At 71.3% G+C, this 57671-nt stretch carries 47 protein-coding genes, 2 tRNA genes and 1 pseudogene (1 of these 50 running past the window's edge); 19 read left to right on the forward strand and 31 right to left on the reverse strand.

Features of this window, described 5'->3' with window-relative positions:
- The 12 genes from HG542_RS25000 to bldG all read right to left on the reverse strand — a co-directional run.
- A partial coding sequence (locus HG542_RS25000) for a DNA-methyltransferase (RefSeq protein WP_171085164.1) occupies positions 1 to 742 on the reverse strand: 742 nt, incomplete at its 3' end.
- A gap of 104 nt (positions 743 to 846) precedes the next feature.
- Entirely contained in the window at positions 847 to 1191 is a 345-nt protein-coding gene (locus tag HG542_RS25005) for a hypothetical protein (RefSeq protein WP_171085166.1), read from the reverse strand.
- Between the two features lie 350 nt (positions 1192 to 1541).
- A tRNA-Thr gene (locus HG542_RS25010) sits at positions 1542 to 1615 on the reverse strand.
- 99 nt (positions 1616 to 1714) lie between these two features.
- Positions 1715 to 3355: an alpha/beta hydrolase gene (locus HG542_RS25015; protein WP_171085168.1), complete on the reverse strand. Its 1641-nt coding sequence runs from the start codon at positions 3353 to 3355 to the stop codon at positions 1715 to 1717.
- A 216-nt stretch (positions 3356 to 3571) separates the two neighbouring features.
- Positions 3572 to 4780: a DNA polymerase III subunit delta' gene (locus HG542_RS25020; RefSeq protein WP_171085261.1), complete on the reverse strand. Its 1209-nt coding sequence runs from the start codon at positions 4778 to 4780 to the stop codon at positions 3572 to 3574.
- Between the two features lie 83 nt (positions 4781 to 4863).
- Positions 4864 to 8307: a dTMP kinase gene (gene tmk, locus HG542_RS25025; RefSeq protein ID WP_171085169.1), complete on the reverse strand. Its 3444-nt coding sequence runs from the start codon at positions 8305 to 8307 to the stop codon at positions 4864 to 4866.
- Between the two features lie 225 nt (positions 8308 to 8532).
- Positions 8533 to 11385 (reverse strand): type I DNA topoisomerase, encoded by a 2853-nt coding sequence (gene topA, locus HG542_RS25030; protein WP_171085171.1) that lies wholly within the window; start codon positions 11383 to 11385, stop codon positions 8533 to 8535.
- 434 nt (positions 11386 to 11819) lie between these two features.
- A complete protein-coding gene (locus tag HG542_RS25035) occupies positions 11820 to 13349 on the reverse strand; it encodes a N5-glutamine methyltransferase family protein (RefSeq protein ID WP_171085172.1) in 1530 nt (509 codons plus the stop codon).
- A gap of 108 nt (positions 13350 to 13457) precedes the next feature.
- Complete coding sequence (locus HG542_RS25040) at positions 13458 to 14033, reverse strand: small secreted protein (protein WP_227723203.1); 576 nt, start codon at positions 14031 to 14033, stop codon at positions 13458 to 13460.
- A gap of 224 nt (positions 14034 to 14257) precedes the next feature.
- A complete protein-coding gene (locus tag HG542_RS25045; RefSeq protein ID WP_171085174.1) occupies positions 14258 to 16663 on the reverse strand; it encodes a sodium-translocating pyrophosphatase in 2406 nt (801 codons plus the stop codon).
- 343 nt (positions 16664 to 17006) lie between these two features.
- Complete coding sequence (locus HG542_RS25050) at positions 17007 to 17477, reverse strand: ATP-binding protein (protein WP_171085176.1); 471 nt, start codon at positions 17475 to 17477, stop codon at positions 17007 to 17009.
- A gap of 177 nt (positions 17478 to 17654) precedes the next feature.
- A complete protein-coding gene (gene bldG / locus HG542_RS25055) occupies positions 17655 to 17996 on the reverse strand; it encodes an anti-sigma factor antagonist BldG (protein ID WP_030367299.1) in 342 nt (113 codons plus the stop codon).
- A gap of 54 nt (positions 17997 to 18050) precedes the next feature.
- On the opposite strand from bldG, the gene HG542_RS25060 reads away from it, so the two are divergent.
- Positions 18051 to 20570, forward strand: coding sequence for a DEAD/DEAH box helicase (locus tag HG542_RS25060; protein ID WP_171085178.1), 2520 nt, complete (start codon positions 18051 to 18053; stop codon positions 20568 to 20570).
- On the opposite strand, the gene HG542_RS25065 is transcribed toward HG542_RS25060, so the two are convergent.
- From HG542_RS25065 to ssd, 7 genes are all read right to left on the reverse strand, one after another.
- Positions 20558 to 20893, reverse strand: a complete 336-nt coding sequence (locus HG542_RS25065; RefSeq protein ID WP_171085180.1) for an Rv3654c family TadE-like protein — start codon at positions 20891 to 20893, stop codon at positions 20558 to 20560. The two genes, HG542_RS25060 and HG542_RS25065, sit on opposite strands and share 13 nt — an antisense overlap.
- 7 nt (positions 20894 to 20900) lie before the next feature.
- Positions 20901 to 21245, reverse strand: coding sequence for a TadE family type IV pilus minor pilin (locus tag HG542_RS25070; RefSeq protein WP_171085182.1), 345 nt, complete (start codon positions 21243 to 21245; stop codon positions 20901 to 20903).
- Positions 21232 to 21429, reverse strand: coding sequence for a DUF4244 domain-containing protein (locus tag HG542_RS25075; RefSeq protein WP_171085184.1), 198 nt, complete (start codon positions 21427 to 21429; stop codon positions 21232 to 21234). The genes HG542_RS25070 and HG542_RS25075 overlap by 14 nt, the downstream gene beginning before the upstream one ends.
- A 143-nt stretch (positions 21430 to 21572) precedes the next feature.
- Positions 21573 to 22313, reverse strand: a complete 741-nt coding sequence (locus HG542_RS25080) for a type II secretion system F family protein (RefSeq protein ID WP_171085265.1) — start codon at positions 22311 to 22313, stop codon at positions 21573 to 21575.
- 143 nt (positions 22314 to 22456) lie between these two features.
- Positions 22457 to 23362, reverse strand: a complete 906-nt coding sequence (locus tag HG542_RS25085) for a type II secretion system F family protein (protein ID WP_229922670.1) — start codon at positions 23360 to 23362, stop codon at positions 22457 to 22459.
- Positions 23359 to 24516 (reverse strand): TadA family conjugal transfer-associated ATPase, encoded by a 1158-nt coding sequence (locus tag HG542_RS25090; protein WP_171085186.1) that lies wholly within the window; start codon positions 24514 to 24516, stop codon positions 23359 to 23361. Before HG542_RS25090 ends, HG542_RS25085 begins: the two co-directional genes overlap by 4 nt.
- Positions 24513 to 25622 (reverse strand): septum site-determining protein Ssd, encoded by a 1110-nt coding sequence (ssd, locus tag HG542_RS25095; protein ID WP_373313149.1) that lies wholly within the window; start codon positions 25620 to 25622, stop codon positions 24513 to 24515. The genes HG542_RS25090 and ssd overlap by 4 nt, the downstream gene beginning before the upstream one ends.
- 450 nt (positions 25623 to 26072) lie before the next feature.
- On the opposite strand from ssd, the gene HG542_RS25100 reads away from it, so the two are divergent.
- Positions 26073 to 26972 (forward strand): HAD family hydrolase, encoded by a 900-nt coding sequence (locus HG542_RS25100; protein ID WP_171085190.1) that lies wholly within the window; start codon positions 26073 to 26075, stop codon positions 26970 to 26972.
- Between the two features lie 279 nt (positions 26973 to 27251).
- Here the strand turns inward: HG542_RS25100 and HG542_RS25105 are convergent, their stop codons facing one another.
- Positions 27252 to 28073, reverse strand: coding sequence for a Fic family protein (locus HG542_RS25105; protein ID WP_171085192.1), 822 nt, complete (start codon positions 28071 to 28073; stop codon positions 27252 to 27254).
- Between the two features lie 101 nt (positions 28074 to 28174).
- Here HG542_RS25105 and HG542_RS25110 point away from each other — a divergent pair, with 101 nt between their 5' ends.
- Positions 28175 to 29164 (forward strand): ATP-binding protein, encoded by a 990-nt coding sequence (locus HG542_RS25110; RefSeq protein ID WP_171085194.1) that lies wholly within the window; start codon positions 28175 to 28177, stop codon positions 29162 to 29164.
- On the opposite strand, the gene HG542_RS25115 is transcribed toward HG542_RS25110, so the two are convergent.
- Entirely contained in the window at positions 29145 to 30467 is a 1323-nt protein-coding gene (locus HG542_RS25115) for a polysaccharide deacetylase family protein (protein WP_171085196.1), read from the reverse strand. The genes HG542_RS25110 and HG542_RS25115 overlap by 20 nt on opposite strands.
- A gap of 307 nt (positions 30468 to 30774) precedes the next feature.
- On the opposite strand from HG542_RS25115, the gene HG542_RS25120 reads away from it, so the two are divergent.
- From HG542_RS25120 to HG542_RS25145, 6 genes are all read left to right on the forward strand, one after another.
- Positions 30775 to 32994: a carbonic anhydrase gene (locus tag HG542_RS25120; protein WP_171085198.1), complete on the forward strand. Its 2220-nt coding sequence runs from the start codon at positions 30775 to 30777 to the stop codon at positions 32992 to 32994.
- 134 nt (positions 32995 to 33128) lie between these two features.
- A complete protein-coding gene (acs, locus tag HG542_RS25125) occupies positions 33129 to 35102 on the forward strand; it encodes an acetate--CoA ligase (RefSeq protein ID WP_171085200.1) in 1974 nt (657 codons plus the stop codon).
- A 224-nt stretch (positions 35103 to 35326) separates the two neighbouring features.
- Positions 35327 to 36724, forward strand: a complete 1398-nt coding sequence (gene nhaA, locus HG542_RS25130; protein WP_171085202.1) for a Na+/H+ antiporter NhaA — start codon at positions 35327 to 35329, stop codon at positions 36722 to 36724.
- A 117-nt stretch (positions 36725 to 36841) separates the two neighbouring features.
- On the forward strand, positions 36842 to 37300 hold the full coding sequence (locus HG542_RS25135; RefSeq protein WP_171085204.1) for a phage holin family protein: 459 nt from the start codon (positions 36842 to 36844) through the stop codon (positions 37298 to 37300).
- Positions 37297 to 38295 carry an alpha/beta fold hydrolase gene (locus HG542_RS25140; protein ID WP_176606956.1) on the forward strand — a complete coding sequence of 333 codons (999 nt, stop codon included), beginning with the start codon at positions 37297 to 37299 and terminating at the stop codon, positions 38293 to 38295. Before HG542_RS25135 ends, HG542_RS25140 begins: the two co-directional genes overlap by 4 nt.
- 106 nt (positions 38296 to 38401) lie before the next feature.
- Complete coding sequence (locus tag HG542_RS25145; RefSeq protein WP_171085206.1) at positions 38402 to 38602, forward strand: hypothetical protein; 201 nt, start codon at positions 38402 to 38404, stop codon at positions 38600 to 38602.
- Between the two features lie 60 nt (positions 38603 to 38662).
- On the opposite strand, the gene HG542_RS25150 is transcribed toward HG542_RS25145, so the two are convergent.
- From HG542_RS25150 to nth, 3 genes are all read right to left on the reverse strand, one after another.
- Positions 38663 to 39862, reverse strand: coding sequence for a MarP family serine protease (locus HG542_RS25150; protein WP_171085208.1), 1200 nt, complete (start codon positions 39860 to 39862; stop codon positions 38663 to 38665).
- An 84-nt stretch (positions 39863 to 39946) separates the two neighbouring features.
- A complete protein-coding gene (locus HG542_RS25155) occupies positions 39947 to 40648 on the reverse strand; it encodes an NUDIX hydrolase (protein WP_373313156.1) in 702 nt (233 codons plus the stop codon).
- Positions 40649 to 40661: 13 nt separating this feature from the next.
- Positions 40662 to 41495, reverse strand: a complete 834-nt coding sequence (gene nth / locus HG542_RS25160; RefSeq protein ID WP_227723217.1) for an endonuclease III — start codon at positions 41493 to 41495, stop codon at positions 40662 to 40664.
- 250 nt (positions 41496 to 41745) lie between these two features.
- Here nth and HG542_RS25165 point away from each other — a divergent pair, with 250 nt between their 5' ends.
- Complete coding sequence (locus HG542_RS25165) at positions 41746 to 42420, forward strand: Crp/Fnr family transcriptional regulator (protein ID WP_004939715.1); 675 nt, start codon at positions 41746 to 41748, stop codon at positions 42418 to 42420.
- A 141-nt stretch (positions 42421 to 42561) separates the two neighbouring features.
- Here the strand turns inward: HG542_RS25165 and HG542_RS25170 are convergent, their stop codons facing one another.
- From HG542_RS25170 to sp36, 4 genes are all read right to left on the reverse strand, one after another.
- Positions 42562 to 43398 (reverse strand): MBL fold metallo-hydrolase, encoded by an 837-nt coding sequence (locus HG542_RS25170; RefSeq protein WP_171085214.1) that lies wholly within the window; start codon positions 43396 to 43398, stop codon positions 42562 to 42564.
- Entirely contained in the window at positions 43395 to 44282 is an 888-nt protein-coding gene (locus HG542_RS25175; RefSeq protein ID WP_171085215.1) for an NUDIX hydrolase, read from the reverse strand. The genes HG542_RS25170 and HG542_RS25175 overlap by 4 nt, the downstream gene beginning before the upstream one ends.
- Positions 44283 to 44385: 103 nt before the next feature.
- Positions 44386 to 44850, reverse strand: coding sequence for a RidA family protein (locus HG542_RS25180; protein ID WP_171085218.1), 465 nt, complete (start codon positions 44848 to 44850; stop codon positions 44386 to 44388).
- Positions 44847 to 45005: a Sp36 family protein gene (gene sp36, locus HG542_RS25185; protein WP_171085219.1), complete on the reverse strand. Its 159-nt coding sequence runs from the start codon at positions 45003 to 45005 to the stop codon at positions 44847 to 44849. The genes HG542_RS25180 and sp36 overlap by 4 nt, the downstream gene beginning before the upstream one ends.
- 72 nt (positions 45006 to 45077) lie before the next feature.
- On the opposite strand from sp36, the gene bagA reads away from it, so the two are divergent.
- The gene (gene bagA, locus HG542_RS25190; RefSeq protein ID WP_171085221.1) at positions 45078 to 46055 is read left to right on the forward strand and encodes an ATPase BagA; all 978 of its coding nucleotides are present in this window, start codon (positions 45078 to 45080) and stop codon (positions 46053 to 46055) included.
- Positions 46052 to 47644, forward strand: a complete 1593-nt coding sequence (gene bagB / locus HG542_RS25195; RefSeq protein ID WP_171085223.1) for an ATPase BagB — start codon at positions 46052 to 46054, stop codon at positions 47642 to 47644. Before bagA ends, bagB begins: the two co-directional genes overlap by 4 nt.
- Before the next feature lie 63 nt (positions 47645 to 47707).
- Here the strand turns inward: bagB and HG542_RS25200 are convergent, their stop codons facing one another.
- Positions 47708 to 48043 (reverse strand): WhiB family transcriptional regulator, encoded by a 336-nt coding sequence (locus HG542_RS25200; protein ID WP_171085225.1) that lies wholly within the window; start codon positions 48041 to 48043, stop codon positions 47708 to 47710.
- A 385-nt stretch (positions 48044 to 48428) separates the two neighbouring features.
- On the opposite strand from HG542_RS25200, the gene HG542_RS25205 reads away from it, so the two are divergent.
- Positions 48429 to 50750 carry a transglycosylase domain-containing protein gene (locus HG542_RS25205; RefSeq protein WP_171085227.1) on the forward strand — a complete coding sequence of 774 codons (2322 nt, stop codon included), beginning with the start codon at positions 48429 to 48431 and terminating at the stop codon, positions 50748 to 50750.
- Between the two features lie 90 nt (positions 50751 to 50840).
- Here HG542_RS25205 and HG542_RS25210 read toward each other — a convergent pair whose 3' ends face one another.
- Positions 50841 to 51305, reverse strand: a complete 465-nt coding sequence (locus tag HG542_RS25210; protein ID WP_171085230.1) for a GatB/YqeY domain-containing protein — start codon at positions 51303 to 51305, stop codon at positions 50841 to 50843.
- A 128-nt stretch (positions 51306 to 51433) separates the two neighbouring features.
- Here HG542_RS25210 and HG542_RS25215 point away from each other — a divergent pair, with 128 nt between their 5' ends.
- From HG542_RS25215 to HG542_RS25225, 3 genes are all read left to right on the forward strand, one after another.
- Complete coding sequence (locus tag HG542_RS25215; protein ID WP_171085232.1) at positions 51434 to 52360, forward strand: metallophosphoesterase; 927 nt, start codon at positions 51434 to 51436, stop codon at positions 52358 to 52360.
- A 118-nt stretch (positions 52361 to 52478) separates the two neighbouring features.
- A tRNA-Pro gene (locus tag HG542_RS25220) sits at positions 52479 to 52552 on the forward strand.
- A 308-nt stretch (positions 52553 to 52860) separates the two neighbouring features.
- Positions 52861 to 54441 carry a restriction endonuclease gene (locus HG542_RS25225; protein ID WP_171085235.1) on the forward strand — a complete coding sequence of 527 codons (1581 nt, stop codon included), beginning with the start codon at positions 52861 to 52863 and terminating at the stop codon, positions 54439 to 54441.
- 110 nt (positions 54442 to 54551) lie between these two features.
- On the opposite strand, the pseudogene HG542_RS25230 reads toward HG542_RS25225, so the two are convergent.
- Positions 54552 to 55109, reverse strand: a pseudogene (locus tag HG542_RS25230) (LacI family transcriptional regulator); the annotation flags it as partial.
- Between HG542_RS25230 and HG542_RS25235 the strand changes: the two are divergent.
- From HG542_RS25235 to HG542_RS25245, 3 genes are all read left to right on the forward strand, one after another.
- Positions 55005 to 55583: a hypothetical protein gene (locus HG542_RS25235; RefSeq protein ID WP_171085162.1), complete on the forward strand. Its 579-nt coding sequence runs from the start codon at positions 55005 to 55007 to the stop codon at positions 55581 to 55583. The pseudogene HG542_RS25230 and the gene HG542_RS25235 sit on opposite strands and share 105 nt — an antisense overlap.
- Before the next feature lie 1275 nt (positions 55584 to 56858).
- Positions 56859 to 57269, forward strand: coding sequence for a hypothetical protein (locus tag HG542_RS25240; protein ID WP_171085237.1), 411 nt, complete (start codon positions 56859 to 56861; stop codon positions 57267 to 57269).
- Positions 57259 to 57671, forward strand: the 5' portion of a protein-coding gene (locus HG542_RS25245) for a hypothetical protein (RefSeq protein WP_171085239.1). It continues 1579 nt past the right edge of the window; the window shows 413 of its 1992 coding nt (coding positions 1–413); the start codon lies at positions 57259 to 57261; its stop codon lies beyond the right edge, outside the window. The genes HG542_RS25240 and HG542_RS25245 overlap by 11 nt, the downstream gene beginning before the upstream one ends.

Raw genomic sequence — 57671 nt, forward strand, 5'->3', positions numbered from 1 at the left:
CCTCCGGCCCGGCGAGGACGAAGTCGTTCTTCGTCAGCTCCGCGCGGAGTCGCTGCTCGGCCACGTCGGCATAGTGCGAGGACAACTCGACGCCCACGAATCGACGTCCCTCGCGGAGGGCCGCGATTCCGGTGGAGCCGCTCCTCGTGAACGGGTCCAGGACGACTCCTCCTTCGGGGCAGATCTGTACGAGCTGCTGCATGATCTCGATCGGCTTCTGTGTGATGTACACCCGGTCCTTGCGCGGCTGGGAGGCGATGAAGTGGCCGGGCAGGTACAGGTCCCGATCCTTGGTCAGGCTGCCCTTGACGCCCCAGATGATGAATTCGGCCGACTGCTTGAACCCGCCCTTGCGAGGCCGGCTGGCGGGCTTGATCCACGGAATCGTGCCGCTCCAGGTCCAGCCCGCCATCTGCAGGGCGTCGGACGTGGTCGGCTCCTGGCGCCAGTCGGAGAAGACGAGGGCGACCGAGTGCTCGATGGAGGCCCGGTACGCCTCGGTGAGCAGGGCGGTCAGCCAGCTCCGGTAGCTGCGCTGGTCGCGGTTTTCGCCGGGGAAGTTCTCCAGGTCGTGGGCACTGTTGCTGGTTACGTACTTCGCTCGCGCGGTGCGACCAGTGCGCTCCGAGCTGGTACGTCCGCCGGAGTTGTACGGCGGGTCGGTGATGACGGCGTTGACGCTCTCGTCCGGGAGGGACTTCAACACGGTGAGGGCGTCGCCTCGGTGCAGCGTGTAGCTCATGTGCGGGGCCTCTTTCAGGGCAAGGCGGAACGGACCGCTCCGGACCAGCAGCGGTCGTTCGAGCGGGGATTGCGCCGGAGGTTAGCCGCGTTTTCCGGCCGCACCTAACGATCCGAGCCGTGCTCCGCGGTCGGGTCCGAGAGCCGTTTGGTGCGGCCGGAATCCCGGTCTGCTGTCTCGCTATGTCGCCGGGGCAGAGCCTCGCTCCACCCCCGCTGACCTGTGCTTATCCGTGTTGTCTCGCCCAAAAGAGCAGCACGGCAGGCCCCTTGGCCGCTCATTCCCCAAGCCGTGAGGAGACCAGGTGGGCGCGCGACCTGATCCAGCACGCCCTGTCGCGTGAGGACGAGCCGCCGCTCGGCCTCCGCCAAAGCGACTTCGGCCTCGGTGAAGTCGCGCACCGACTGCACCACTCCGTCGAGGATCTCCTGGGGAACCTGCTCACTCATGCCTGGAGCCTACGCACCAGGTTTGGAGGAGCACCGTGTCCAACGTCGCGGTACGGCATTGGTCACGTCGACGCGATGCATCCGGTCCAATGCGTTTATGAGAACCCTCCAAGAGCGCTCGCGAACGCGGTGCCACCAGTGACCGCGGGTGCGCCCCGGGCATCAACCTCTAAGCGCCCCACAGTGGCCACCGGCTTGTCCACCGCTCTGCACGCTCGCTGCACGCCTGTCCACCGGTTGTCCACCAGTAGCGATCACGGCGCCTCATAAGGAAATGATGCGCCACCCTGAATCGATCTTGGAAAGCATAAAGGCCCAGGTCAGACGGGGTCTGGCCTGGGCCTTTCATGAGCCGCCTTCGGGATTCGAACCCGAGACCTACGCATTACGAGTGCGTTGCTCTGGCCAACTGAGCTAAGGCGGCGCGCCGTGTCGGCCAGAGGCCGTCATCAGCAACGCGCCCAAGTCTACACAGTCCCGAGGGGTGCTCCGTACACAGTGCCCGGGAGGGCGTTCCGGCCGGTCAGGAGCAGCGGCGGGAGGCGGGGGGCGGGGTGGCGGTGAGGAGGTAGTCGTTCACGGCGGAGTCGATGCACTTGCTGCCGCGGGTGTAGGCGGTGTGGCCGTCGCCGTCGTAGGTCAGCAGGCGGCCCGAGGACAGCTGGGACGCCAGGGAGCGGGCCCAGGGGTACGGGGTGGCCGGGTCGCGGGTGGTGCCGACGACGAGGATGGGGGCGGCGCCGCGGGCTGGGATGCGGTGGGGGGTGCCGGTGGCGTGGACGGGCCAGTACGCGCAGCTCAGGGAGCCCCAGGCGAAGCTCTCGCCGAAGGCGGGAGAGGCCTTCTCGAATTCCGGGAGGGCTCGGCGGACGGCCGAGGGCGCGCGGTAGGCCGGAGGCAGGTCGAGGCAGTTCACGGCCGAGTTCGCCGCCATGAGGTTGGCGTAGTGGCCGTGCTGGTCGCGCTCGTAGTAGATGTCCGAGAGCTTGAGCAGCAGGGTCCCGTCCCCGGTCTGGGCGTCCCGCAGGGCCTTGCGCAGCACCGGCCAGGCGGCCTCGTCGTACATGGCGGCGATCACACCCGTGGTGGCCAGGCTCTCGGTGAGCTGCCGGGGGGTGCCGGTGGCGAGGGGGTGGTGATCGAGGTCACGGAAGAAGCGTTTGAGGGTGTTGCCCGCCTCGGTGGCGTTGTCCGAGCCCAGCGGGCATTCCTCGTGGGCGGAGCAGTCCTTCGCGAAGGAGGCGAAGGCGGTCTGGAAGCCGGTCGTCTGGTCGCGGTTGACCTGCTCGGCGTCGAGGGAGGGGTCGAGCGCGCCGTCGAGCACGAGCCGTCCCACGCGGGACGGGTAGAGCCCGGCATACGTCGCACCGAGGAAGGTGCCGTAGGAGGCGCCGATGTAGTGCACCTTCTCGTCGCCGAGTGCGGCGCGGAAGATGTCCATGTCGCGGGCGGCGTCGACGGTCGAGACGTGCGGGAGGAGCCGGGCCGAGCGGCTCGCGCAGCCGTGGGCGAACTTCTTGTAGGACGCGACCAGTTGGCGGACCTCGGCGTCGTTGTCCGGGGTCTGGTCGACCTGCGCGTAGGTGTCCATCTCCGCATCGGTCAGGCAGGAGATCGCCTCGCTGCCGGCCACGCCGCGCGGGTCCATGGCGACGATGTCGTACCGGGCGCGGACGGCGGCGGGGTAGCCGTTGCCCGCGTACTGCTGGAGGAAGCCGACGGCCGAGCCGCCGGGGCCGCCGGGGTTGACCATCAGCGAGCCGATGCGCTCGCCGGGGCCGGTGGCCCGCTTGCGGGCGACCGCGAGGCGGACGTCACCGCCGGAGCGCGGCCTTCCGTAATCCAGCGGGGCCTTGAGGGTGGCGCACTCGAAGCCCGCGCCCTTGGCGCCGGTGCATGCGTGCCAGGAGGGCTTCTGCTCGTAATAGCGCCGCAGGGCCGCGGGCACCCGGGCCGACAGCGGGGCCAGCAGGGGTGCGGCCGCGGGCACGCCCGAGAGAACGGGGCGCTGCGCACCCGCGGCGGGTTCCGGCGGCAGGCCCGCGGAACGGCCGTCGCCCTCGCCCTGCGGTCTCACCGTCGCCTGGGCCGCGACGCCGGAGATCAGCAGGGCCGCGGTCGCGAGCAGGGTGCCGGAGGTGCGGAGGAGACGGCTGGTGTCCATCGGCTGGTCCCTCTGTGTGGAGACAGGTGGGCATAAGGCATACGTAGGACATGCGGACATGCGTAGGACTACGCGCGCATACGGAGCGTATCCGGACGGATACCGGAGTTGGCCAGCCTTGCAGCTCACTCGGCCTCATACGAGTGAGGAATCACCCAACCTGCGGTGTGCCCAGTCCTCCTCGTACTACTCACCCTCCCCGGCGGGCACCGGAGATCAGCCGGCCCGCAGCGCCACCGTCATCGCCTCGACCGCCAGCAGCGGGGCCACGTTCCGGTCGAGCGCGCGGCGGCAGTCCATGATCGCCTCGATGCGGCGCAGCGTCCGCTCCGGCCCCGAGGCGCGGGCGATCCGCTCCAGGGCGTCGCGCGCCTCGGTGTTGGCGAGCTCCGAGCGCGAACCCAGCTGTATCGCAAGGACGTCGCGGTAGAAGCCGGTCAGGTCGGTGAGGGCGAGGTCCAGGCTGTCGCGCTGGGTGCGCGTCGCGCGGCGCTTCTGACGGTCCTGCAGATCCTTCATCGCTCCCGCGGTGCCGCGCGGGAGACGGCCGCCGGTGCCGGCCGCGGCGCCGAGCGCGGCGCGCAGCTCCTCGGTCTCCTTCGTGTCGACCTCCTCGGCCACCTGCTTGGCGTCCTCGGCCGCCGCGTCGATCAGCTCCTGCGCCGCCTTGAGGCAGCCGCCCATGTCGTCGACGCGGAGCGGCAGCCGGAGCACGGCCTCGCGGCGGGCGCGGGCGCGCTCGTCGGTGGCCAGGCGGCGGGCCCGGCCGATGTGCCCCTGCGTGGCGCGGGCCGCCTGGGCGGCGAGCGCGGGGTCGATGCCGTCGCGGCGTACCAGGAGGTCGGCGACCGCCGCCACGGGCGGCGTGCGCAGCGTGAGGGAACGGCAGCGGGAGCGGATCGTCGGCAGAACGTCCTCCAGGGACGGGGCGCAGAGCAGCCACACCGTCCGCGGCGCGGGCTCCTCCACGGCCTTCAGCAGGACGTTGCCCGCGCCCTCGGTGAGCCGGTCGGCGTCCTCCAGCACGATCACCTGCCAGCGGCCTCCGGCCGGCGACAGCTGGGCGCGGCGCACGAGGTCGCGCGTCTCCTTGACGCCGATGGACAGCTGGTCCGTACGAACGACCTCGACATCGGCGTGCGTCCCCACAAGAGTGGTGTGGCAGCCCTCGCAGAAACCGCAGCCCGGCGCGCCGCCCAGCGCGCGGTCCGGGCTGACGCACTGCAGCGCGGCCGCGAACGCGCGGGCGGCGGTGGCCCGCCCGGAACCGGGCGGGCCCGTGAACAGCCACGCGTGCGTCATCTTCGAGGCGGCCGGTGGGGGCGCCCCCACCTCCGCCGTGACCAGCGCGTCCGCATCGCGCGCAGCAGCGGCGAGCTGCTCCGTCACCCGGTCCTGGCCGACCAGGTCGTCCCACACCGCCATGGCTTCCTCCGCGCTGTCGTCCTGCGGCTTCCCATTGTGGGACACGGCACTGACAACGCGGGGTCGCCGCCCGTCACCCGGCGTCAGCGACGGCCGCGGCGGCGCCCGTCCTCGTCCTTCTCGTCCCGCGGGCCGAGCAGGTCGTCCGCGAGGGAACGGCCGTCCGCCCACTCCGGGCGGCGGCGCGACGGACGGCCGGACTGCTGCCCGTCCGCGTCGACCGGCGGCAGCTCGCGCGTGCGCTCGCTGTCCGGGTCCGCGGCCGGGGCGGCCGGCTCGCGCCGCTCCTCGTCCTCCGGCCGGAACAGCCAGGACGGCACGCGGTCGGCCGGGTCCTCCGGCCGCTCGGGCGCCTTCCGGGGGGCGGGCGCCTCGGCAGGCGCCTGCTGCTGCATGCCCCAGGTGACACGCTGCTGCTGCACCGGCTGGGCGACCACGGGACGCACCGGCGGCAGCACGGCGGTCTCGTCCTCGGCACCCGTACCAGCGGAGAGCGCGGTGTTCGGGTCGTGCTTGTGCACGACGGGCGCCTGTCCGGCCCCGGCCTCGCCCGGCCCGGCCGGGGCGGGCGTCTCGACGGTGGGCGCGTCGCCCGTCGTGGGAAGCACGCGCGTCTCGTCACCCGTCTTGGGGAGCACACGCGTCTCCTCCGCGTCGGGAGCCGCGGCCTGGGTCTCCACGGTGGGCGCGTCGGCGGCACCGCCCGGCGCCGGCGTCTCGACGGTCACCTCGTCCCCGGAGGGCACGCGCAGCTGCCGCGTCGCATCCGCATCGTGGGCGTCGGGCGCGTCATGCACGTCGTGTGCATCGAATGCATCCGATGCATCGCGAGCACCGCGCGCCTCGCGCCCATCACGCGCCCCGTTCACAACCGGCGCCCGCGTCACCACAGTCGGCGCCTCCGGCGCCTCGGGCGCATCGCCCACCGGCACGTCCGCGACGACAGCCGGCCCCGCCTCCGCCGCGAGCCGCGCGCGCTCCGCGCGGAGCAGCGCCTCCTCGGCCCTGCGCTGCTTCTCCAGGCGGCGTTCCTCGGCCTCGGCGCGCAGCCTGGCCTCCTCCGCCGCCTGCTTGCGCAGGCGCTCCTGCTCCGCGGCGTGGGCGCGCTCCTCCGCCTCGCGGCGCCTGCGCTCCTCCTCCGCCTTGCGGGCGGCCTCCGCGGCCAGGCGCTCGGCCTCGCGCCGCTCCGCCTCCTCGCGCTCGCGGCGCTGCCGCTCCTCCGCCTCGGCACGCTCCTTGGCGAGCTGCGCCTGGCGCTCGCGCTCCAGCCGCTCCTCCTCGGCCTTGCGGGCGGCTTCCTCCGCCTTGCGGCGGGCCTCCTCCTCGGCCTTGCGCCGCGCCTCTTCCTCGGCCGCCCTCCGTGCCTCCGCCTGGGCCCTGATCTCGGCCTCGGAGAGCGGGAGCAGCTGGTCGAGCCGGTGCCGGACGACCGTGGAGACGGCCTCCGGCTCCTGGCCCGCGTCCACGACGAGGTAGCGCGCGGGATCGGCGGCGGCCAGGGTCAGGAACCCGGTCCGGACGCGCTGGTGGAACTCGGCCGGCTCGGACTCGAGCCGGTCGGGCGCCTCGGTGAAACGTTCGCGCGCGGTCTCGGGCGAGACGTCGAGCAGCACCGTCAGGTGCGGAACGAGGCCGTCCGTGGCCCAGCGCGAGATCCGGGCGATCTCGGTGGGCGCGAGGTCGCGCCCGGCGCCCTGGTACGCCACCGACGAGTCGATGTAGCGGTCGGAGATGACGACCGCGCCGCGCTCCAGCGCCGGGCGGACGACGGAGGCGACGTGCTCGGCGCGGTCGGCCGCGTACAGCAGGGCCTCGGCCCGGTCGGACAGACCGGCCGACGCGACGTCGAGCAGGATCGCCCGCAGCCGCTTGCCGACGGCCGTCGCACCCGGCTCGCGCGTGACGACGACCTCGTGGCCCTTGGCGCGGATCCAGTCCGCGACGGCCTGGACCTGGGTGGACTTGCCGGCGCCGTCACCGCCCTCGAAGGCGATGAAGAAGCCGGTCTTCGACGGGGCCTGCTCGGGGTCGCCGCCGCGCAGCACCTCCATCAGGTCCCGGCGGAACGGTACGCCGTGCCGGTCGTCGGTCTTGCCGAGGACGACGGCGGCGACCGGCAGCAGCAGGGCGCCCACGAGCATCAGGGTGAACGCCGCGCCGCCGTGCGCGAACACGAAGCTGCCGCGCTCGATGCGGTGCGGCCCGATGACGGCGGCCAGCAGCGGCGCCGCGACCGCGCCCACGGCGACGGCCACGCGGACGACCGCGTGCAGGTGCTCGGTCGTCCGGGCCCGGCGGTCCTCCTCGGTCTCCTGGTCGAGCTGGGCGTGCCCGGTGTTCGCGACGATGCCCGCGCAGAACCCCGCGAACAGCAGGAGCAGCAGCACGGTCGTCGGGTCCGGCACCAGGCCGGCCGCCAGCAGCGCCACGCCCATCAGGGCCAGCGCGAGCACGAGCAGCCTGCGCCGGGAGAAGCCGGGCAGGATGCGCCGCGCGGAGCGGATGCCGAGGACGGGCCCGCCGCCGAGCGCGAGGACGAGCAGCCCGAAGCCCACCGGGCCGCCGCCGAGGTCGGCCGCCTGGAGCGCGGCGACACCGACGGCCGCGGCCACCGCTCCCGCGATGGCCGCGCAGGCCAGCACGAGCACGGGCACCGCCCCGGTGCGGCCCGTGTCGGCGCTCTGGCCGGGGGCCCTGCGGGGCCGGCGCAGCCCCTCCAGCGGGGAGTGCGCGCGGACGCCCTGCGCATGGGGCAGTTCGAGGAAGTACAGGATGCCCGCGGAGGCCCCGAAGAGCCCGGCCGCGAGGTAGCAGGCGAGGGCGGACTGGTGCAGGTGGAACCAGTCGATGCCGGAGCCGAGCAGGTTCCCGAAGAGTGTGACGGCGACGAGCGCGGCCGCGGCGACGGGCAGCGCGAGGAAGGTCGTACGGAGCGACAGCCGGCGCAGCGCGTCGAGGTGGTCCGGCAGCGGGCGGACGGCGGCGCCCTCGGGCGGCGGCATGGGGAGCAGCGCGGGGGCCGCACCGTCCTTGGCCACGGTCCACACCCGTTCGGCGAGGCCGATCACGAAGGCGGTGGCCAGCAGCCAGGCGAGCGCCCGGTCGCCGGCCCAGTCGATCCAGGTGGGCGCGGCGGCGAGCAGCGCGAGCCGTACCCCGTCGGCGCCGATCATGGTCCAGCGGCGGTCGAGCGGACCGTCCGGTGCCAGCAGCGAGGACAGCGGCCCGAGCAGGACGGCACCGGCGAGCAGCGTCGCGAGCAGCCGCGCACCGACGACGGCGGCAATGGCGAGCGCGGCACCGCGGTAGCCGCCGCCCAGCGCGCCCGTCTCGACGGCCGCCTGGAGCGACAGCAGCATGAGCACCAGGACGGCAAGGGCGTCTCCGGCGCTGCCCGCGGACTGGGCGGACCACAGCTTCCTGAGTGCGGGAACGCGCAGCAGGGATCGCAGGGCACGCTCGCGGGAGTCCTCGGCCAACGCCCGGGATGCGGGGTCGACCTCTGTTGGCTGCTCGGCTCGCGTCATCCTGCCAGCCTATCCGGAGTGCCCGAATCGCCGCCGTCCGCGGACGAACGCCTGAGCGAACATCACACAGGACGTCACACAGGACATTCACACAGGACGTCGCACAGAACATCGCCCGGGACGTCACACACAACGCCTCACAGCCGTCACACGGAACGTCTCACAGGCACGTCACACGCATGAGGGCGGTGACCGTCCGACCGGTCACCGCCCTCACCCGAACCGCTACTCCGCAGAAGCCGACGCCGGCTCCGCAGCCGCCTTCTTCGCGGCGGCCGTGGTCTTCTTCGCCGCCGTCTTCTTGGCGGCAGCCGCCTTGGTCGTCTTCTTCGCGGCCGTCTTCTTGGCCGCGGTCTTCTTCGCCGGGGCCTTCTTGGCCGTCGTCTTCTTCGCGGCCGCCTTCTTGGCGGTCTTCTTGGCCGGGCCCTTGGCGCGCTTCTCGGCCAGCAGCTCGTAACCGCGCTCCGGCGTGATCGTCTCCACGTCGTCGTCGCGCCGCAGGGTCGCGTTCGTCTCGCCGTCGGTCACATACGGCCCGAAGCGGCCGTCCTTGACCACCACGGGACGCTCGCTGACCGGGTCGGTGCCCAGCTCCTTCAGCGGCGGCTTGGCCGCGGCGCGCCCGCGCTGCTTGGGCTGCGCGTAGATCGCCAGGGCCTCCTCCAGCGTGATGCTGAAGAGCTGGTCCTCGGTCTCCAGCGACCGCGAGTCCGTGCCCTTCTTCAGGTACGGGCCGTAGCGGCCGTTCTGCGCGGTGATCTCCACGCCCTCGGCGTCGGTGCCGACCACCCGCGGGAGGGACATCAGGCGCAGCGCGTCCTCGAGCGTCACCGTGTCGAGCGACATCGACTTGAAGAGCGACGCGGTACGCGGCTTGACCGCGTTCTTGCCGGTCTTCGGCGTGCCCTCGGGGAGGATCTCGGTGACGTACGGGCCGTAGCGGCCGTCCTTGGCGACGATCTGGTGGCCCGTCTCCGGGTCCCGGCCGAGCTCGAAGTCGCCGCTCGGCTTGGCGAGCAGCTCCTCCGCGTACTCGACGGTCAGCTCGTCGGGCGCCAGGTCGCCGGGCACGTCGGCCCGCTGGTGGCCCTCGGAGTCCTTCTCGCCGCGCTCCACGTACGGGCCGTAGCGGCCGACGCGCAGCACGATGCCGCTGCCGACGGGGAACGAGGACACCTCGCGGGCGTCGATCGCGCCCAGGTCCGTGACCAGCTCCTTCAGCCCGCCGAGGTGGTCGCCGTCACCGTTGCCGGCGTCGGCGGCGCCGCCCTCGGGGCCCTCGCCGAAGTAGAAGCGGCGCAGCCACGGCACGGCCTGGGCCTCGCCGCGGGCGATGCGGTCGAGGTCCTCCTCCATGGAGGCGGTGAAGTCGTAGTCGACGAGCCTGCCGAAATGCTTCTCCAGCAGGTTGACGACGGCGAAGGAGAGGAAGGACGGGACGAGCGCGGTGCCCTTCTTGAAGACGTAGCCGCGGTCGAGGATGGTGCCGATGATCGACGCGTACGTCGACGGGCGGCCGATCTCCCGCTCCTCCAGCTCCTTGACCAGCGAGGCCTCGGTGTAGCGGGCCGGGGGCTTGGTGGCGTGGCCGTCGGCGGTGATCTCCTCGGCCGTCAGCGCGTCGCCCTCGCCGACCTGCGGCAGGCGGCGCTCGCGGTCGTCCAGCTCGGCGTTCGGGTCGTCGGCGCCCTCCACATAGGCCTTCATGAAGCCGTGGAAGGTGATGGTCTTGCCGGACGCGCTGAACTCGGCGTCCCGGCCGTCGGCCGACCGGCCGCCGATCTTCACCGTGACGGAGTTGCCGGTCGCGTCCTTCATCTGGGAGGCGACGGTCCGCTTCCAGATCAGCTCGTAGAGCCGGAACTGGTCACCGGTCAGCCCGGTCTCCGCAGGAGTGCGGAAACGATCACCCGAAGGACGGATGGCCTCGTGGGCCTCCTGGGCGTTCTTGACCTTGCCCGCGTAGGTCCGCGGCTTCTCCGGCAGGTAGTCGGCACCGTAGAGCTGGGTGACCTGCGCCCGGGCGGCGGCCACGGCGGTCTCGGAGAGCGTCGTGGAGTCCGTACGCATATAGGTGATGAAGCCGTTCTCGTACAGCTTCTGGGCCACCTGCATCGTCGCCTTGGCGCCGAAGCCCAGCTTGCGCGAGGCCTCCTGCTGCAGCGTCGTGGTGCGGAACGGGGCGTACGGGGAGCGGCGGTACGGCTTGGACTCGACCGAGCGCACCGCGAAGGACGTGTCCGCGAGGGCGGCGGCCAGCGCGCGGGCGTTGGCCTCGTCCAGGTGCAGGACCTGCGAGGAGTCCTTGAGCTGCCCGTTCGAGCCGAAGTCGCGGCCCTGGGCGACACGGCGGCCGTCGACGGAGCTCAGCCGGGCGGCGATGGTGGCCGGGTCGCTCGCGTCGCCGCCGCGGCCGGTGTTGAAGGTGCCGGTGAGGTCCCAGTACTCGGCGGAGCGGAAGGCGATGCGCTCGCGCTCGCGCTCGACGACGAGGCGGGTGGCGACGGACTGCACACGGCCAGCCGACAGCCGCGGCATGACCTTCTTCCACAGGACCGGCGAGACCTCGTAGCCGTAGAGGCGGTCGAGGATACGGCGGGTCTCCTGGGCGTCGACCAGCTTCTGGTTCAGCTCGCGCGGGTTGGCGACGGCGGCCTGGATCGCGTCCTTGGTGATCTCGTGGAAGACCATCCGGCGGACCGGGACCTTGGGCTTGAGCACTTCCTGGAGGTGCCACGCGATGGCCTCGCCCTCGCGGTCCTCATCGGTGGCGAGGAAGAGCTCGTCGGACTCGGACAGCAGGTCCTTGAGCTTCTTGACCTGGTCCTTCTTGTCCGTGTTGACGACGTAGATGGGCTGGAAGTCGGCGTCGACGTTCACGCCCAGGCGGGCCCACGGCTCGCCCTTGTACTTCGCCGGAACCTCGGCGGCCCCGTTCGGCAGGTCACGGATGTGCCCGACGCTCGCCTCGACGACGTATCCGGGGCCGAGGTAGCCCTTGATCGTCTTCGCCTTGGCAGGCGACTCGACGATGACGAGTCGGCGGCCGCCCTGTGCGGTCTCGCTGGTCGGGGACAACTTCGCTCTTCTTCCGGTCGACACTCGGTATGGGCGTTGCGGTGACGCTGCGGAGTGTGACGGTACATCCCGCCCCCGTGTCAAACGGAAAAAGCCCGCAACGCCACTCGAACGGTAACCCGACAAGCGTCCTGTCTGCCGCCCGGACCGTCACACGATGGGTGTGACGGTCCCGTCGCGGCCACGTCGTGGCTGGTGGGAAGGCATGCGGCGACAGTGCCCGGTGGGGTGCGTGTGGCGTTTCGCGGCAGCGGCCGGCATCGCTGCCCGGGGGCTCGCACCGGCCCGGACGGGTGCCCACGGGCAGCCGCGCGCCCCCGGCCGCACCGACAGCCTCCCGGCCCCGCCGCACGCCGGACACGCAAACATGACGTGAACGCGACCCCTCCACCCCCTTGCCTCGCGAGTCCGCGCCCCTCCCGCCGCTCCCCGCCTCAGTCGGCCAGCGGCATCAGGAATCCCTGCTCGACCAGCAGCCGGATCGCCTCCGGCGTACGGTCCCGCAGCAGCACCGGGTCCTCACCGAGCAGCTGGGCGATGGCGTCGAGGATGCGGCCGGCGCCGAGCGATCCGTCGCACACGCCGGCGAAGCCCGCACCGACCGTGTCCACCTTGGTGGCCCGCCGCATGCCGCGGTTCTGGCGGAGCACCACGTGCTCCGGGTCCTCCGCGCCCGGCATCCCGACCTGCTCCTGCACGACCTCCGGGGCCAGCCGGAAACGGGTGGCGAGCAGGGCCGCGTCGTCGTGCGAGCGCAGGAAGTCCTGCCGCTCGAAATGCGCCCGCACGGCATCGCCCAGGGGCTGCTCGACGGGGTGCGGCCACTCCTCGGCGACCACGGACGGCTGCTCGGCACCCGTTTTGCGCAACGTGATCCAGCCAAATCCGACGCCCTTGGTCTTCCGGGCCTCGAACTCCTCCAGCCAGGCGTCGTAGCGGGCCGCGTACTCCTGCGGCGAGGTGCGGTGGTCACCGGCATCCCGCAGCCACAGCTCGGCGTACTGCGCGACGTCCTGCACCTCGCGCTGGACGATCCATGCGTCGCAGCCGCGCGGCACCCAGGACGCCAGCCGCTCGCGCCAGTCCTCGCCCTCCACGTGCTGCCAGTTGGCGAGCAGCTGGCAGTAGCCGCCGTCGTTGAGCCGGTCGGCGGCCTGCTGGACGAGGGTGCGGCACAGGTCGTCCCCGCCCATGCCGCCGTCACGGTAGGTGAGGCGGGCGCCGGGGGAGATGACGAACGGCGGGTTGGAGACGATCAGGTCGAACGTCTCGCCGGCGACCGGCTCGAAGAGCGAACCCTGACGCAGGTCCGCCTCGGGCGCGCCGGACAGCAGCAGCGTGAGCCGCGCGATGTGCAGGGCACGGGGGTTGAGGTCGGTCGCGGTGACCCGGGTGGCGTGCTGGGAGGCGTGCAGCGCCTGGATGCCGGAGCCCGTGCCGAGGTCGAGTGCGCTCGCGACGGGCGTGCGCACCGTGATGCCGGCGAGCGTGGTGGACGCGCCGCCGACCCCGAGGACGAGTTCGGAGCGCTCCACGCCCTCCGGGCCCCCGGCGCCTCCGGCGATGCCGCCCGCGCCACCGACCGCGCAGCCGAGGTCGGAGACGATCCACCAGTCCTGCCCCTCGGGACCGCCGTACGGGCGCACGTCGACCGTCGCCCGCACGAGGTCGCCGTCCTCGCGGACGAGCCAGCCGTCGGCGAGGCAGTCGTCCACGGGGAGGGCCGCGGCGGCCTGCCCGTACGCGACCGTGCGCTGCAGGAGGAAGAGCCGGACCAGCGTCTCCAGCGGGCCGTCCCCGCGGGTGGCGCGCAGGGCGGGGACGGTCTCGCTGCGGGCGAGCGCGGCGTAGGCAGGGGCGCCGAGCAGGTCGAGGAGGCCGTCGGCGGTGAAGGCCGCGGCCAGCAGGGCGTCGCGCAGCCGGGCGGTGCGCGCAGGGTCGGCGGTGGGCAGGTGCGTACTCACGGACCCATTGTCGCGGGCACCACCGACAAAAGGCGAAACCCGGGGCGGGGTGGCGGCAGGACGCCCCAACCCCGGCCCGGGGAGCGCTACTTCTCTTTCGCCTTCCGGCTACTTCTTGGTCGCCGGCGGCGGCGAGACCGAGGTCTTCTGGCAGCCGGGCTGCTTGGCCATCGCCTTGCCGACGTCGCCGGACAGCAGGGTCTTGAGCGCGTCGTTGCTCTTGTTGCCGAGCTTGCTGATGTCGTCGGCGATGCTCTTCAGACCCTCCGAGAACTTGCCCTGGTCGCCGGTGTCGAGACCGTCTATGCGCTTCTTCAGCCCGGCGTAGGCGCCCGAGAGGTCGTTGAGGGCCTTGACCGCGTTCTTCTGGTTGGTCTCCCCATCCTTGACGGGCGGAGCACCGGCGCTCTGCACGGCGTTGGCAAGCGACTTGTACGCGTCCACGTTCGTCTGGAAAGCCGTCGAGTCGGTCTGCTGCACCTTCTTCGGTTCGGTCTCGCCGGCGACCGAACCGATGGCGGTGTTGGCGTCCTGGATCTTCTTCACCTGGGGGCCCATGCCGCCGCAGGCGTTCTTCGCCCAGTCGTCGAGCTTCTTGTTGCCGCCGTTGTCGCTGCTGCAGCCGGTCAGCGCCAGGACGAGTGCCGCCCCGCCGGACAGTGCAGCCGCAAGCTTCTTGTTCACCGGATTGGTCCCTTCGATGGCTCTCGGCCCCGGAACTTACACGTCCTGCCGGGAGGGGCTCCGAGCCGAGGATGCGGTTGGCGCCCTTTTGCTGCTATTTGCACCACGATGTTCGTGGTGTTCGCCGCACCGCAACCCAAGAGCATGCAGACGGGCGGCCGGGGCGCCGCCGGGGCGCTCCGCCCGCCCGTATCCGCCTGACTCCTGTCGCTCCTGATCCGCCCTTAGGACACCACCGCCGGGTCCACGGGCGCCTTCGCCGGCTCGGCGTTCCCGTCGTCGCCGTCCACGGCCACGCCGCGCCGCTTGGAGACGTACACCGCCCCGACGATGACGACGATGGCCAGCACCGCGACGCCGGCCCGCAGTCCCCTGCTGGCGTCGGCTCCGTAGGTGAACTTCACCACCGCGGGGGCGATCAGCAGCGCCACGAGGTTCATCACCTTGAGCAGCGGGTTGATCGCGGGGCCCGCGGTGTCCTTGAACGGGTCGCCGACCGTGTCGCCGATGACCGTCGCGGCGTGGGCCTCGCTGCCCTTGCCGCCGTGATGGCCGTCCTCCACCAGTTTCTTGGCGTTGTCCCACGCGCCACCGGAGTTGGCCAGGAAGACCGCCATCAGGGTGCCCGTCCCGATCGCTCCCGCCAGGTACGCGCCGAGCGCGCCGACCCCGAGCGAGAAGCCGACGGCGATGGGGGCCATGACGGCGAGCAGTCCGGGAGTGGCCAGTTCGCGCAGAGCGTCCTTGGTGCAGATGTCCACCACCCGCCCGTACTCCGGCTTCTCGCTGAAGTTCATGATCCCGGGGTGCTCGCGGAACTGCCGCCGCACCTCGTAGACCACCGAACCGGCCGACCGGGACACGGCGTTGATGGCGAGCCCGGAGAAGAGGAAGACGACGGCCGCACCGAGCACGAGCCCGACGAGGTTGTTGGGCTGCGAGATGTCCAGGTTCAGCCCCAGCGCATTGGTGTCGGCCCCCACATCGTCGACGGCCGTGGCGATCGCGTCGCGGTACGAGCCGAAGAGCGCCGAAGCGGCCAGCACCGCCGTGGCGATGGCGATGCCCTTGGTGATCGCCTTGGTGGTGTTGCCGACGGCGTCGAGGTCGGTGAGCACCTGCGCTCCCGCGCCCTCGACGTCGCCGGACATCTCGGCGATGCCCTGCGCGTTGTCGGAGACCGGCCCGAAGGTGTCCATGGCGACGATGACGCCGACGGTCGTCAGCAGCCCCGTGCCGGCGAGCGCGACGGCGAACAGCGCCAGCATGATCGAGGTGCCGCCCAGCAGGAACGCCCCGTAGACGGCCAGCGCGATCAGCACGGCCGAGTAGACCGCCGACTCCAGACCGACCGAGATGCCGGCGAGGACGACGGTGGCGGGACCGGTCAGCGATGTCCTGCCGATGTCCTTGACCGGGCGCCGGCTGGTCTCGGTGAAGTAGCCGGTGAGCTGCTGGATGAGCGCCGCGAGCACGATGCCGATCGCCACGGCGACGAGCGCGAGCACCCGCGGGTCGCCGCTGTGGTTGCGGATGGACTCGTCGGCCAGTCCCGTCAAGTCGGCGTAGCTGGACGGGAGATACGAGTAGACGGCCACGGCGACGAGGGCCAGCGAGATGACGGCCGAGATGAAGAAGCCGCGGTTGATCGCGGTCATACCGCTGCGGTCGGCACGGCGCGGGGCCACCGCGAAGATGCCGGCCATCGCGGTGAGGACGCCGATGGCGGGGACGAGGAGGGGGAAGGCGAGACCGCTGTTGCCGAAGGCGGCCTTGCCGAGGATGAGCGCGGCGACGAGGGTCACGGCGTACGACTCGAAGAGGTCGGCCGCCATGCCCGCGCAGTCGCCGACGTTGTCGCCCACGTTGTCCGCGATGGTGGCGGCGTTGCGCGGGTCGTCCTCGGGGATGCCCTGCTCGACCTTGCCGACGAGATCGGCCCCGACATCCGCGGCCTTGGTGAAGATACCGCCGCCGACACGCATGAACATGGCCAGCAGCGCCGCGCCGAAGCCGAATCCCTCCAGCACCTTGGGGGCATCGGCCGCGTACACCAGCACCACGCAGGAGGCTCCCAGCAGGCCCAGGCCGACGGTGAACATCCCGACGACCCCGCCCGTACGGAACGCGATCTTCGTGGCACGGTGGGACACCACCGTCAGGTCCTGCGCGGGCTCGCCCTCGGCAGGCGTCGCCTCACGCGCGGCAGCGGCCACCCTGACATTGCTGCGCACCGCGAGCCACATGCCGATGTAGCCGGTGGACGCGGAGAACAGTGCGCCGACCAGGAAGAAGGCCGAACGGCCCCAGCGCTGCGTCCAGTTGTCGGCCGGAAGCAGCATGAGCAGGAAGAACACGGCCACGGCGAAGACGCCGAGGGTGCGCAACTGCCGGGCGAGGTAGGCGTTGGCGCCCTCCTGTACCGCCGCGGCGATTCTCTTCATGGCGTCGGTGCCCTCTCCTGCGGCAAGCACCTGCCGCACGAGCACCACCGCCACCACCAGTGCCGCGAGAGCCACCGCGGCGATCACCATCACCAGGGTGCGGTTGCCGCGGGTCAGTTCGACCGCGAGGTTCTGAGCCAGATTCCGATGGAAGTCCACCTGTTCAGGGGTGAAGTGCCCCGCCATTCGTCCTCCTTGACGTTTGGCACATGGGCGCGCAGCCGGACCGCGACCGCGGAACAGCCGCCACGCTCAGGCGTCCTGAGCTCAAGATGCACGGATTGTAGGGAGCATGGCGGGATCAAAACAGAGCGCGGCAAACGGAATGAGCCTGTAAACAAGCCGGTACAGGACTACGCCTCCGGACTGCACCGCAGAGCAGACCGAAGGGCGGCGGGGGAATCGGGGGAAGGGCGAAAATCCGCTCCCCTCCACATCTGTTCTGCCCCGTCAACACCCGGGAAGCCCGGATCCCGCCCGGATACGGCGGAGGCCGGACGCGGAACTCCGGCAGAAGAACGAGGCCGGACTACGACAGCGCGGGGGCCGGAGTCGTCGGCCAGCTCATCCGGATATGGCCGCCCGTCTCGTCGGCCGACACCTCGACGTCGTCCACCAGGCCGCTGATCACGGCGAGGCCCATGTCGTCCTCGCCCTCGGCGCCCTCCTCCGCGGCGGGCACCGCCGCCCCGGAGCCGGCGCCGACGGAACCGGCCCGCGCACCCGCCGTGGCCTCGACGACCACCGCGTGCGGCGCGTCGTCCGCGACCTCGATCGAGAACTTCTTCTCGTCCTCGGTCAGCACCACCCGGACCGGGCTCCCGATCCCATGGCTGACGTGCAGCCCGACAGCGCGCGAGCACGCCTCGCCGACGGCGAGCCGCACCTCGTCCAGCACGGCCTCGTCGACCCCGGCCCGGCGCGCCACCGCGGCCGCCACGAGCCTGGCGGTCCGGACATGCTCGGGAAGGGCACTGAAGAGCAGTTCGACGGTGGCCATGCCATCCCCCTCGGTGGTACGTGCCCTCTTTCCTTCTCCGGGAACAGGGCTGACTCGCAGAGGGACCCGGACCTGCCGGCCCGGAACCCCCGGCGCAACTGGGTCGTCGGGCAGGCGGCCGCGGACGGCCGCCCCGGCCGCCGGCGGTCACCGGGCCGCCGGCAGACCGCAGGGCCGTCAGTCGGTCGCCTGCACCGCATCCTCGACCGAGGTGTGGATCGGGAACACCTTGGTCAGGCCGGTGATACGGAAAATCTTGAGAATGCGCTCCTGGTTGCAGACCAGCCGCAGCGAGCCCTCGTGGGCACGCACCCGCTTCAGGCCGCCGACCAGGACGCCGAGCCCGGTGGAGTCGAGGAAGTCGACACCCTCCATGTCCACGACGAGGTGATAGCTGCCGTCGTTGACCAGCTCGACCAGCTGCTCACGCAGCTTGGGCGCGGTGTACACATCAATCTCGCCACCGACCCGGACAACCGTACGGTCGCCTACGGTCTCGGTCGACAGGGACAGGTCCACGGATCCTCCAGCACCTTGCATCGAGCGGTCGCCCCCCATGGATCGGCAGCCGCGATGGCATTCAATCACTTACCGGCAGGCGTGCACGACGCCTTGGCGCCATTGTCCGTCACGCCGGTGACACACTCGGTGTCGATGGCCAACGATCAACTCCCGCCGGAGGCGGGCGTACATCCCGCTCCCCGGACGGTCCTCGACCGACTCACCGCCGGGGCAGGTCGGGCTGCACGCATCACTCATACGGAGCACTTGCCCCCTCGTCCCGGACGTCATGCCCCCTGGCCCGAGAAGATCCGGCCGGAGGTGATCGACGCCATCCGGGCCGCCGGGATCGAGCGCCCCTGGGCCCACCAGGCGCGCACGGCCGAGCACGCCCTGCACGGCGAGTCGGTCGTCGTGGCCACCGGCACGGCCTCCGGCAAGTCCCTCGCCTACCTCGCGCCCGTCCTCAGCACCCTGCTGGACGGCTCGGAGGCCCCCAACGGCCGGGGCACCACCGCGCTCTACCTCGCCCCCACCAAGGCCCTCGCCGCCGACCAGCGCCGCGCCGTACGCGACCTGGCCGCGCCCCTGGGCAAGGGCGTCCGGGCCGCCGTGTACGACGGGGACACGCCGGTCGAGGAACGCGAATGGGTGCGTCAGTACGCCAACTACGCGCTCACCAACCCGGACATGCTCCACCGCTCGATCCTGCCCTCCCACCCCAGATGGGCCTCCTTCCTGCGCGCCCTGCGCTACGTCGTCGTCGACGAGTGCCACACCTACCGCGGGGTCTTCGGCTCGCACGTGGCCCAGGTGCTCCGCCGGCTGCGGCGCGTCTGCGCCCGCTACGGCTCCGACCCCGTCTTCCTGCTCGCCTCCGCCACCGCCTCCGACCCCGCCACGGCGGCGACCCGGCTCACCGGCGTGCCGGTCACCGGAATCACCGAGGACGCCTCCCCGCGCGGCGAGCTCGTCTTCGCCCTGTGGGAGCCGCCGCTCACCGAGCTTCACGGCGAACGGGGCGCCCCCGTCCGCCGCACCGCCACCGCCGAGACCGCCGATCTGCTGACCGACCTCGCCGTCCAGGGCGTCCGCACGGTCGCCTTCGTCCGCTCCCGGCGCGGCGCCGAGCTCGTCTCCCTGATCGCCCAGGAACGCCTGGCCGCCGTGGACCGCTCCCTCCCCTCCCGTGTCGCCGCCTACCGCGGCGGCTACCTCCCCGAGGAGCGCCGGGCCATCGAGCGCTCCCTGCACACCGGCGAGCTGCTCGGGCTCTCCGCCACCTCGGCCCTGGAACTGGGCGTCGACGTCGCCGGCCTCGACGCCGTGCTCCTCTGCGGCTACCCCGGCACCCGCGCCTCCCTGTGGCAGCAGGCGGGCCGCGCGGGCCGGACGGGCCGGGGCGCCCTCGCCGTCCTGGTCGCCCGGGACGACCCGCTGGACACCTACCTCGTCCACCACCCCGAGGCACTCTTCCGGCAGCCCGTGGAGTCCACCGTGCTGGACCCCGACAACCCCTACGTCCTCGCCCCGCACCTGTGCGCCGCAGCCGCCGAACTGCCGCTCACCGAGGCCGACCTGTCACTCTTCGGGCCCGAGACCCGCAACCTCCTCTCCCAGCTCGAAGCCCGCAAACTGCTCCGCCGCCGCGCCGCCGCCTGGCACTGGACACGCCGCGAACGCGCCGCCGACCTCGCCGACATCCGGGGCGAGGGCGGCCGTCCCGTCCAGGTCGTCGAGGAGGGCACGGGCCGGCTGCTGGGCACGGTGGACGCGTCGGCCGCCCACACCACCGTCCACGAGGGCGCCGTCCACCTCCACCAGGGCCGCACCTACCTCGTGCGCCACCTCGACCTGGAGGAGTCCGTCGCCCTGGTCGAGCAGGCCGATCCGCCCTACTCGACGACCGCGCGCGACACCACGGCCGTCTCCATCCTGGAGACCACCACCGAGATCCCCTGGGGGGACGCACGGCTGTGCTTCGGCTCCGTCGAGGTCACCAACCAGGTCGTCTCCTTCCTCCGCCGCAAACTCATCACCGGCGAGGTCCTCGGCGAGTCCAAGCTGGACCTGCCGCCCCGCACCCTGCGCACCCGCGCCGTGTGGTGGACCGTCACCGAGGACCAGCTCGACGAGGCCCGCATCCACCCCGAGGCCCTCGGCGGGGCCCTGCACGCCGCGGAACACGCCTCCATCGGCATGCTCCCCCTCTTCGCCACCTGCGACCGCTGGGACATCGGCGGCGTCTCCGTCCCCCTCCACCCCGACACGCTCCTGCCGACCGTCTTCGTCTACGACGGCCACCCGGGCGGCGCGGGCTTCGCCGAACGCGCTTTCCGCACCGCCGCGCGCTGGCTCACCGCCACCCGCGAGGCGATCGCCTCCTGCGAGTGCGACACCGGCTGCCCGTCCTGCATCCAGTCCCCCAAGTGCGGCAACGGCAACGACCCGTTGGACAAACGAGCCGCCATCCGGCTGCTCACCCGCCTCCTCTCGGACGCACCGGCGGAGGACGGCGGCGAGGACACTCCGCCCCCACCGCCACCGGTACCGCCGCAGGTACCACCACCGGCACCGGATCAGCCCGCGTAGACCGGATCCACCGCTTCCGGAGGGCCCGCACGGGAGCGGACCCGCACCCGGTACGGCCCCGCCCGGGCCTCGGCCGACACCTCGGCGATCTCACCGACGACGGCGCACCGCACCACCACCGCCTGCTGGGCCGCCGCGACCTTGCGGGCGAGCCCGCAGGCCACGTCCTTGCCGAGCAGGGCGTGGTCCGCCGCCGCCAGCGCCGCCAAGTCCGCCGCGCCGCCCGCGCGGTGGCGGGCGACCACCGCCTGGCCCATTGCCAGCACCGCGGCGAAGACCACGCAGAACGCCGTCGCGGCGACCGCCACCCAGACCGAGGCCATGCCCCGGTCACCGAACCGTCTCCTCCGCAAGGGCCACCGCCTCCCCGCTCACCCGGACCGCCAGCGGACCGGGCCCGGCCGCCCGGGCCTCGACCCGGACCCGCACCAGATCGCCCCGGCGCTCCACCCCGATGCGGGCCCCCTCCGGTGCGGCCGACCTGGCCGCCGCGACGGCCACCGACGGCGGATCGGACCGCGCAGCGGACCTGGCCCCCGACCTGGCCGCGTCCACGCACTCGATCTGCGCGGTCACGGCCATCAGCCCCCAGAGCAGCGTCACGCTGAACAGCACCAGGGTCGGCAGCACCACAGCGGCCTCCGCCGTCACGTAACCGCCATCAGAACGGCGCATGGAGCGCCTTGCCGATCAGCGACTGCAGGGCGGAGCTGACAGCCCCGCTCGTCACCACCTTGTAGAGCACCGCCGCCAGCGCACACGCCGCCAGCGTTCCCACGGCGTACTCGGCCGTGGTCATCCCTGCCTCGGCCGCCGCCTTCATCCGTGCCCAGCGCCGTGACCACCACGACATCACCATGATTGCGTCTCCCTTGCTTGTGTTGGTTGCACTGCTTTGCGCTGTCCTGCACTGCCTGTTGTCTTTGTCGCCTCGGCCGCACTACTGCCGTGCGGCTTCTCGTACTCGGTCGATCCGCTCCCGGTTGTCGTCCAGGAGCCGCGTCAACTCCCCTTCAAGAGCCCGCCGGCCAGCCCGTACACCACCGGCACCACGCCGACCGTCAGGAAGGCGGGGAGGAAGCACAGCCCCAGCGGTGCCGTGGCCAGGACACCCGCCCGGCGAGCGCGTATGCCCGCCTCGCGGGTCCGGGCTGTGCGCAACTGGACGGCCAGTCGTGACATGGGCTCCACGGCGGGCACACCCGTCGCCTGGGCCCGCTCCAGACAACGCGCCAGCCCTCCGGCGCCGGGAAGGTTCCCCAGACGTCCCCAGGCCGCCGCCGGATCCCCGCCCAGCCGTACCTCCGCGGCCGCTTGGGCGAGCCGTTCACCCACCGGGCCGCCCAGGGACGCCCCGACGGCCTCGGCAGCCTCCCGAGGCCCTGCACCGGCGGCGAGGCAGGCGGCCAGGAGATCGGCAGCGATGGGAAGTTGCCGCGCAACGTCCTCCGCCGGCACCTCACTCCCCGTGGACCGCCGCACACGTCTCCGCCACCGCCACACGCCGTACGCCACAGCGGCACCGGTCAGGCACCCGGCGGCGCCCCCGACCAAAACGAGCACGACAACTCCCGCGCCCCCTGCGAGAAGTCCGTCACCGGCCACCGCCTGCCGGGCCCGGACCCGCAGGCGGGCAACAGCACCTGCCCGACGGCCGGTTCCCCACAACGACGCCACCCGGCGGCGCACCACGCGTCTGCTGCGGACCCCGTTCACCAGCACGGCGGCCCCGACTGTGGCCATGGCCAGCGGAATCACAACTGCCGCGCACAGGACGAGGACTGCAAGCGGGGCGACCGGCCCCAGACCGCGGACGGCTTCACCGATCGTGTCTTCGTTGCTCACGCCAGGGATGAACGCACTTTCGCCGATCATTCCTTTGCCGATCACGAGCGACCGCCTCCCCCGGCCTCCCCGGCGGCGGACCGGACGATCCGGCCCGTCCACATGAGCCCCGCCCACTCGAGCAGCCCTCCGAGCACCAGGCAGCCGAGCCCGGCCGGGGTGTGCAACAGCACCCGCAGCGGGGCCGCCCCGAGTGCCGCCCCCATGAGGAGGACGAGCGCCGGGAGGACGGCGAGCATCGCCGCGGTCGATCTCGTGCCCGCCAACTGGGCCCGGAGCTCCTCCCGCTGGTCCCGTTCGGCGGCAAGAGCCGCAGCCACCCGCTCCAGCCCGGCGGCGAGCCCTGCTCCCCCGTCGACCGCGACCCGCCAGCAGGCGGCCACACCGTTCAGCCCGTGCGCCCCCGGACCGCTCCCCGCCTTCCGCAACGCCCTCGGGACGTCCCCGCCGAACCGCGCGGCCGCGGGCACCGCCGCCCAGCCCGGCCCGAGATCCTCGCCACCGGCCTCCGCCACGGCCTCGCCGGGCTGTCTTCCGGCCCGCAAGTCGCCCGCGACGGTCCCGCACAGATCGATCACGGCGGCTTCCCGAGCCTCCCGTTCACGCTGCCGGGCGCGAGCGGCGAGCCACCGCCGCACCACGGGAACCGCCAACACCCCGGCCAGCAGCGGCAGTACCGAATGCCCCAGCAGGGCCACCAGGCAGCCGAGCGGCACGCACATCCACTCGCGCCGTTCCTGCCACGCCCGGCGCAGACGCCTTTCCCCCTGGCGAAGCCAGAGTTGCGGTGCGGGCCCCTGCGGACCGGCCGTTCCGCCGCCCGCCAGGAGGAGCCTGGCACGGCGCACTTGCCGGCCCGGCCGCGACAGGGCACCGGCCGCCACTGCCGCGCAGAGCAGCGCCGCGCACCAGGACACGGCCTGCGGCGACATCCCGGCGGCGGTCATGGCGCACCCCCGCCACGCTCGCACAGCTCCGCCAAACGCGCCCACCCCGGCGCCCGTTCGAACCCTTCAGCGCCCCATACGGCTGCGGGGACGGTCGTCACGAAGCCGCTCCCGTCCCGGTCGAGCACGTGCACCTCCGCGACCCGCCTGCGCCCGCGGCGGTCGCGCGCCAGGTGGATCACCACCGACAGCGCGGCCGCCAACTGGCTGTGCAGTGCTGCCCGGTCGAGTCCAGCCGTCGAGCCCAGCGCCTCCAGCCGGGCGGGCACGTCGGAGGCGGCATTCGCATGCACCGTCCCGCACCCGCCTTCGTGGCCCGTGTTGAGCGCGGCAAGAAGATCCAGCACTTCGGCGCCGCGCACCTCGCCGACGACCAGGCGGTCCGGGCGCATCCGGAGCGCCTGGCGCACCAGGTCCCGCAAAGTGACCAGACCGGTGCCCTCCTGATTCGCCGGGCGGCTCTCCAGACGGACCACGTGAGGGTGGTCCGGGCGCAGTTCGGCCGAGTCCTCGGTGAGCACGATGCGTTCGTCCGGTGCGACCAGCCCGAGCAGGGTGGACAGCAGCGTGGTCTTCCCGCTGCCCGTACCTCCGCTGATCACGAACGACAGCCGGGCGGCCAACACGGCCCGCAACAGCCTCTGTCCGCCGGGCGGAACCGTCCCCGCTGCCACCAGCTCGTCCAAGGAGAAGGCGCGGGGCCGGACGACGCGCAGCGACAGGCAGGTCGATCCGACGGCCACCGGCGGCAGCACGGCGTGCAGCCGGGTGCCGTCGGGCAGGCGGGCGTCCACCCAGGGCCGGGCGTCGTCCAGGCGGCGTCCGGCGATGGCGGCGAGCCGCTGCGCGAGCCTGCGCACCGCTGCCGCGTCCGGGAAGGCCACTCCGGTCCGCTCCAGTCCCGCTCCACGGTCCACCCAGACCCGGTCGGGGGCGGTGACCAGCACATCGGTCACATCGGGTTCGGCCAGGAGGGGTTCCAGCGGGCCGGCCCCGGTCAGCTCGGAGCGCAACCGGTCGGCGGCGCCGAGCACTTCGGCGTCCCCGAGCAGCCGTCCCTCGTGCCGCAGGGCCTCCGCGACCCGGGCGGGGGTGGGCTCCAGCCCGCTCTCCGCCAGCCGCAGCCGTACGGCGTCCAGCAGGGCGCCCTTCATACCGGCACACCTCCGTCGCCGATCTGCACCGCGTCCCAGAACCGCGCGCAGAAGCGGGCCAGGGGGCCTCGCGTGCCGCCACCGGGCGGCCTTCCGGAGACCAGGGCCTGCGACAGGCCCGGCTCGGGCGGCAGTTCACCTGCCAGGGGCAGACCGAGGAGGCGCGCGATCTCGTCCCCGTCGAGCCCGGAACCGAACGGACCCCGGGCCACGGCCCGGAGGTCGTCCAGCACCATGCCCACCGTGGCCGCCACGCTCCGGGCCGCCGCGACGGCACGCAGTTCCGCGGGCACCACGAGCAGCCCCACGTCGAGCTGTTCGAGGGCGGTGAGGGCGGCGTCGTCCAGCCGGCGCGGCAGATCCACGACCACCGCTCCGCCGCGCCGCCGGGCCGCGGCGAGCACGGCCCGCATCGCGTCCGGCGGCACCACCGTGCAGTCGCTCCTGTCCCAGCTCAGCACCCGCAGGTCGTGCATCTCGGGCAGCGCCTCCTCCAGTGCCTGGCCCGCCACCCTGCCCCGCGAATCGGCGAAGGCGGGCCAGCGGAGCCCTTCCGCCCTCTCGCCCCCGAGCAGCACGTCGAGCCCGCCGCCCAGCGGATCACCGTCGATCAGCACGGTGCGCAGCCCCGCGCGGGCCGCGGCGAGGGCGAGTGCGCAGGCCAGCGTGCTGGCCCCGGCGCCTCCTCTCCCGCCGATGACCCCCACCGTGAACGCGGCGCGTCCCACGCCCTCCACCGCGTCGGCGATCCTGTCGACGAGCCATTTCTCACCGTCGGGCAGCAGTGCCACATGGCAGGCGCCGATCCCGACGGCCCGCTGCCAGACGCCCGGATCGTCCATGTCCTTGCCGACGAGCACCACCGCGTCCCTCCGGCCGGCGGCGCCGAGCCGCCCGGCGCAGTCGTCGCCGACCAGGACGAGCGGCGCGGATTCCCAACTCGCCCTGCGCGCGGGCGTTCCATGGGCGACCTCGGGAACGGCCCCGGCAGCGGCGCACAGCCGCAGCAGGTCGTCGAGCAGTCCTTCGTCCTCGGTGACGATCAGCGGCCCGTTCTGTCTGCCGGGCATGGAAGCGTGCCAATCGGATGTACGGGATCCGGTCACGGTGCCCTCCCCTCTCACTACGCGCTCTCGATCCGCGGGCATCGCGGAAGTCGCGGGGAATCACCGTGCAGCGAACCGGGAAATCGTGTGGATCTTGGTCAAAAACTGTGGACAACTCAGCGGATGTGAATATCCCGCTCACCTATACCGGTGACTTCCGGAGAGCGGCGGTTTGATTACGCTGCGTCACGAGCACGAAGGGGGCAGGAGCGCCGCCGGACGCGGCCGCACGAGGGGAGGAAGGCCCGATGGGGATGGACGAAACACATCCGGACATGCGACGACCCCCGCCGGGGGGGAGAGCGGGGGTCGTCCCCACGGCCGACTCGGGGGGGGAGGAGCCGGACCGGGTTAGACACGGTCGCGAACGATCCGTGACTTCCATGGTGTACCCGAGAGCCTTCTCAGGCAAACCCACACGCCTCAGCTTACGCCGAATGGAGGGCCCCTATGCTCGGCGGAGTGGAAAACCACTCCTTGCCCCGGACGGCCGCCTTCTTTGATCTGGACAAGACGGTCATTGCCAAGTCGAGCACGCTCACCTTCGGCAAGTCCTTCTACCAAGGCGGCTTGATCAACCGGCGTGCCGTGCTGCGCACCGCGTATGCACAGTTCGTCTTCCTGGCCGGCGGTGCCGACCACGATCAGATGGAACGCATGCGCCAGTATCTCTCCGGACTCTGCCGCGGCTGGAATGTCCAGCAGGTCCGGGAGATCGTCGCGGAAACCCTGCACGAGCTCATCGACCCGATCATTTACGACGAGGCCGCATCGCTCATCGAGGAGCACCACGCGGCCGGCCGCGATGTCGTGATCGTCAGCACCTCGGGCGCCGAGGTGGTCGAGCCGATCGGCCGGCTGCTGGGCGCCGACCGGGTCGTCGCCACGCGCATGGTCGTGGAGGACGGCGCGTTCACCGGGGAGGTCGAGTACTACGCCTACGGCCCCACCAAAGCAGAGGCCATCAGGGAGCTCGCACAGTCGGAGGGCTACGACTTGGCGCGCTGCTACGCCTACAGCGACTCGGTGACGGACATCCCCATGCTGGAGTCGGTGGGCCATCCGCACGCGGTCAATCCCGACCGGGCCCTGCGCCGCGAGGCCGTCGCCCGCGACTGGCCCGTTCTCACCTTCAGCCGCCCCGTGCGGCTCAGGCAGCGCGTGGCCTCCCTGGCCATGCCCTCGCGTCCGGCGCTGGTCATGGCCGCGGCGTTCGGCGCGGCCGCCGCCACCGCAGGCCTGGTCTGGCTGGCGGGCCGCCGCCGCAACTACCCGACTGCTTTGCCCGGCTTTGACGGCAAAAGCAAAGAACTGCGGCTTGGACTTCCGCATCTCCGGCGACAGGAGTAGAAAGGACTTGACGGCCCGCGAGACCAGGGACATCCGGGAGGACGCCCTTCACGCACCAAGGCCCCACGGACCGCGCACGAACGTCGGGCACCCACGCGACGCCGACCCGTCGATTACGGGCCAGCCGCACCAGGTGACGGGCGAAGTCCCCGACCTGATGGGCAAGTTTCGTGCACGCATGGTAACCCGATGGACGTGCCAGCGGCGGTACCAATGCAGGACCGGTACCGCCGCAACCCTGTGCACAGGCACGTCACGGCGCGCCCGCACGGAAGCCCGTCAGGCGGCGCCCCGCTGCAGTGCTTCGCAAACGGCCGTGCTCTCGCGCACTCCCAGTTCCACCGCCCGCCCGCAGTGGGCGATCCAGGCGGCCACGCCCTCGGGCGTTCCGGACACATAGCCCTCCAGGGCCGCCGCATAGGCCTCGCGCCCCAGCTCCGCATGCCCGACCTCGGCCGGGCAGACGGCCTTGGGGTCGAGCCCGCTGCCGATCAGCACGATGCGCTCCGCCGTCCTGGCGACCAGGCCGTTGTGCGACCCGAAAGGCCGCAGAGCCAGCAACTCGCCGTGCACCACGGCCGCCGTGACCGGCGCCGGCGCCTCGCTTCCCGCGATCAGCAGGCCTGCCAGCCCCTCGAGCCGGCCCGACACCTCGTCCGCCTCCGGCAGCTCCAGGCCGATCAGCGGCTCGTCGACGGGCTCCCCGGCGAGCCGCGGCCGTCCCACCCGTGCGTCCGGGGTGTCGCCGCCCGCGGCCACGAGATGCAGCCGGGCGAGCACACGCAGCGGCGACTGCCGCCACACGCTGAGCAGTTGCCCCGCCTCGGCGGTCAGGCGCAGCGCGGCACCCACGGTGCGCGGTTCGCCCTCACCGCCGAAGTCGGAGCGGCGGCGTACCTCTTCGAGCGCCCAGTCCGCACCGGACAGGGCAGCGGAGCCGCGCGCGCCGCGCAGCGCAGCCTCGGAGGTGATCTCATTGCTTCGGCGGCGCATCACGCGATGCCCGTACACCCGGTCCACCGCCCTGCGCACGGAGTCCACGGAGTCGGCAACGCCCGGCAGCGAAGCCAGGGCGGCGAGCGGATCGGCTGTCGTACTCATGGGCAAAACCCTACGCACTTCGGACTCACACCCCTCGAACGAGTGGTCTTCTTCACTCACGGCTCTCACACCGCGCATCCCCGCGCCTACGCTTGGTGAACATGAAGATCGCTTTCGTAGGGAAGGGCGGCAGCGGGAAGACCACGCTGTCCTCGCTCTTCATCCGCCATCTCGCCGCCGCCCACGCCCCCGTCGTCGCCGTGGACGCGGACATCAACCAGCATCTGGGCGCGGCGCTCGGGCTCGACGAAGCGGATGCCGCCGCGCTGCCCGCAATGGGCGCGCAGCTGCCCTTGATCAAGTCCTGGCTGCGAGGCACGAATCCGCGGATCGCCGTCGACACCATGATCAAGACCACCCCGCCCGGCGAGGGTTCACGGCTGGTGCGCATCGGCGAGGACAACCCGGTGTATCAGGCGTGCGCCCGCCCCGTACGGATGGACGAGGGCGTCCCGGTCCGGCTGATGGCGACCGGGCCGTTCACCGAGTCCGACCTCGGTGTCGCGTGCTACCACTCCAAGGTCGGTGCGGTCGAGCTCTATCTGAACCATCTCGTCGACGGCGCCGGCGAGTACGTCGTCGTCGACATGACGGCGGGCAGCGACTCCTTCGCCTCGGGCATGTTCACCCGCTTCGACATGACCTTCCTGATCGCCGAGCCCACGCGCAAGGGCGTCTCCGTCTACCGCCAGTACAAGGAGTACGCACGGGACTTCGGGGTCTGCCTGAAGGTCGTGGGCAACAAGGTGCAGGGCAGCGACGACGTGGACTTCCTGCGCGAGGAGGTCGGGGACGACCTGCTCACCACAGTCGGCCACTCCGACTGGGTCCGGGCCATGGAGAAGGGCCGTCCGCCGCGCTTCGGCCTGCTCGAAGAGGCCAACCGGCAGGCCCTGGACACGCTGCGCGCGGCAGCCGACGCCACGTACGAACAGCGCGACTGGCAGCGTTACACGCGCCAGATGGTGCACTTCCACCTGAAGAACGCGCAGAGTTGGGGCAATGCGAAGACGGGCACCGACCTGGCGGCACAGGTCGACCCTTCCTTCGTGCTGGACGAACGGATCCTGGCTACTCCGCAGCCCGCCTGACGTCCGCCCTCCGCGCCTTCCCGTCGGAGCCGTCCCTCTTGCCGGCGTCCTTCCCGGACGCCTTACGGGTTGAGGCGTGCGAAGCGGCGGGCCGGTTGCCGAGGAACCGCCCCCATCCCTTCTTCGGTGCCTCGCCGACGTCCAGAGTGCGCAGCTTCGCGAGCACCCCGGGGTCCTGCACGTCGAGCCAGTCGGCGAGTTGCTTGAACGACACGCATCGCACGCCCTTCTTCCCGCAGACCGTCTTGATGACGCTCTCGACGGCGTGCATGTACGTTCCGCCGTTCCAGGACTCGAAGTGGTCGCCCACGAAGAACGGGGCGCGGTTGCCCCGGTAGGCCCGGTTGAAACCGGCGAGGAGACCGTCGCGCATCTGGTCGCCCCACTCGTCGCGCAGGGAGGGGTCGCCCTTGGTGATTCCGGACTGGTTGGCAAGGAAGTTGTAGTCCATCGACAGTGTCTCGAAGTCCTCGCCGGGCACCGGGATGTCCTGCAGCGGGAAGTCCCAGATGCCGCCGGTCCTGCGGGGCCAGACCTGCCGGCCGCCGATGGAACTGGCGTCGTAGCGGAACCCCATGGCCCTGGCCGCGGGGATGAGGTTGTGCTGACCCTCCAGGCAAGGAGCGCGGCCGCCGACGAGTTCCTTGCTGTAGTCGAACGGCAGGGGTGGCTCGTTGCGCAGGCCGGTGTTCGTCTTCCATCTCTTGACGAAGGACTCGGCCTGCCGGATCTCGCTCATCCATTCCTCGGTGGTCCAGGTGCCGACCCCGTCGTCGGAGCCGCAGAAGTGACCGTTGAAGTGCGTGCCGATCTCGTTGCCCTCAAGCCAGGCGCCACGGAGCTGCCGAACGGTGTCCCTGACTCCCTCGACGTCGTTGAAGCCGATGTCGGACGCGCCGGCGGCGTGCCTGGGCGGGTCGTACAACTCCCTTTTGCCGTAGGGGAGGAGGTAGACGCCGCTGAGGAAGTACGTCATGGTCGCGTGGTACTTCCTGCCGACCGCGCGGAAGCGGGAGAACAGCTTCTGGCCGTCCTCGCCCGCCCCGTCCCACGAGAAGACGACGAACTGCGGCGGCTTTTCCCCGGGTCCGAGGCGACGGGGCTTCGGCTGCCGGGGCTGGGGACCGGTCTCGGCGGTGGAGCCGTCGCCGATGAGCCGGGAAGGGCGTTCGACCGCGTTCGGCAGGGCCGCCCCCTCCTCCGGCCCCGCGTCGCCGGGCGTCATCCCGGAACAGCCGGACGCCCCGGTCGTCAGCGCCAGAGCGGCAAGGCCGCCCAACGCGAATCTCCATGCAGCCGCCATCGGCGCACCTCACCCTTCGGCCGGACCGGCCGATCCGGCCCTCGGACCGTTCACGCGGCGCCAACCTCGCACGAACCGAGGCGAGAGAAAGTATGACAAGCCGAAGAACGGTACGGATTCACCTGTTAGAGGGAAGGTGGCCCGCCTCGCTCCGCTCGCTCTTCCGCCGGGCCTTTACTCTCCATTACGATTCGTTTACTGAGAGTTGAGAAAGCCTCAGCCGAAGCAGCCGCTCCCGCCGCTGCCCGCCGTGACCACGGCCGCACCTCGACACGGCCGCGCCGCCCCGACGAAGACGGGAACGACCATGCACGCTCAGCCGATTCCGGCATCTCCGCCCCCACCCGACCCCTCCCGGAACCGCCGGTCCGAGCCCGTCGGACCGGCCAGGCCCTCCACATCCCGCCTGCGCCGGGAGCTGCGCACCTCGGTGACCGTCTCCCTGGTGGCGCTTCCCCTCTCCCTGGGGATCGCGCTCGCCTCGGGTGCACCGCTCCAGGCAGGCCTCGTGGCGGTGGCCGTGGGCGCCGTGGTCTCCGTCGTGCTCGGCGGGGCGCCACCCCTGGTGGGCGGCGCCGCCACCGGGCTGGTGGTGGTGACGGCCGAGCTGGTCCAGCGCTACGGCTGGCGGGTCACCTGTGCGATCACGGCACTGGCCGGTCTGACCCAACTCGCCCTCGGGGCGGCCAGGGTGGGCCGCCTGGTGCTGGCGGCAGGTCCGGCGGCCGTGCATGGCCTGCTCGCCGGGGTCGGTGCGGCCATCGCGTTCGGCCAGGCACCCGTCCTCCTGGGCGGCACCCCCGGGGGACCGTTCCCGGAGAGCCTCGGCGCACTTCCATCACAGCTGGCGCACCCCCGGCCGGAGGCGCTGCTGGTCGGCATCCTCACCGCAGCCGTGACGGTCTGCTGGGGCCGCGTCCCCGGGCGGGCCGGGCGATGGCTGCACAGGGTCCCCGCACCCTTCGCAGCCCTGGCCGCGGCGACCGCGGCCGGCGCCGCCACCGCCCTGCCCCGAGTCACCTTCTCCCCATGGGAATTGCGAGCGCCGGCGCCCCTTCCCCACAGTCCGGTCCTGGGAGTCTTCGCGGCCGTTCTGACGGTCGCACTCGTCGCCGGCATGGAGTCCCTTCCCGCCGCGATGGACCTGCGACGGATCCGGACCCAACAGCCCACCGCGCAAGGGCAGGAGCGCGCGGACGGCGCCGCCGACGGGCCGGACCGCGAGCTGGCCGGGCAAGGTCTCGCCACGCTGGTGTCCGGACTGCTGGGCGGACTGCCCGTCGCCCGTGGCACGCGGCCGACGGCGGATGAAGACACAGCCATGCCGACCGGCAGCACCAAGTCGCGTCTCCCCCAAGGCGCTTGGATCCTGGCCTGCGCGGGCGCGCTGGTGCTGGCGGTCGCGCTGCGACTTGTGCCGCTGGTCGCCCTGTCCTCCCTGGTTCTGGTGGCCGGGGTGCGGATGGCCGTTTCCGCGCACCGCGGGCTGATGCCGCACGGGTGGCGGGAGTTCGCCGTGTACGGGGCCACGTGCGGATCCGTCACGATGCTCGGCGTGCTCCAGGGGCTCGCAGTGGGGCTGGGTGTCACAGTGCTTCTCTCACTGGGTCGGATCTCGCGGCTCGCCCGCGCCAAGGCGTACGGGGTCGTCCGTGCCGGCTCCGGGCACACCGCCGGTACCACGGCCATCGGCGGCGCCGAGGCCTCCGGGACCGCCGGTTCCGGGATGCCCGTCGACTCCCACGTCTGCCACCCCTGGACCCCGTGGCGCAACCACCACTGCACCCACCCCCGCACCACGGCCGGGCCGCCGGGGCCGGTGAGCGGGCGGCAACTCCTGGGAGGCGTCAGCGCGTTCCAGCGGAACACTGCGCCACGGGTGCGCGACGAGCTGGCGCGCCTCGCCCGCGAGGGGCAGTGCCCCGGGCACCTGTTCCTCACCTGCGCCGACTCCCGGCTGGTGACCAGCATGATCACGTCGAGCGGTCCCGGCGATCTCTTCACGGTGCGCAATGTGGGGAACCTGATGCCGCCGCCGGGCAACGACGGCACCTGCGACTCCGTGGGGGCTGCCGTGGAGTACGCCGTCGACGTGCTCCGGGTCGGCACCATCACGGTGTGCGGGCACTCCGGCTGCGGGGCGATGCAGGCGCTCCTCAACTCCGCCGCATCTCCCGGCCCGCAGCCGGGGTCCGCGGCGGAGACCTCGCTCGGCCGCTGGCTGCGGCACGGAAGGCCGAGTCTGGCCCGGATGCAGCGCATCGGCCGGCTCGGACGCGGGGAGGTCGCACTGGACGACCGGCCGGTCGCCGACGACGGCGAGCGGCTCGCCCTCGTCAACGTGATGCAGCAGCTCGATCACCTGATGGCGCATGCCTGTGTCGCCCGGCGCGTGGCCGAGGGTTCGCTCCATCTGCAGGGCCTGTACTTCGATGTCGCCCGGGCCCAGGCCTATGTTCTGGACCAGCGGTCCCACACCTTCAGCGCTGTCCGGCCGGAGGTCCTCGATGCCGTTCAACCCCTCTGACCTCGGCTTCCCCATGGCCAGGCACCCGGATAGAGGTCTAAACCAGTTTTTGCCCACACCTCTTGTCAGGGTGCGCCCCGGGCTGATGAGCTATGGGCCGGGACGCAACGTGCCCCCTGGGAAAGGGAGATGTCGTGAGCAACGAAAGCCTGGCCAACCTTCTGAAGGAGGAGCGCCGCTTTGCACCGCCTGCCGGTCTGGCCGCGGAGGCCAATGTCACCGCCCAGGCATACGAGCAGGCGAAGGCGGACCGGCTGGGCTTCTGGGCCGAGCAGGCCCGGCGTCTGAGCTGGGAGACCGAGCCGACGGAGACGCTGGACTGGTCGAACCCGCCGTTCGCGAAGTGGTTCGCGGACGGGAGGCTCAACGTCGCATACAACTGCGTCGACCGGCACGTGGAGAACGGCCTGGGCGAGCGGGTGGCCCTGTACTTCGAGGGCGAGCCGGGCGACACCCGTGCGATCACCTATGCCGAGCTGCAGCGCGAGGTCTCCAAGGCCGCCAACGCGCTGACCGAGCTGGGCGTCCGGGCGGGCGACCGGGTCGCGATCTACCTGCCGATGATCCCGGAGGCGGTCTTCTCGATGCTGGCCTGTGCCCGCATCGGTGCCCCGCACTCCCTGGTCTTCGGTGGTTTCTCGGCCGACGCGCTGGCGACCCGCATCGTCGATGCCGATGCCCGCGTCGTCATCACGGCCGACGGCGGATACCGGCGCGGCAAGGCCTCTTCGCTGAAGCCCGCCGTCGACGAGGCCCTGACCCGGCCGGGCACGGAGAACGTCCGCAGTGTGCTCGTCGTCCGCCGCACCGGCCAGGAGGACCTCGCCTGGACCGAGGGCCGCGACATCTGGTGGCACGACCTGGTCGAGCGCCAGTCCGACCAGCACACGCCAGAGGCCTTCGACGCCGAGCACCCGCTGTTCATCCTCTACACCTCGGGGACCACGGGTAAGCCCAAGGGGATCCTGCACACCTCCGGCGGCTACCTGACCCAGGTCTCGTACACGCACCACGCCGTCTTCGACCTCAAGCCGGAGTCCGACGTCTTCTGGTGCACCGCCGATGTCGGCTGGGTGACGGGCCACTCGTACATCGTCTACGGCCCGTTGAGCAACGGCGCGACGGAAGTGCTCTACGAGGGCACCCCGGACACCCCGCACCAGGGCCGCTGGTGGGAGATCGTCCAGAAGTACGGCGTCACCGTCCTCTACACCGCGCCGACCGCCATTCGCGCCGCCATGAAGTGGGGCGACGACATCCCGGCGAAGTTCGACCTGTCCAGCCTGCGCATCCTGGGCTCGGTCGGCGAGCCCATCAACCCCGAGGCCTGGGTCTGGTACCGCAAGCACATCGGCGCCGACCGGACGCCCGTCGTGGACACCTGGTGGCAGACCGAGACCGGCGGCATCATGATCAGCCCGCTGCCGGGGGTCACCGAGACCAAGCCCGGCTCGGCGCAGGTGCCGCTCCCCGGCATCGCCGCCACGGTCGTGGACGACGAGGCCCGCGAGGTCCCCGACGGCCACGGCGGCTACCTCGTCCTCACCGAGCCGTGGCCCTCGATGCTCCGCACCATCTGGGGCGACGACCAGCGGTACCGCGACACCTACTGGTCGCGCTTCGAAGGACGTTACTTCGCGGGCGACGGCGCCAAGAAGGACGACGACGGCGACATCTGGCTGCTCGGCCGCGTCGACGACGTGATGCTGGTCTCCGGCCACAACATCTCCACGACCGAGGTCGAGTCGGCGCTCGTCTCGCACCCGAAGGTCGCCGAGGCGGCGGTCGTCGGCGCCACCGACCCGCAGACCACCCAGGCGATCTGCGCCTTCGTCATCCTGCGCAGCGGCGCCGCCGGCGAGGACGAGCAGGGTCTGGCCGAGGAGCTGCGGGCGCATGTGGCCAAGCAGCTGGGCCCGATCGCCAAGCCCAAGCGGATCCTGCCGGTGGCCGAGCTGCCCAAGACGCGCTCCGGCAAGATCATGCGCCGACTGCTGCGCGACGTGGCCGAAAACCGCACCCTCGGCGACGTCACCACGCTTACCGACTCCTCGGTCATGGACCTCATCCAGGCCAAGCTCCCGTCGGCCTCCGGCAGCGAGGACTGAAGCGCGGTCCGAAGCGAGAACTGACTGCTCAGAGGCGCTGCACCGGCCCACCGGCCATGAAGGGCACCCGGCATCCCGCCGGGTGCCCTTCACTCTTTCGGGTTAGGGTAAGTACTGGTCGCGTAAAAATCGCGACAAGAATCAGGGGCGCGCCGGGAAGTCTGGTCGGCACACAGCACACGTGTACGCACGTGTTTCAGTCGACCCCCAGGAGGTCCACCGCCGTGGCCGCGCCCAAGAACCGCCGTTCCGTCTTCCTCGGCAGGCTGCCCCTGCCCGAACGGAACTACCTGGCAGAAGCACTGCGCACCGAGACCGTCGGTGGTGTGCTGCTGCTGGCGGCGGCCGTCGCGGCGCTGATCTGGGCGAACACCCCGCTGCGGGAGAGCTACGAGACGGTCCGGTCCTTCCATCTGGGCCCCGGCTCCCTCGGGCTCAACCTCTCCGTCCAGCACTGGGCGGCCGACGGTCTGCTCGCGGTCTTCTTCTTCGTCGCCGGCATCGAGCTCAAACGCGAGCTTGTCGCCGGTGAGCTGCGCGATCCCAAGGCCGCCCTGCTCCCCGTGGTCGCCGCGATCTGCGGCATGGCGATGCCGGCGATCGTCTACTTCACGGTCGCGAAGAGCGGCGGCGGTTCCCTGGGCGGCTGGGCCGTCCCGACCGCCACCGACATCGCCTTCGCCCTCGCCGTGCTGGCCGTCATCGGCACCTCCCTGCCCTCGGCACTGCGCGCGTTCCTGCTGACGCTCGCGGTCGTCGACGACCTGTTCGCCATCCTGATCATCGCGATCTTCTTCACCCAGAAGATCAACTTTGCGGCTCTGGGTTTTGCCGCGCTGGGGCTGGCGGTCTTCTGGCTGCTGCTGCGCAAGGGGGTGCGCGGCTGGTACGTCTACGTCCCGCTGGCGGTGGTCAACTGGGCGCTGATGTACAACAGCGGCGTGCACGCGACCATCGCGGGCGTCGCCATGGGCCTGATGCTGCGCTGCACCCGGCACGACGACGAGCAGCACTCCCCCGGCGAGCACATCGAGCACCTTGTGCGCCCCCTGTCGGCAGGCCTGGCCGTGCCGCTGTTCGCGCTCTTCTCCGCGGGCGTGGCCCTGTCCGGCGGCGCACTGTCGGACGTCTTCCGGCGGCCCGAGACGCTCGGTGTCGTCCTCGGCCTGGTGCTCGGCAAGGCGGTCGGCGTCTTCGGCGGCACCTGGACGGCCGCACGGTTCACCAGGGCGGAGCTCAACCCGGACCTCAAGTGGCCGGACGTGTTCGCCGTGGCCACGCTGGCCGGCATCGGCTTCACGGTGTCCCTGCTGATCGGTGAGCTCGCCTTCGCCGGCGACGCCGTGCTGACATCCGAGATCAAGGCGGCCGTGCTGGTCGGTTCCCTGACGGCGGCGGTCCTCGCCGCCATCCTGCTCAAGCTGCGCGACAACAAGTACAAGAAGCTCTGCGCCGACGAGGACCGGGACGAGGACGACGACGGCATCCCGGACATCTACGAGCAGGGCAACCCCGAGTACCACCTGCGCATGGCGGCGCTCCTCGAAGCGAAGGCCGCCGAACACCGCAGGCTGGCGCAAGTCGCCGCCGGACGCCCCGCCGGGGAGGATGGTCCGGCATGATCTGAGAGTCTTTACCTCTGCGGAACCTGCGAAATCCGGCCCGCCGTACGCACGGTGGGTAGGTATTCCGCCGGATCTCCGCGGAGGACGAAGCTGATGACGATGAGGGAGCAGTCGATGAGCGCAGCCGACGACGGCGCGAACCGCAGCCTCGGCCAGCTGGTGGCGACGGCGACCACCGAGCTGTCCGCGCTGGTGCACGACGAGATCGCGCTGGCCAAGGCCGAGTTGCGGGAGGACGCCCGGCGGCTGGGCATCGGCGGCGGCGCGGTCGCCGCCGCGGGGGCGCTGGCGCTGTTCTCCCTGCCGGTGCTCAGCTTCGCGGCGGCGTACGGGATCCACAACCTCGGCCTGGGACTCGCCTGGTCCTTCCTGATCACCGGCGGAGCGTTCCTGCTGATCGCCGCCGTGCTCGTGCTGCTTGCCGTGGCCAAGTTCAAGAAGATCAAGAAGCCGGAGAAGAGCATCGCCTCGGCGCGCGAGACGGCGGCGGTGCTCGGCACTGTCAAGCCGCACCCGCGTTCTCCGGCCGACACCAGCCGGACGGACGCATCTGTGACACGCTCGTCCGTATGACGGTGCCCGACTCTCCCGCAGCGCCCGCGTCCCCCGGCCCCGACAGGCCCGCCGTGCCGGGGCCCCCGTCGGCCGCTGCGGCCTCCCCCGCCTCGGTCGTCCGTCCCGACGGACCGTGGACCCACCGGGAGGTCGCGGCGAACGGTGCACGGTTCCATATCGCCGAGATGGGCGAGGGGCCGCTGGTGCTGCTGTTGCACGGCTTCCCCCAGTTCTGGTGGACCTGGCGCCACCAGCTGCCCGCCCTCGCGGAGGCGGGGTTCCGTGCGGTCGCCATGGACCTGCGCGGGGTGGGCGGCAGCGACCGTACGCCCCGGGGCTACGACCCGGCGAACCTGGCCCTCGACATCACCGGTGTGATCCGCTCCCTCGGTGAGCCGGACGCCGCCCTCGTCGGCCACGACCTGGGCGGATACCTGGCCTGGACCGCGGCCGTGATGCGGCCCAAGCTGGTGCGCCGCCTCGCGGTGTCCTCGATGCCGCACCCGCGCCGCTGGCGCTCCGCGATGCTCACCGATGTCCGGCAGAGCGCGGCGGGCTCCTACGTGTGGGGGTTCCAGCGGCCGTGGCTGCCGGAGCGTCAACTCGTCGCGGACGACGCCGCCCTGGTGGGCCGGCTGATGCGGGACTGGTCGGGGCCGCGGCTGCCGGACGACGAGGCGGTCGAGGTCTACCGGCGGGCCATGTCGATCCCCTCGACGGCGCACTGCTCGATCGAGCCGTACCGCTGGATGGTCCGGTCGATGGCACGCCCGGACGGCATCCAGTTCAACCGCCGTATGAAGCGGCCGGTGCGGGTGCCGACGCTGCACCTGCACGGATCCCTCGATCCGGTGATGCGCACGCGCAGTGCCGCGGGCTCCGGCGAGTACGTGGAGGCGCCGTACCGCTGGCGCCTCTTCGACGGGCTGGGGCATTTCCCTCATGAGGAGGATCCGGCGGCGTTCTCGTCGGAGCTGGTGAGCTGGCTGAAGGACCCGGAGCCCGACCGTTAGGGCCCGCGGCCCCGGTCCGGGTCCGGTGGCCACTTGCCCCGCGCATAGGCCAATTGCCGGACCCGCAGGCGATTACCGACCTCCGGGCCCGGGCAGAGCTTTCGGTATGGGCTGGACGCACGACTACCGTGACGTGACGCAGGAGCGCAGCACCAAAGGCGATGCCGCGCTGGCTGTGACGGAGGCACCCGAGCGGGGCGGTCACCCGCCGGAGGCCGGGCACGATCCCCGCATCGGCATCCCGCGCATCATCCACCGCCGCGCCCGCTGGGTCTCGGCGCGGCTGCGCCACCCGCGCGGACGCTGAGCGCACAGCCCGGTCCGGGCGACAGCACCCGCCCGGCAGGCACCGCGGGCCCCGGCAGCGTCAGAGGGCGCAGCCCTGCGTGTCCGCCCTGCCCGTCGCCGTGCGACCGTTCACGGCGTCCTCGCGGACCTCGTCCGCGGTGAGGGCGTATCCGGTGTCGGCGTCGTCGAGGGACTTGGCGAAGACGACTCCGTAGACCTTGCCCTCCGGAGTGAGCAGCGGGCCGCCGGAGTTGCCCTGCCGCACGGTGGCGTAGAGCGAGTAGACGTCGCGGCGGACGTTGCCGCGGTGGTAGATGTCCGGACCGTTGGCCTGAACCCGGCTGCGGATGCGGGCCGACCGCACGTCGTAGGCACCGTTCTCGGGGAAGCCGGCCACGATGGCGCTCTTGCCGCTCTCCGCGTCGGAGCCGGCGAAGTGCAGGGCGGGCGCGTCGAGTGACGGTACGTCGAGTACGGCGATGTCGCGCTTCCAGTCGTAGAGCACGACGCGCGCCTCGTGCAGCTTGCCCTGGCCGCCGACCTGCACGGTGGGCTCGTCCACACCGCCGACGACATGGGCGTTGGTCATCACGCGGCCCGGCGCGAAGACGAAGCCGCTGCCCTCCAGGACCTTGCCGCAGCCGGGTGCGTTGCCGACGACCTTGACGACGCTGCGCTGGGCCTCCGCGGCGACGGGGCTGCCCGCGAGCGCCGGGTCGGGCGCGGGGACAGAGGTGATGGGCTCGGTCGAGAACGGCGCGAAGACCTGCGGGAAGCCGTTCTGCGCGAGGACGGTGCTGAAGTCCGCGAACCAGGTGTTGGCCTGCTGCGGCACCACCCGCGCGACGCCGAGCAGCACCTTGGAGCTGCGGACCTCCTTGCCCAGCGTGGGCAGGGACGTCCCGGCGAGGGCGGAGCCGATCAGCCAGGCGACGAGCAGCATGGCGACGACGTTGACGAGCGCGCCGCCCGTGGCGTCCAGGGCCCGGGCCGGGGACCAGGTGATGTGACGGCGCAGCTTGTTGCCGAGGTGGGTGGTGGCGGCCTGGCCCACGGAGGCGCAGACGATGACGATGGCAACGGCCGCGATGGCCGCGACGCCGCCCGGCGGGGAACCGCCCGTGGCACTGTCCCAGATCACGGGCAGGGCGTAGACCGCGGCCAGCCCGCCGCCGAGGAAACCGATCACCGAGAGCACGCCGACGACGAACCCCTGGCGATAGCCGACGACCGCGAACCACACGGCGGCGACCAGCAGCACGATGTCCAGCACGTTCACCGAAAAATGCCTCGCTCGGGGATGGTCGGCCGGGTCGCCGGCGTCCGGGGGTGGGGTGGCGCGGAGGCCACCGTCTCATGCCCGTCAGCCACGCCAGTCCACCGGTACCTGCCGCTCACGGTTCCAGGGGCGCTCCCAGCCCGCGTAGTGCAGCAGCCGGTCGATCACGCCGGCGGTGAACCCCCAGACGACGGCGTCGCCGACGCTGAAGACCGGGCCCTGGTGACCGCTGGGGTGGACGGCCGTGGCGCGGTTGCGCGGGTCGGTCAGCTCGGAGACCGGGACGGTGAAGACCCGGGCCGTCTCCCGCGGGTCGACCGGGCCGACCGGGCTGGGCTCGCGCCACCAGCCGAGGACCGGGGTGACGACGAAATCGCTGACGGGGATGTAGAGCCGGGGCAGCACCCCGAAGACCTGGACGCCGGAGGCGTCGAGGCCGGTCTCCTCCTCCGCCTCGCGCAGCGCGGCCCGCACCGGCCCGCCGTCGGCCGGGTCGCCGTCCTCCGGGTCGAGGGCGCCGCCGGGGAAGGAGGGCTGGCCGGCGTGCGAGCGCAGGTTCCCCGCGCGCTCCAGGAGCAGCAGCTCCGGGCCCCGTTCGCCCTCGCCGAAGAGCACGAGCACGGCGGACTGCCGGCCGCCCTCCTGCGGCGGCAGGAAGCGGCTGAGCTGCTGCGGCCGGATCGTCTCGGAGACCTGTACGAGGGGATCCAGCCACTCCGGGAGCCCCTCCGTGCTCACCTCGGCTCCGCCGGTCCGACGGACCTCGCCGCCGCAGGCGCTCGTCATGCGCTTCGCCATGTCATTCGGCTCCCAGCGGGGGTGCGGGCGGGCCCGGGAAGTCCGGCGGGGGCTTGAGCCGCTGGCCGGGGCCGCCGGCCATCTCGTACTTGAGCAGCTTCCTGGCCTTGTCCGGGTCCGTCTCGCCCTCCCCGTACGCCGGGCAGAGCGGGGCGATCGGGCAGGCGCCGCAGGCGGGCTTGCGCGCGTGGCAGACGCGCCGGCCGTGGAAGATGATCCGGTGCGAGAGCATCGTCCACTCGCTCTTGGGGAAGAGCGAGCCGATCTCCGCCTCGACCTTCTCCGGGTCCTCCTGCTCCGTCCACTTCCAGCGCCGGACGAGCCGCCCGAAGTGGGTGTCCACCGTGAGGCCCGGGACGCCGAAGGCATTGCCCAGCACCACGTTGGCGGTCTTGCGGCCGACGCCGGGGAGGGTCACGAGATCCTCCAGGCGGCCCGGGACCTCGCCGCCGAAGCAGTCGCGCAGGGCGGTGGAGAGCCCTATGAGGGCCTTGGACTTGGCACGGAAGAAGCCCGTCGGCCGGATCAGCTGCTCCAGCGTCTCGGGGTCGGCGGCCGCCATGTCCTCGGGCGTGGGGTAGGCGGCGAAGAGCGCGGGGGTGGTCTGGTTGACACGCAGGTCGGTGGTCTGGGCGGAGAGGACCGTGGCGACCAGGAGCTGGAAGGGATTCTCGAAGTCCAGCTCGGGGTGGGCGTACGGATAGACCTCGGCGAGCTCGCGGTTGATGCGGCGGGCGCGGCGGACCAGCGCCGTCCGCGACTCGGGTCCGGCGGCGGGCTTCCGTTTACCCCCTGTTGCACCCTTCGCGGTCTTTGCCGGGGCGCGTTCGCCCACAGCAGAATTCCCGGCCGAGGTCACCCTCCCGGCCCCCTTGCCCTGTGCTCTCACCGGCGTATTGGACACCCGGCCAGACTAAAGCCCAGCACCGACATCCGCCCCGGCCGCAGGAAAACCACAGCCCAATCGGACCCCTGCCGTAGGGCTTCGTGCGACGATGCGCCACACTTGTGTTTGATCACACAGTTTTACCGACGGGCATCATGGGGACCACGGTCCCCTGTGCATGTCGACAAGGAGAGAACTCGTGGACGACGTTCTGCGGCGCGCCCCGCTCTTCGCGGCGCTCGATGACGAGCAGGCCGCTGAGCTGCGCGCCTCCATGGGCGAGGTCACCCTCGCGAGGGGCGACGCCCTGTTCCACGAAGGCGACCCGGGCGACCGCCTCTACGTGGTGACCGAGGGCAAGGTGAAGCTCCACCGCACCTCCCCCGACGGCCGCGAGAACATGCTGGCGGTCCTGGGCCCCGGCGAGCTCATCGGCGAGCTGTCCCTCTTCGACCCCGGTCCGCGCACCGCCACGGCCACCGCGCTCACCGAGGTCAAGCTGCTCGGTCTGGGCCACGGCGACCTGCAGCCCTGGCTCAACGCCCGCCCCGAGGTGGCCACGGCCCTGCTGCGTGCCGTCGCCCGCCGGCTGCGCCGCACCAACGACTCGATGTCGGACCTCGTCTTCTCCGACGTCCCCGGCCGCGTCGCCAAGGCCCTGCTCGACCTGTCGCGCCGCTTCGGCGTGCAGTCCGAGGAAGGCATCCACGTGGTGCACGACCTCACCCAGGAGGAGCTCGCGCAGCTCGTCGGCGCCTCCCGGGAAACCGTCAACAAGGCCCTCGCGGACTTCGCGGGCCGCGGCTGGCTCCGCCTGGAGGCCCGTGCCGTGATCCTGCTGGACGTGGAGCGGCTCGCCAAGCGCTCGCGCTGACCGGCAACGGCCGGACACGGACGCACCAGGGCCCCGCCCCGCACGTCATGGCGTGCAGGACGGGGCCCTGTCATGCCGTCATGCGACGATGCCCTGCCGTCTCGTCATGGCGTCATGGCTTCATGACATCGTGCAATGCCGTCACTCGCCGATCAGACCGTGCTCGTCCAGATAGTCCAGCTGCGCCCGCACCGACAGTTCGGCCGCGGGCCACAGCGTCCGGTCGACGTCCGCGTACACGTGCGCCACGACCTCGGCAGCCGTCCGGTAGCCGTTCTCGACCGCCGTCTCGACCTGGGCCAGGCGCTTGGCCCGGTGCGCCAGATAGAACTCGACCGCGCCCTTGGCATCGTCCAGCACCGGACCGTGGCCGGGCAGCACGGTGGTCACACCCTCGTCGACCACGAGCGAGCGCAGCCTGCGCAGCGAGTCGAGGTAGTCGCCCAGCCGCCCGTCGGGATGCGCGACGACCGTGGTGCCGCGGCCGAGCACCGTGTCACCGGTGAAGACCGCCCGGTCGGCGGGCAGATGGAAGCACAGCGAGTCGGCCGTGTGCCCCGGCGTCGACAGCACGTGCAGCTCCAGGCCGCCGGTCGTGACGACATCGCCGATGCCGAGCCCCTCACGGCCCAGCCGCAGCGCCGGATCCAGCGCCCGGACGGCCGTCCCCGTCAGTTCGGCGAACCGTGCGGCGCCGTCCGAGTGGTCGGCGTGCCCATGGGTCAGCAGGGTCAGGGCGATGCGCTTGCCCGCCGACTCGGCGGTGGAGACGACCGTCCGGAGGTGCGTCTCGTCCGACGGGCCCGGGTCGATGACGACGGCGAGGTCGGAGCCGGGTTCGGAGACGATCCAGGTGTTGGTGCCGTCGAGCGTCATGGCGGACGGGTTGGGTGCGAGCACGCAGACCGCTCGCTCGGTCGCGGGGCCGCCGATGGCCCCCGGGCGCGGCCGTCCGGGGAGGTCGGTTGCGTACGTCATGCGTCGGCTCCTGAAGGTCCGGTGGTCGGCTCGATGTGCCGGGTGAACTCGTCGTACCCCGGCCAGCTCAGCACGATCTCGCCGCCCACGAGGCGGGCGCCGGCGAGCACGGGAGCGAGATCCCGCCCGGACGCGGCGGCCAGGACCTCAGGGATGCTCGCGTACGGCTGCAGGGCGCGCAGGGTGGAGATGGTCGGCGGCATCATCAGCAACTCGCCGCGGTCGTAACCGGCAGCGGCGTCGGCGGGGGTGGTCCACACCGTCCGGTCGGCCTCCGTGGAGGCGTTGCGGGTGCGCTGGCCCTCGGGCAGCGCGGCCACGAAGAACCAGGTGTCGTAGCGGCGGGGCTCGAACTCCGGCGTGATCCAGCGCGCCCAGGCACCGAGGAGGTCGCTGCGCAGCAGCAGGCCGCGCCGTTCGAGGAAGTCGGCGAACGACAGCTCGCGGCTGACGAGCGCGGCCCGGTCGGCCTCCCAGTCCTCGCCCGTGGTGTCCGCGACGACCGTCTCCGGTGCGGGGCCGGCCAGCAGCACGCCCGCCTCCTCGAATGTCTCGCGCACCGCGGCGCAGACGATGGCCTGGGCCTCGACCGGACCGGTGCCCAGCCGCTGCGCCCAGTCGGCGGGGGACGGGCCCGCCCAGGGGACGTTCCGTTCGTCGCGCGGGTCCACGGAGCCGCCCGGATACGCGTACGCGCCTCCGGCGAAGGCCATGGAGGCGCGTCTGCGCAGCATGTGGACGACCGGCCGGCCGTCCGCTCCGGCACGCAGCAGCAGGACGGTCGCAGCACGGCGCGGCGCCACGGGCCGGAGCTCGCCGCGTGCGAGCGCTCTGATCCGGTCCGGCCACTCCGGCGGGTACCACTGGCCGTTCGAAGTCGACATGGCCGGATGCTATGCGCTCACGCTCGGATGTTCGAGAGCGCTTGGCGCGAACCAGCGCGAGGACAAGCACGAGGACAGGGCCTCGCGGCGAACGGCAGGACCGTCAGTCCTGCACCTCCACCACGATCTCGACCTCGACCGGCGCGTCCAGCGGCAGGACGGCCACGCCGACGGCCGAGCGCGCGTGCACGCCCTTGTCGCCCAGGACCTCGCCCAGCAGCTCGCTCGCGCCGTTGAGCACGCCCGGCTGGCCGGTGAAGTCCGGCGCGGAGGCGACGAAGCCCACGACCTTGACCACCCGGACGAGCTTGTCCAGATCGCCGATGACGGACTTCACGGCCGCCAGGGCGTTCAGCGCGCAGACGCCCGCGAGCTCCTTGGCCTGCTCGGCGCTCACCTCGGCACCGACCTTGCCGGTCAGCGGGATCGCGCCCTTGACCATGGGCAGCTGGCCGGCGGTGTACACGTACGCACCCGACCGCACGGCCGGCTGGTACGCGGCGAGCGGCGGCACGACGTCCGGAAGCGTCAGACCGAGCTCGGCAAGCCGGCTCTCGACGGCGCTCACTGCTTCGGCCGCTTCAGGTAGGCCACCAGCTGCTCGGGGTTGTTCGGCCCGGGCACGACCTGGACGAGCTCCCAGCCGTCCTCGCCCCAGGTGTCCAGAATCTGCTTGGTCGCGTGCACCAGCAGCGGCACAGTCGCGTATTCCCACTTGGTCATGCGCCCGACTGTAACGCCTGCCACCGACAGCCTCGTGCGTAGCCCGCGCGGCACTTGGTTAGGCTCCGATCCATGACCAGGCTCCATGTCGTCAGCGGCAAGGGCGGTACCGGCAAGACCACGGTCGCCGCAGCCCTCGCGCTCGCTCTCGCCGCCGAGGGAAAACGCACACTGCTGGTCGAAGTCGAAGGCCGGCAAGGCATCGCGCAGCTCTTCGAGACGGAGGCACTGCCCTATGAGGAGCGGAAGATAGCCGTGGCCCCGGGCGGCGGCGAGGTGTACGCACTCGCCATCGACGCCGAGCGGGCCCTGCTCGACTACCTCCAGATGTTCTACAAGCTCGGCAGCGCCGGTCGGGCGCTGAAGAAGCTCGGTGCGATCGACTTCGCCACGACGATCGCACCCGGCCTGCGGGACGTCCTGCTGACCGGCAAGGCGTGCGAAGCGGTCCGCAGGAAGGACCGTTCCGGCGGGTTCGTCTACGACCACGTCGTGATGGACGCACCGCCCACCGGGCGGGTCACCCGCTTCCTCAACGTGAACGACGAAGTGGCGGGCCTGGCCCGCATCGGGCCGATCCACAATCAGGCGCAGGCCGTCATGCGCGTCCTCAAGTCGCCCGAGACGGCAGTGCACTTGGTGACGCTGCTGGAGGAGATGCCGGTCCAGGAGACGGTGGACGGCATAGCCGAGCTGCGCGCGGCGAACCTTCCGGTGGGCGGGGTCGTCGTCAACATGGTCCGGCCGGGCATCCTGGACGAGGCGGCCGTCGAAGCCGCAGCCAACGGCCGCCGGACAGCCGTTGCGGGCGCCCTGGCACACGCGCTGGAGCGCACGGGCTCCGGCAGTGCGGCGGAGCCCCTGGTCGGTCCGCTGCTGGAACAGGCCCGTGAGCACACCGAGCGGCTCGCGCTGGAACAGCAGGGCCGCGCGGAGATCGCCAAGCTGGATCTGCCGGCCTACGAACTCGAACTGCTCGGCGACGGCGTGGACCTGGCGGGTCTGTACCGCATGGCGCGCGAACTGCGGACGCAAGGAGTCGATCGGTGAGTCTGGATGACGCAGCAGTGCTCGACATCGACCCCGTCCTGGACAACCCCCGGACCCGCATCGTCGTGTGCTGCGGCTCCGGCGGCGTCGGCAAGACCACCACGGCGGCGGCGCTGGGGCTGCGGGCCGCCGAGCGCGGACGGAAGGTCGTGGTCCTCACCATCGACCCGGCGCGCAGGCTCGCCCAGTCGATGGGCATCGAGGAGCTCGACAACGTGCCGCGCCGGGTGTCCGGCATCGACACGTCGGCGGGCGGCGAACTGCACGCCATGATGCTGGACATGAAGCGGACCTTCGACGAGATCGTCGAGGCGCACGCGGACCCGGAGCGCGCCCGGGCGATCCTGGAGAACCCCTTCTACCAGTCCCTGTCGGCCGGTTTCGCCGGCACGCAGGAGTACATGGCCATGGAGAAGCTCGGCCAGCTCCGTTCGCGGGACGAGTGGGACCTGATCGTCGTGGACACCCCGCCCAGCCGCTCGGCGCTGGACTTCCTGGACGCCCCCGGACGCCTCGGGTCGTTCCTGGACGGCAAGTTGATCAAAGTGCTGATGGCGCCGGCGAAGATCGGCGGCCGGGCCGGGATGAAGTTCCTGGGCGTCGGCATGTCGATGATGAGCGGTCCCCTGAACAAACTGATGGGGGCCCAACTCCTCCGCGACGTACAGACCTTCGTCGCCGCGATGGACACCATGTTCGGCGGCTTCCGTACCCGTGCTGATGCCACCTACCGGCTGCTCCAGGCACCGGGCACCGCCTTCCTGGTCGTCGCCGCGCCCGAACGGGACGCACTGCGGGAAGCCGCCTACTTCGTCGAGCGGCTGGCCGCGGAGCGCATGCCGCTGGCCGGGCTCGTGCTGAACAGGGTGCACGGCAGCGGAGCGGCGGGGCTCTCGGCGGAGCGCGCCCTGGCTGCCGCCGAGGTGCTGGCGGACGCCTCCGGCGAGGACTGCGGCCCCGGGCGGAACGAGCGAACCGGGCGGAGCGCGGCCCCCGTTGGGATCACGCGACCATCGGAATACCCAGAAAATCTTGACGGCTCCGGCATTGTGGATCGTGACAGCGGGCAAGCTGGCTCACGTACCGCTGACGACCCTGGCACCCTCGCTCCCACCGACACGTCCTCTCCCGAGAGCGGCTTCCCCCAGCCCGTGTCGTCGGAAGCGCCTTCCGCACCGCTGCCCTCACCGGCGCCGGGTTCCCCGGCCGACGCCGTGGACGGCTCTGCTGCACGGATCGCCGCAGGGCTGCTGCGACTGCACGCCGAGCGCATGCAGGTGCTCGCCCGCGAGCGCCGCACGCGGGACCGCTTCACCGCCCTCCATCCGGAGGTCCCGGTGGCGGAAGTGGCCGCGCTGCCCGGCGATGTGCACGACCTCGTGGGGCTGCGCTCGATCGGCGAACGGCTGGCCGTACAGTCCGCGGACCACGGCACGGCGGAGAGCGTGGCGGAGGGAGCCGCCGCGCAGGAAGCCGGGGAGACCAAGGATGCCGAGGATGCGGAAGGCGACAGACGGACCGACGCCACCGGGACCGTGAACGCCACGGTCGGCACAGCCGACGGCGGCGAAGGAGCCGGCACGCCGTAGTGGCGGCCGTAGTCGGAGTACACGCGCCGGGCAGGCGCCCTGCTGCGGGGCAGCGGGGCGCGGCTAGCCCACGGCGGCGTACTCGTCGTACTCCTCGCCCCCGAGGGGCAGGATGCCGGCGCCGCGCTCGTACTCGGTGCGGGCCGTCTCCAGGAGCCTGCGCCAGGAGGTGACGGTCGGCCTGCGCCGCAGCAGGGCCCGGCGCTCGCGCTCGGTCATCCCGCCCCACACCCCGAACTCGACGCGGTTGTCCAACGCGTCGGCCAGGCACTCCGTGCGCACCGGGCAGCCGGTGCAGACCGCCTTGGCCCTGTTCTGCGCTGCGCCCTGAACGAATAGTTCATCCGGATCGGTCGTGCGGCAGGCGGCCTGCGCACTCCAGTCGGTTACCCAGCTCATGCTGGCGCCGTCCTCTCCCGAATCGAGGCTCCCCCACGGCGGCAGCGGCATATTCACCGTTGCCAGTTGAGGACGTTACGGAAGGCAGGCAGGGGGCAACACCCCCTTCGGGCCCAATCTTGAATGGCCCGAACGGACTATGCGTACGCGGCAGATCACCCAACGGAGTGAGCTGACGACATCAGCGACTTTCCCCTGCATACGAGGGCGTTTCGCCCGCCTCGCAGCGGGCAACCACCGACACAGGCGGCAATACGGACACACCTCATCACCCACAAGAGTGAGGTCGAGGGTGATGCTGGAGCGCATCGCAGTGACTGGCGTGAAACAGCGTAGGCGAACACATGGGCGTCTGTCCGCCGAATGAGAACGTAGGCTTCCCTCCATGGCTACGAAGCGCTCCGGCGGGGGTCACCCGGTGACCCGGCAGGCCGCGAAATTCCTTGGTGTCAGCGTCCTTTCAGGAGTCGTGCTGGCAGGACTTGCCCTTCCGGGCATCGGCGCGTTCGGCCTGGTGGCCAAGGGCTCGATGGAGGGCTTCGACGAGATCCCGGCCGACCTCAGGACACCGCCCCTCAGCCAGCGCACCACCATCCTCGACGCCCAGGGCGGCGAGATCGCGAAGGTCTACTCCCGCGACCGCACGGTGGTCCCGCTGGACCAGATCTCCCCGTACATGCGCAAGGCGATCGTGGCGATCGAGGACTCGCGCTACTACGAGCACGGAGCGATCGACCCCAAGGGCGTGCTCCGCGCGATAAACAGGAACGCCCAGTCGGGCGGCGTCTCGGAAGGCGCGTCCACCCTCACCCAGCAGTACGTCAAGAACGTCTTCGTCGAGGAGGCCGGCGACGACCCCGACAAGGTCGCCGTGGCCACCCAGCAGACCATCGGCCGCAAGATCAAGGAGCTCAAGTACGCGGTCCAGGTGGAGAAGGAGCTCGGCAAGGACCGGATCCTCAACAACTACCTGAACATCACCTTCTTCGGGCAGCAGGCCTACGGCGTCGAGGCCGCCTCCCAGCGCTACTTCAGCAAGCACGCCAAGGACCTCGACCTCGGCGAGTCCGCGCTGCTGGCCGGCCTCGTCCAGTCGCCGAGCCGCTACAACCCGGTCCTCGCTCCCAAGGAGGCCACCAAGCGCCGGAACACCGTGCTCCAGCGCATGGCCGAGCTCAAGGACATCACCCCGGCCCAGGCGGCTGCGGAGCAGGCCAAGCCGATCCGTCTGACCGTCAGCAGGCCCAAGAGCGGCTGCATCACGGCGGTCGACGGTGCGGGGTTCTTCTGCGACTACGTTCGCAACGTCTTCCTCACGGACCCCGTCTTCGGCAAGACGAAGGAAGCCCGGGCCAAGCGCTGGAACGAGGGCGGCATGACGATCCGCACCACCCTCGACCCGCAGACCCAGAAGTCCGTCCAAAAGTCGATCACCGATCACGTCTACCAGACCGACCCGGTGGCCACCGCCGTCTCGATCGTCCAGCCCGGCACCGGCAAGGTGCTCGGCATGGGCCAGTCGCGGCCGTACGGCTTCGGCGAGAACCAGACGCAGATCAACTTCTCCGCCGACCACTCCATGGGCGGATCCAGCTACGGCTTCCAGACCGGTTCGACCTTCAAGCCGATCGTCGCGGCGGCGGCCCTGGAGCAGGGCACCTCGCCGTACCAGACATATCCCTCGCCGTACCGGATGCCGTACCCGGACTCGGTGGAGAAGTGCAAGGGCACCTGGGAGAACTCCGAGGGCGCGATGGTCAGCAACGAGAACCGCAGCGAGTCCGGCCCGTACGGGATGCGGGAGGCGACCGCCAAGTCGGTCAACACCTACTTCATCCAGCTGATCGGTGACGTCGGCATCTGCCCGGTGACCAAGATGGCGGCCAAGATGGGCGTGAAGCCCGCCGACGGCAGCAAGATGGAGCAGGTGCCGTCGATCGCGCTCGGCACCGAGGGCATGTCCCCGCTCACCATGGCCTCCGCCTACGCGACCTTCGCCAACCACGGCACGTACTGCACCCCCGTCCTCATCGAGTCCGCCACCGGCCCCGACGGCAAGGCCCTCCGGGTGCCCAAGTCGCAGTGCTCGCGGGCGATGTCCGAGCAGACGGCCGACACGGTCAACTCCCTGCTGAAGGGCGTGGTCGAGGACGGCACCGGCAAGGAGGCCGGGCTGGACGGCCGGGACAGCGCGGGCAAGACGGGCACGACGGACGAGCGCCGCGCCGCCTGGTTCGTGGGCTACACCCCGAACATGGCCGGTGCCGTGTGGGTCGGCGGTCCCGGCGCCAAGGGCGTCGACATGGAGAACATCACCATCGGCGGTGTCTACCACGACAAGGTCTACGGCGCCGACACCCCGGGCCCGATCTGGCGGGACGCCATGAACGGCGCGCTGGACGGCCGCGACGCACCGACCTTCACCCCCTCCGCGGCCGACGACAGCAGCACGGGGACCGGTGCCGGCACCGGCGACGACCGGACCGGCACGGGTCAGGGCACGCACAAGCCGGGGACGGGCAAGCCGGGGACGGAGAAGCCGGGCGGCGGGGCCCACAAGCCGGGGCACAACAAGCCCGGCAGCCCCAAGCCCGACCCGCTGCCCGGGCTCTCCATCCCGCCGGGCGTGATCGGCGGGACCGGCAACGAGCAGCAGCCGGGTCAGCAGGGACAGCCCGGTCAGCAGGGACCGCAGGAACAGCAGTAAGGGTGACCGGATACGCGGAAGGGGCGCCCGACCAGTGGTCGGGCGCCCCTTCCGTTGTTCCGTGCTGCTGTTCCGTGCTGCGGCCCGGCCTCAGCCCGCGAGCAGCTGCTTGACCGCGGCGGCCACCCGGCCGCCCTCGGCGCGACCCGCCACCTTCGCGTTGGCGAGCTTCATCACGGCACCCATGGCCTTCGGGCCCTCGGCGCCGCCGGCCTTCGCCTCGGCCACGGCCTCCGCCACGACCGCGGCGAGCTCCTCGTCCGACAGCTGCTTCGGCAGGTAGTCGGCGAGCACCTCGCCCTCCGCACGCTCGCGCTCGGCCTGCTCGGCACGGCCGCCCTTCTCGAAGGCGTCGGCCGCCTCGCGGCGCTTCTTCGCCTCGCGCGTGATCACCTTCAGCACCTCGTCGTCCGGGAGCTCACGGGCCACCTTGCCCGCGGTCTCCTCGTAGCCGATGGCGGAGAGAGTGAGGCGAAGGGTGGAGGAGCGCAGCTCGTCGCGCGCCTTGATGGCGGTCGTGAGGTCGTCCTGAAGCCTGGACTTGAGCGTGGTCATGCCGCAATCTTCGCATCCCGCACCCCTGCGTGCTCCGCATTAACGGCCGGGCGGACCGGGAACGGTGAACTCCCTTGGCCACACCGGCCGGTGAGCCGGTACCCGCCGCGGTCTGCAACGATGGACTCATGCGTGCGCGATACGGAGTACCCCTGGGCATCACGGCGGTCGGCGCGGCCGGCATCGCCTATGCCGCCGGTTTCGAAGTCCGCTCCTTCCGGCTGCGGCGGATCACCGTGCCGGTGCTGCCGCCCGGGATGCGGCCGCTGCGGGTCCTCCAGGTCTCCGACATCCACATGGTCGGCGGGCAGCGCAAGAAGCAGCGCTGGCTGCAGTCCCTCGCCGGGCTGCGCCCCGACTTCGTGATCAACACCGGTGACAACCTCTCCGACCCCGAGGCCGTGCCCGAGACCCTCGACGCCCTCGGCCCGCTGATGCGGTTCCCCGGCGCGTACGTCTTCGGCTCCAACGACTACTACGGGCCCAAGCTGCGCAACCCCGCGCGCTACCTGATGGAGCGGGCCACCGGGCGGCACGGCCTCAACGGCAACAAGCCGGTCGTCGGCGCGATCCACAACCCGTGGGAGGACCTGCGCGACGGCTTCGACCGCGCGGGCTGGGTCAACCTCACCAACACCCGCGGCTCGCTCAAGATCGACGGCATGGAGATCGCCCTCACCGGCCTCGACGACCCGCACATCAAGCGGGACCGCTACGCCCACGTGACGGGCGGGCCGAAGGAGGACGCCGACTTCTCGATGGCCGTCGTCCACGCCCCCTATCTCCGGGTCCTCGACGCCTTCGCGGCCGACCGCTACCCGCTGATCCTCGCCGGCCACACTCACGGCGGCCAGCTCTGCATCCCCTTCTACGGTGCGCTGGTCACCAACTGCGACATCGACACCGGCCGTGTGAAGGGCCTCTCCACCCACCAGGCCGGCGGCCACCGCTCCTACCTGCACGTCTCGGCGGGCTGCGGGACGAACCGCTACACCCCCGTCCGCTTCGCCTGCCCGCCCGAGGCCACCCTCCTCACCCTCGTGGCCCGCGACTGACCCCGCCCGGGGCCCCACCTGCGGGGCCCCGGGAAACCGGATTTCGTCTCCGGGCTCCGGTCCGCTAAAGTAATCCTTGTTGCTCCGGGGCCCGGGAAAACGGGAACCGGCGGAACATCGGGGTGTAGCGCAGCTTGGCAGCGCGCTTCGTTCGGGACGAAGAGGTCGTGGGTTCAAATCCCGCCACCCCGACAGGTGAAACACCAGGTCAGGGCCCTGATCCACTTAGTGGATCAGGGCCCTGACTCGTTTCTGGGCCCCGTTTGGGAGCCGACTTCGAAATCCGGCTCCCGGCAGGGCCTCTATGGGGAGTCCGGGCACCAAGGCCGACCATCGGCGAGACGCAGCTCATATGCCGCCGCCTTCTGTCAGCTCCCCGAGCCATGAACCCAAGGCAGCCGACCTCCACCCGGTGATCAGTTCTTAGGATCTGTCGTACCCCAACGCGATACTGTCCTGAGCTTGTCCGGACGGACGCGTACTGACGTGGGGGGGCCACGATGGCAGGGAGAAGCGGAGCAGGGGGCGACCCGTACGCTCGGGAGATCGCGCGGCAGGCCAAGGAACAGGAGAGGGCGCGGAAAGCCGCCGAGGCAGAAGCGAAGCGGAAGGCGCGCGAGGAGAAGCTGGCCTACGAAGCCGCCCGCGCTCAAGAAGCCGTCGACCAGAGCAGCGTGGTCGAGCATGACACCGAGCAACTCTCCTCGCTGCTGCGCACCGCCGTCCTCGACAACCGGCCGTTGGCGTTCAACAGTCTCCGGCAGGAATTCACGCCCTCCGTGTTCGCGCCCAAGGCGGAGCTCTCCCGTGAGACGCCGGCCCCTCGCTGGGAGGAGTACGAGCCGACGCCTCCACGCGGACTCCTGGGCGCCCTCGGCTTCAGGCGCCGCGCCTACGACGCGGAAGTAGAAGCTGCACGCGAGCGGTACGACAGCGCTCTACGTGACCAAGGCCGCAAAGAACAGAAGCGGCTGAAGAAGGTACAAGAGGCACGTGCTGAGCACGAGGAACGCAACCGGCGGAAAGCTGCCAAGGTCGAACAGTGGAACTCTCGCATAGAGGAGCGCAGGACCGCGTACCGGGACAGGGACGTCGAAGCCGTCGAATGGTTCATAGACCAGGCACTGGCTGCTTCCAGGTACCCGCATGGCTTCCCCAAGACCCACAAGGTCTCCTACCAAGCTGACACGGGCGACCTTCTCGTGGAGATCGACCTTCCTCTGGAAGATGTGGTTCCAGCGGCGCGCGCATACCGGTATGTGAAATCGCGCGACGAGATCGTGCCTACCCCGCGCCCCGAAAAAGAGCGCAAGGAGTTGTACGCGTCCGTGCTCGCGCAGACTGCTCTCCGCGTCGTGTACGAGCTCTTCGCCGCCGACAGCGACGATGTCATCAAGTCCATTGCGCTCAACGGGCACGTCGCAACCATCGACCGGGCCACAGGGCGGGACGTGCACCCCTGCCTGATCACTCTTCAGACCGACCGGGAAGAGTTCGACCAGCTGGTCCTGACACAAGTGGACCCCCGCGCCTGCCTCAAACGCCTGCGTTCGCTGATCTCGCCCAACCCGTACGAACTGGAACCGGTACGCCCGTTGGTCACGTTCGACCTGTCCAAGTTCCGCCTGATGGACAGCCTGGACGTCGTAGCGGGCCTGGACAGTCGCCCCGTGCTGATGGACCTCTCACCCACGGAGTTCGAGCACCTGGTCAGGCAGCTGTTCGAGGCAATCGGTCTCGACAGCGTGAACACCCAGCCGTCGAAGGACGAGGGTGTGGATGCAGTTGCCATGAACACCGATCCGGTCATGAAGGGCCTGTGCATCATCCAGGCGAAGCGCACGCGCAACGTCGTGCCCTTCGAGACTGTCTCCGCGCTGGCAGGAGTCGTAGAACACAAGCGGGCCGCCAAGGGGATTCTGGTGACGACCTCCTGGTTCGGGAAGGCCAGCGAGGCGTTCGCCAACGAGCATGGGCGGCTCGAACTCCTCGACGGTGCCAATCTGGTGCACTTGTTCAAGGAGCATTTGGACTTGGACGTCATCCCCGGACCGGTTCCGCCGAAGCGCCGCCCGCGGTAGTCGCCAGTCGCCATACGGCGCGTCCAGCGCCTCGCACGCCAAGGAACGATCGGGGAGTTGCTGCTCTTTGCTACTGCGCAAAGAGCAGCAACTCCCCCCTGAGCTTGGCGCTATATAACTCGACCTGCGCGCCCCCGCAGGAGCGTGTTGAGTACGCGCACCGGTGACGTAGGACACATCGCCAAGCGGGCGTCGAGCGCCGCCTCCCACTGCTCGGTCAGGCCGAGCATGAGGCGCTTGCGCATGCCGGGCGTGACGTGGGCATAGCGCGCCGAGACCGAGCCGTCGAGGTGGCCCATGCGTTCGTCCATGAGGACCTTCTCCGTGCCGAGGTCCTCCATCATGGTCCGATGGGAGTGCCGCAGCCCGTGAGGGGTGAGTCCCTTGGCGATCGGAATCCAGCAGGAGTCGGCTCGCTCACCGGCGTTGCGCCCTCAGACAGGGACACCTGGCCACGGCTCGCCGAGCAGCGGAACGGGCCGTGCCTCCTGTGGCGCTTTCTTCGGGTACCAGCCGGACACCGCCGGGGTGAACAACCAGGTCGCGAACCCGTTCCTGCGCCAGTGGGCCGCATGCCCCGGCACACCGCCGCCGCGTACGAATCCCAGGTCCGCGATGGCCTGCTCCACCCGCACACGCGTGGCTTCGGTGACGCGGTCGGGATGGTTGCGGAGCGCGCCCCGGAGAACGTCGCCACCCGACTGCTGGCCACCCGCGTGCCCCGGCACCCCTATCTCACGCTGGACAACGACCTCACCGCGCACGAGCGCCGCGCACTGGCAGCGGTCCCCCCGATCTCGGGGCAAGCGACCACTCTGCTGGCAGGTCTCGTTTCCCGCTACAACTTGGTTGACCGGCGTGGCCACTGGGCGACCAGTCTGTCCTGGGACCCTCTGGAGCGCCCCGGAGTCGAACGCCGGAAGGAACCGGAAGTGATCCGGCACGGTCCCGTACGTCGGCTCTGGGGCGCCGGCGACTCATGGGAGCTCCGCTGGACCGGCTATCCCGAACCCCGCGACCTGGCTCTGGCCCTGACTCACCGGGAGGCCGGGGTCAAGGGCGCGGAATTTACCCGCCACGGTGACACCTACCGGGTGGTGCTGGGCACCGCCTCGCTCGACCTGTGCGATGGGAAGGGCTGATCCATGCCGTTCCTCACCGGCAACCCGGGGTCCGCACCCGTGCTGATGGCTGCCGTTGTCCTCGGAGTCCTCCGCTTCATGTTGCCGAAGGATTCTCGCCATCGCCTGGAGCTGTGGAAGGCAATCCTCGAACACCGACGCCAGCGTTGGCAGGTAACGGAGCGCCGCCGCAAGATTGGAAGGTCCGGCAAGACCGGCCAACCGGATCTTCCTGCTGAAGCGGAGCGAGGCGGCGGTCACCGATCAGCTCAGCGAGGGCGAGTACGGGACTGAGGCCCGGGAATGAGGTTGACGCCGCAGCCTTGTTGCACGAGCTAAGTGCCGGTCTGCAAACAGCACGAGACCCCTCAGCGACCAGCCTGGCACCTCTGCCACCCCGCCGTTCGGTCGGCTGAGGTTCACGGCCGGAAAAGAGGGTCCGCCTTCGGCGCATCACGTGGGAGCCATCTGGGAGCCGACCCGCTCCCCAAGCCCGCACCACGCCACGCGAGACTCGCCGAACCCAACGCCCTGACCTGCGGAAAAGCCAAACAGGCAGGTCTCGATCTTGCCCGAACCTCGTTCGGGACGAAGAGGTCGTGGGTTCAAATCCCGCCACCCCGACAGTGAAGTACCAGGTCAGGGGCTCGGTCCAGTGAATGGATCGGGCCCCTGAGTGGTTCCTGGCGACCACTTGGGAGAAACCTGGAAGAAGATCTTGGTCGGCTTCTCCCAGACTGATGCGACCACCACCGAGCGACGTTGCGTCGCGGGCAGCTCTCCCTGCCGCCCGTTCGCGAACCCGAGCACCCAGAACGACGGACAACCCACGTGGACTCGTGTTGTACGCACAGAGGCATGGCCTGCACGCAAGCACACCGGGCCGCGAAGCTCCCTCCACTGACGCCACGCCGACTTCAGCGCCTACTGCGACCAGAGAGAAGCCCTTGCACTCAAAGTGACATAGCTAATACGCTCCGTCCGAGCGACTTGTTCGAGATCCCCGCATTGTGGGCGGCCGCTTCTCATCAGCCAGGCTTGCCCTTGGCGCAATCGAGCAGCAGTCTCCCTGATCGTGCTCCCTCAGCTCAGGTCTTCTTCCTTGCTGCCGGGCCGGACGATGTGTGGTTCGGACTGCACCAGACGTCTCGGAGGGCTGCTCCGCAGACCGACACGGGTGGAGGTCAGCGGCATCACGTTCGCGCTCTCGCTCTGCTCGACGCATCCGCGTCAAGCAGCAAGAACGCCGACAGCCGATGCCCATAGGCATCGGCCTACCCGCCGGAGCGCCTCCCCGTGCCCATCGATGACACCCTCACCATCTCTATCGACCTCGACCAGGCCGAAGTCACCCTGGTCGTAGGCATTCTCCAGCGTGCGGCCGACGAGTGTCGCGCCACCTCCCCATCTGACGTAACTACGGACCAGGACGCCGGCATCACCCTGGGCCAACTGACCGCGCGCTGGACGGACATCGCGGAGCGCGAGCTGCACTGCGCCGTGGTGAATTTGCACGGCGAGCGATTGTTCACTGTTCCGCTGACCTCCGAGGGCTGGTACCAGGTCCGGGCGGCACTCAGTGCCTGTGTCGCCCAGCTTTCCGGTGAGCTGGACGACAGCACGCCGGCTGATGCCCCAGACCGAAAGCGGATGTATCGCGCGCTGCACTTGGCGCACAAGATCGCGGAGGCCACCAATGACCGATGAGTCCCTGGCGGGGCTCCATGACAACGAGGCAGGTTGGCAGCCCGAACCCTACGTTCTGCCGCGTCTCGCCGCCGTCGATAACCTTGCCGCGGCGCTGTTCGGCCGGGGGTTGAGTGAGGAGGCAGCCGAGGCGCTCGCCGGGGCGGCCGTGCAGCCGGAGGACATGCGGCGGAAACTGACGGACGTCAACAAGCTGCGTGTTCAGGGCGGCACGCTGCACATTGTCGAAACCCGCCTGTGGTCCGCCTCGGTGGTCCCACACCCGGCCAACCCCCGTGAGTACGGCCGCCGGAATTACGCTCTGGGGGGCGCTTCAGCCGCCCTGCGGATCCTCCCGGAGCCAGAGTCGGTCCCAGAACGCGGTCCGCAGTTGCAGATCCGGGTGCCACATCCCAACGACCT

The organism is Streptomyces morookaense (genome assembly GCF_013030945.1).
Classification (GTDB): Bacteria; Actinomycetota; Actinomycetes; order Streptomycetales; family Streptomycetaceae; genus Streptomyces; species Streptomyces morookaensis.

Coding starts and splice junctions, on each gene's coding strand:
- HG542_RS25005 (WP_171085166.1), bottom strand. CDS start 1,191: ATGAGTGAGCAGGTTCCCCAGGAGATCCTCGACGGAGTGGTGCAGTCG.
- HG542_RS25015 (WP_171085168.1), bottom strand. CDS start 3,355: ATGGACACCAGCCGTCTCCTCCGCACCTCCGGCACCCTGCTCGCGACC.
- HG542_RS25020 (WP_171085261.1), bottom strand. CDS start 4,780: ATGGCGGTGTGGGACGACCTGGTCGGCCAGGACCGGGTGACGGAGCAG.
- tmk (WP_171085169.1), bottom strand. CDS start 8,307: ATGACGCGAGCCGAGCAGCCAACAGAGGTCGACCCCGCATCCCGGGCG.
- HG542_RS25045 (WP_171085174.1), bottom strand. CDS start 16,663: ATGGCGGGGCACTTCACCCCTGAACAGGTGGACTTCCATCGGAATCTG.
- HG542_RS25050 (WP_171085176.1), bottom strand. CDS start 17,477: ATGGCCACCGTCGAACTGCTCTTCAGTGCCCTTCCCGAGCATGTCCGG.
- HG542_RS25060 (WP_171085178.1), top strand. CDS start 18,051: ATGGCATTCAATCACTTACCGGCAGGCGTGCACGACGCCTTGGCGCCA.
- HG542_RS25065 (WP_171085180.1), bottom strand. CDS start 20,893: ATGGCCTCGGTCTGGGTGGCGGTCGCCGCGACGGCGTTCTGCGTGGTC.
- HG542_RS25070 (WP_171085182.1), bottom strand. CDS start 21,245: ATGCGCCGTTCTGATGGCGGTTACGTGACGGCGGAGGCCGCTGTGGTG.
- HG542_RS25075 (WP_171085184.1), bottom strand. CDS start 21,429: ATGGTGATGTCGTGGTGGTCACGGCGCTGGGCACGGATGAAGGCGGCG.
- HG542_RS25080 (WP_171085265.1), bottom strand. CDS start 22,313: ATGGCCACAGTCGGGGCCGCCGTGCTGGTGAACGGGGTCCGCAGCAGA.
- HG542_RS25085 (WP_229922670.1), bottom strand. CDS start 23,362: ATGACCGCCGCCGGGATGTCGCCGCAGGCCGTGTCCTGGTGCGCGGCG.
- HG542_RS25090 (WP_171085186.1), bottom strand. CDS start 24,516: ATGAAGGGCGCCCTGCTGGACGCCGTACGGCTGCGGCTGGCGGAGAGC.
- HG542_RS25100 (WP_171085190.1), top strand. CDS start 26,073: ATGCTCGGCGGAGTGGAAAACCACTCCTTGCCCCGGACGGCCGCCTTC.
- HG542_RS25105 (WP_171085192.1), bottom strand. CDS start 28,073: ATGAGTACGACAGCCGATCCGCTCGCCGCCCTGGCTTCGCTGCCGGGC.
- HG542_RS25110 (WP_171085194.1), top strand. CDS start 28,175: ATGAAGATCGCTTTCGTAGGGAAGGGCGGCAGCGGGAAGACCACGCTG.
- HG542_RS25115 (WP_171085196.1), bottom strand. CDS start 30,467: ATGGCGGCTGCATGGAGATTCGCGTTGGGCGGCCTTGCCGCTCTGGCG.
- HG542_RS25120 (WP_171085198.1), top strand. CDS start 30,775: ATGCACGCTCAGCCGATTCCGGCATCTCCGCCCCCACCCGACCCCTCC.
- HG542_RS25135 (WP_171085204.1), top strand. CDS start 36,842: ATGAGCGCAGCCGACGACGGCGCGAACCGCAGCCTCGGCCAGCTGGTG.
- HG542_RS25140 (WP_176606956.1), top strand. CDS start 37,297: ATGACGGTGCCCGACTCTCCCGCAGCGCCCGCGTCCCCCGGCCCCGAC.
- HG542_RS25145 (WP_171085206.1), top strand. CDS start 38,402: ATGGGCTGGACGCACGACTACCGTGACGTGACGCAGGAGCGCAGCACC.
- HG542_RS25155 (WP_373313156.1), bottom strand. CDS start 40,648: ATGACGAGCGCCTGCGGCGGCGAGGTCCGTCGGACCGGCGGAGCCGAG.
- HG542_RS25170 (WP_171085214.1), bottom strand. CDS start 43,398: ATGACGTACGCAACCGACCTCCCCGGACGGCCGCGCCCGGGGGCCATC.
- HG542_RS25175 (WP_171085215.1), bottom strand. CDS start 44,282: ATGTCGACTTCGAACGGCCAGTGGTACCCGCCGGAGTGGCCGGACCGG.
- sp36 (WP_171085219.1), bottom strand. CDS start 45,005: ATGACCAAGTGGGAATACGCGACTGTGCCGCTGCTGGTGCACGCGACC.
- bagA (WP_171085221.1), top strand. CDS start 45,078: ATGACCAGGCTCCATGTCGTCAGCGGCAAGGGCGGTACCGGCAAGACC.
- HG542_RS25200 (WP_171085225.1), bottom strand. CDS start 48,043: ATGAGCTGGGTAACCGACTGGAGTGCGCAGGCCGCCTGCCGCACGACC.
- HG542_RS25205 (WP_171085227.1), top strand. CDS start 48,429: ATGGCTACGAAGCGCTCCGGCGGGGGTCACCCGGTGACCCGGCAGGCC.
- HG542_RS25210 (WP_171085230.1), bottom strand. CDS start 51,305: ATGACCACGCTCAAGTCCAGGCTTCAGGACGACCTCACGACCGCCATC.
- HG542_RS25215 (WP_171085232.1), top strand. CDS start 51,434: ATGCGTGCGCGATACGGAGTACCCCTGGGCATCACGGCGGTCGGCGCG.
- HG542_RS25225 (WP_171085235.1), top strand. CDS start 52,861: ATGGCAGGGAGAAGCGGAGCAGGGGGCGACCCGTACGCTCGGGAGATC.